The organism is Nocardiopsis sp. NRRL B-16309, from assembly GCF_001279585.1.
GTDB lineage: Bacteria > Actinomycetota > Actinomycetes > Streptosporangiales > Streptosporangiaceae > Nocardiopsis.
This window is the reverse complement of record NZ_LGEC01000065.1, coordinates 114,865-172,050: the sequence shown is the minus strand read 5'-3', so window position 1 is coordinate 172,050 and position 57,186 is coordinate 114,865. Positions and strand designations below refer to the sequence as shown.

Genomic DNA, 57,186 nt, shown 5'->3' with positions numbered 1-57,186 from the left:
CAGACCTGCGCATATGGCATAAATACAGACATAAGTTCGCGAAGCGCCTGTGTATGGCGATAAAGTACATGGCATGCCAGCCAGCAGTGCACGTTCCTTCCCCTTCTCTGCGCTCACGGAGAGCGACCTCCTCCTAGACGCCGTGTACCGAGGAGGAGTGGCCGGACACAGCGGCGATGACCCGATCGCCCGCATCGTTCCAAAGGTAGGCAACCAGGGTGGATTCCGAACTGTTGGCTCCCCCTGGAAGAAGACCGTCAAATTGGCTGTGCTGTACAGCTCGGGCCGGGAGCCGGATTGGCCAGACCGTCTCGACGTGCAGACAGGCCGATTCATGTACTACGGCGATAACCGCCATCCTGGGCACGACTTGCACGACACTCAGCGCGGTGGGAACTGCCTGCTGCGCGATACGTTCTCTACGGCGCTGGGTACAGCCGGAGACCGGGCTCGGATTCCGCCCTTTCTGCTGTTTCAGAAGGTCGGCAAGGGGCGGGATGTCCGATTTCGAGGTCTTCTCGCACCAGGCGCCGATGACCTGTCTTCTGAGGATGAACTTGTTGCGTTGTGGCGGAGCACACGCGGTCAGCGCTTCCAGAACTACCGGGCAGCCTTCACCGTTCTCGACACCGCAATCGTCACTCGGGCGTGGATCAAGGAGCTATCCGAAGGGCTGACGACCGGCCCCAACGCTCCTGCCGCGTGGCTGGCCTGGGTCAAGGCCCGCCAGTACATCGCGCTATCGGCGCCGCCCACGACGAATACGCGCAGCAAAGATGAGCAGACCCCTGCTCCAGATGGGCAAGCACTCATCGCGGAGATCACCGAGTATTTCAAGGACCGCTGGCACGGCTTCGAGGAGTGCGCCGTTGCACTGTGGAGGATGCAGGCTCCCGCAACCGGCCGCTGTGAGGTGACACAGCCCTACCGCGACGGAGGGCGCGATGCCATCGGTGAGTACGTCTTGGGGCCTGATGCCGACCCTGTGCCTGTCGAATTTGCGCTGGAGGCCAAGTGCTACGGCGAGAGAACGCCTGTGGGCGTGCGTGATGTAGCCCGGTTGGTCTCACGGCTCCGCAATCGCCAGTTCGGGGTGTTCGTCACGACGTCTTACTTCAATACCCAGGCCTACAGCGAAGTCCGTGACGATCGCCATCCCGTCGTCCTGATGTGCGGCAAAGACATCGCCGACCTGCTACAGGACCGCGGTTTCAGCTCGCCCGAGGACGTCCGGAAATGGCTCCAGACGTCCTTCCCCTGATCGTCGGCCACCAGCGCTGGCAGGGAGGCAGCCCATGCGTCATTGGCCCAGCTACATGGCTCGGTCCAGCGCGATGTTCGGTTTTGAGATCGCCAGGGCTGCGCTCGTGAGCCGGGACTCCTGCTGTGGGCCGCTCGAACTATGTCCCCACCAGCAACGTTTCGGAGTGTCTGACCACTGATCTATGCTGTCCGAATTGGAGGCTAGAACGTCAGGTCTGAGGGGATATGGGCGGAGAAGTCACTACAGATTCTGCGGAAGTCCTGAGAAAATTCACCCGGGCACCAGCGGGCCAACGAGAGTTCGACCGGTGGCGGAGACGAAAGCCGCACGTGACGGAGCGGGTCATGGAACACCGCACGTCAGCGGTCTACAAGCTCGTACCGTCAGAGATTCGCAATCTGACCTCGGAGCATGCTCTCGGCAATCTGAGGCCGGGGCAAGGATACAAGGTTGAGTCGATCCGGGACTGGCGGCCGGACTTCGCCTTCTCCCACATCTTCCACTTCCACCTTGAAGAGCGTGGTCGAATGTTCTCGTTCGAGGAATTCCGCGAGTGGAGCACCCTCGACCGGTTCCAGCCCATGTTCCACACCCCGGCCTGGGAGAAAATCAAGGAGGCTATCGCGGGCGGCTACAGCGAGCAGGAGGCGAAGAACTCGCTGCGTTGGCGGATCGGCATCGCCTACTACTCGTTCGTTCGTGAGATGTATGTGGTAGCCCGATTCCGCGAGCTGGGACTGGACGCTCGCTTCCACCCGCTGGCGGATGCCCTCTTCCGAACGGATACCTGGATCGGAGACACATCGGTAGCGCTCTATATTAGGAATGATGCATTTCGGAATGGCAAGGTAGGGCGCAAGCCGCCAGCTGAGAAGATTTTAGGAGGAGAGGAGTCTGGGCTCAAGTTCATCGGACTGGGGATTCCGACGCAGCCGATCTGGGGTGAGGTCCATTTCCCTGACGACCGTGCAGTAGAAGACTGCGCAGGGAAGCTTCGCATCCTGACCGCCCAACGCTAGGGACGTTCGGTGCCGATATAGATTGGTAGCGTGCATCTCTTCGATACCCCCTCCCAGCAGCCGAGTGCCGACGGCACGGCCCCAGACGCAGAGCTCGACCGGGTCGCGAAGTACTTGCTCAGCCTTGATCCGGAAGGGCGCCGGTTCGCGGACGCCCTGCGCAGCACCTTTGACATGCTCCTAGACGGACAGCACACCGGGCGCTACCGGTGGGACCAGCTGTACAAGACGGAGAAGACGCACTTCGGCACGCTGGTGGAGATCAACCTCCAGCGGAAGTTTGACTTCTCCGGAGGTGAGGAGCTGGACTACCGCATCTGCGGTATCGACGTCGACTGCAAGTATTCGCAGAAGCACGGCTCGTGGATGATCCCGCCCGAGGCCGTCGGCAAGCTCTGCCTGGTCCTGTGGGCCAGCGATACCGAATCTCGCTGGTCGGCGGGTCTGGTCCGAGCCAGTGAGGAGCTGCTGGGCGGAGGCCGCAACAGAGATGGCAAGCGCACCCTGAGCAGGCAGGGCCGACAGGCTGTTAAATGGCTTTTCGCCGACGCGCCGCTGCCGGTGAACGCGCTCCTCCACCTGCCGAAAGGGGAGGTCGAGGCGATCTTCGCACCCGGGTCCGGAACGAAGCGGGTCGACGAGCTGTTCCGTCGGGCGCAGGGAATCCTCATCAGGCGGGTGGTCGTGGCCACGGTCGCGCAGCAGGAGGACTACATGAAGCGGATCCGCGGCAACGGCGGGTCCCGGTCCAGTCTTCGCCCAGAGGGGATCATCATCCTCGGGCAGTACAAGGGGCACGCAGCCATTGCCGAGCAGCTGGGACTGCCCGTGCCCGGACGCGGAGAATCCGTCTCCGCCAGAGTGGTCCGCGCCGGCACACACACTGGAGAGGAGAGGCCGAAGGCCCTCATCTCAGGAGACTGGTGGGTGCTCGCTACTGATGCCGATCCAGCCGAACCAGCTCCCCGACTTCCGAAGGTATGACTGAGTAGGTGGACAGAGCAGACGAATCCGGTTTCTGGCAGGCTCCGGAAGGCTCTTGGGCGTCCTCCGCTGCCAACCGGCGCAGCATGCGCGGCAACCGGAGCCGGGACACCAAACCCGAGGTCGCCATCCGACACCTCGTACACGCGGCAGGGCTGCGCTACCGGGTCGCGGCCAAACCGCTGCCCGGCATGCGGCGCACAGCAGACCTGCTCTTCGGCCCCACCAGGGTGGCGGTCTTCGTGGACGGGTGCTTCTGGCACGGGTGCCCGGAGCACTTCGTCCCGCCCAAGACCAACCCCGACTACTGGGACGCGAAGATCGGCGGGAACACCAAGCGGGATCGCGACACAGACGCGCGCCTGGCTGAGGCAGGGTGGCTGGTCCTGAGGTTCTGGGAGCACCAAGATCCCGCCGAGTGCGCTGATGCTGTCACGCAGGCGGTCTCAGCGCGTAAGCGTGAGCTGTCGGGGGGCAAGGTCCTCGATTAGCCCTTCGAACTGTTCCTCCGGCTGTTCGGCATCGGCGTCGAACGCCCGGAGCGCACGGATGATGGCCTCGCCGACGGCTTGGGCGACCGGCGGCGGGAACGCGTTGCCGACCTGGCGGTAGGCGGCCGTCTTGCGGCCCTGGAACTCCCAGTCAGTGGGGAAGCCCTGGATGATCGCCGCTTGCTGCACCGTCAGCTTCGGACCCCGCTCCCCGTAGAGGTCCCGTTCCTTGTCCTTGGTCTGACCGTGTGGATCGGCAACCCCGTGGCCGTCTATCCCGAGCTCCAACCACGCGCGCTTGGCGCGGGTCGGACCCAGGTCCGCGCCTCCGTGCTTCTTCGACCCTCCGACGAGCGTGGGAGCGACGGTTCCCTTCTCCTGGGCCTTGCGCCGCCACTTCTCGTAGTGTTTGAGGCCCTTGGCGGACTTTCCGAACCGGATGCGCATGGTTTCGTCGAGGGCCTCTGCCACGGTGACGAGCCTCCCACTGCCCCGGGCCGGCAGGAAGTGGGCGGCCTCTGGTTCCTTCATGGCCACCAGAATGGCCCTGGGCCGCAGTTGCGGCACACCGTAGTCGCGTGCTTCGAGCACGTCCCAGCCCAGGATGCGGTATCCCAGGCCCTCCAGCCGCTCGCGGATCCTGAGCCGGTAGTCGCGGAACTTGTGCTCGGGCTCGAGCAGGCCGCGCACGTTCTCGATCATCACCGCGCGAGGATCCAGCTCTTCGACCATGTCGAGCATGACTGGGAAGAGGTCGCGCTCATCGTCCTCGCCCAGCTGCTTGCCGGCCAGGGAGAAGGGCGGACATGGCACGCCGCCGGCTAGCAGGGAGAGGGGCTCGTCCCGGAGGACTTTCTTGAGGTCGTCCATCTCGAAGTCGGTCAGGTCCCACGGGAGGATTTCGCAGTCCTCCCAGCCGTGTTTGCGGGTGTTGTGCTCAAGGGTCCGGACGGCGTGGGCGTCGACCTCGATCAGTGCGCGGTGGCGGAATCCGGCATTGTGCAGGCCGACCGCTTGGCCGCCTGCTCCCGCGCAGATCTCCACTGACGTGTACGCGCCTGCCCCGTCCGGCATCCTGACTCCTCCTGCTGGTTCGGCCACGGCAGAACGTGGCCGTGGCATGACACTCGTCGAACACCCGATCGATAAGTGCAGCCAGCCTAGATGGTGGCATGAGAGCACGGACGGTTTCCAGGAGCCTGGAGAGAAAGTCCACGTCGTAGGATCCGGGTTGTTTCTGAAGTGCGATTCTATGCGTGTAGTGAGACGGTCGGACCCTGCGACTCCGCTTTGTGGATAAGTAGTTACGTAGCGGAGTCCATGGGGCTGGTGTGGAAGAGGGGGAGCAGGACTTCGTCGACGATGTCCTCGACCATCTCTTCGCTGATGGGTTCGTGGTGGAAGAGGAAGTGGTTCCGCAGCAGTGCCTGGCCCACCTCCATGCGGCGGGGGGTCACGGCGTCCGGGCTGATCTCCCCTCGGGCAACGGCCCGGCGGGTGACCTCCTCCATCATCTGGCGGCCCATCCCCTGGGCGTGGGCGCGCACCTGCCCCACGCGCTCGGGGGACGGCAGGACCTCCGCCATGAGGCCGCGCAGGGCCTGTCCGGGCGGGCCGTCGAGCATCCGGGCCGTCCGGCTGAGGACCGCGATCAGGTCGCCGCGCAGCTCGCCGGTGTCCGGCAGCTCACCCGGGTCGGGCATCACGCTGTAGACGGCGTCCATCACCAGTTCCGCGCGCGTGGGCCAGCGGCGGTAGAGCGAGGCCTTGCTCGCCCTCGCCCGCTCGGCGACGCCTTCCATGGTCAGCGCCGCGTAGCCCCGCTCCTCCAACTCCTGGACGGTCGCGTGCAGGATGGCCGCGATGAGGGCGTCGCCGCGGCGGCGCGGGCGCTTGCGGTGGTCGGTGGTCTGCGGTTCGGCGGCCATGTCCGCATCCTACGAAGCCGGCGTGACCCGGCCGGTCCCGCCGTCGACGGTGATCCGGTCGCCGTCGCTGATCGTGGTGGTCCCCGTGCCGGTGCCCATGACCGCCGGGATGCCGTACTCGCGGGCCACGATCGCCGCGTGCGAGGCGACCGCCCCGGTGTCCACGACGACGGCCGCCGCCCGCTGGAACAGCGGCGTCCACGACGGGTTCGTGTAGGGGCACACCAGCACGTCGCCGCTGTCCAACCGGTGGAAGTCCGTGGAGTCCAGGATGATCCTGGCGGTCCCCGTCGCCGTGCCCGCGCTGGCCGGGGTGCCCGTGACCAGTGCGTTCCCGGTGTTCTTCGGGGGGAACACGCGGGCGGGGTCGACCATGCGCACGCCGGTGAGTTCGGCGCGCTTGGCCGACCGGGCGCGGACCAGCGAGCGCAGCCGTTCGGCCTGTTCGGCGGGCATCGCCTCGACGTCGGCGACCTCCAGGACCTCCTCCATGCGCAGGTGGAAGACGTCGAAGGGCTCCTCCACCACCCCCGCCTTCGCCAGCCTGGCGCCGATCTCCAGCAGCGACCGGCGCAGGGCGGGCAGGCTCGCCGTGAAGTAGAAGTGCGAGTCCTCGCGGAAGGCCATGCCCTGCTGGGCGGCGCGCACCCACCGGGTCATCCGCCTGCGAGCCCGTGCGCTCCGCAGGAGCGGATGCGTCAGCAGACGCGCCAGCGCCCGCTCCGACCGGGACCCCCGGTCCTCGCCCCGCGGCTGGTCGACCAGCACGCTCACCAGGCCGATCACGCTCTCCGGTGACTCCGCGAGCGTGGGCGGGCTGACCAGGAGCGGGGTGGCCGTCTCGCGTCGGCCGAACTCGCGGCGGAAGGCGTCGAGCTGGTCGCCGAACGCGGCCACGGGGCCGGCCCCCTCGCGGACGGCGGCCAGCACCCCGGCCGGGTCGGCGGTCGCGAACAGCTCGCGCAGCTCGGGCACGGACCGCACCCGGTCGGCGAGGTCCTGGAGGGCCTGGTTGGCGTCCTCCGTCCGGGTTCGGGCCCCGCCGAGCAGGTCGCCCAGGAGCGACCGCCGACCCAGCAGCGCGGTCGCCGCCACCAACCGCCCCAGCGCGATCGCCGTGCCGGGCAGGTAGGCCGCCCGCAGCTCACGGGACGGGCCCATCAGGTCGAGGGTCCGCTGAGGTACCCGCAGCAGTTCCGGCCAGGTCAGGGCGGGCAGGTCGAGGGCGTCCAGCTCGTCGGCGTCGCGCAGGAAGCGGGTGAGGACGGGGTCCTCACGCCAGGTGTTGACGTCGTAGCTGCGGGCCCGGTGGATCAGCTTGACCGGGGTCAGCAGGGCGCGCGGTGTGGGGTGGGGCGCGGGCGGGACCAGCTCCACGACCACGCCGTCCTCCTCGCGGAGGTAGTTCTCGAAGGCCGCGGCGACACCGAGGTCGGCCATGAGGTCCCGCATCATCTTCGCGGGGCCGAAGCCGAGCCAGGTGCTCACGTCCATCGGGTACGGACGCGTGGGGAGGTACTCGGTGAGGACCGCCCCCAGCAGGCGCTGGCGCCGGTTGAGCGGGACGGACGGAGGCGGCAGGGCCGTCATCGGGCGCGCCTGCACGATGTGGGTCCGACCGTCGCTGATGCTCCACTCGATGTCCTGGGGGCGGCCGAAGTGCTCCGCGATGGCGCGGGCGTGCCCGGCGAGCACGGCCAGCTGTTCGTCGGTGAGCAGGCGTTCCCGGGCCTCACCGCTCGGACCGGAGCCGTGGACGACGCCGCCGCCGGCCTCGGACCGGACGACCACCTCGCCCCGCCCGGGCGACCAGTCGAGCAGTGTGCCGCGCTCGTCCAGGACGTAGTGGTCGGGCGTGACCAGGCCGGAGACGACCGCCTCGCCGAGGCCGGCCCCCGCGTCGACGACGACCCGGTCGCGGTCGCCGGTGACCGGGTCGGCGGTGAACATGACCCCGGCGACGTCGGACTGCACCATGGCCTGCACGACGACGGCGATGCGCACCTCGGCGGGGTCGATGGCGCGTTCGCGGCGGTAGGCCACGGCCCGGTCGGTCCACAGGGAGGCCCAGCAGCGGCGGACGGCGTCCACCACCTGGTCGGCCCCGATCACGTTGAGGTAGGTGTCCTGCTGCCCGGCGAAGGCGGCGCCGGGCAGGTCCTCGGCGGTGGCGCTGGACCGGACGGCCACGGGGACGTCGGTGCCGAGCGCGGCGTAGGCGGCGGTGATCGCGTCGCGCAGGTCGTCGGGGACGGGAGCGCCCTCCAGGTCGGCGCGCAGTTCGGCTGCGTCGGGAAGGGGAGCCGCGTCCGAGGGGCCGGGTGCGTCGGAACCGGCCGGGTCGGCTGTCGTGGCATCGGGCGCGGCGGTGAGGGCGACGGCTTCCGAAACCGGGCCGCCGTCGTCCCCGGCTCCGTTGTCGCCGGTGCCCGGGGCGACGGACGTGGGAGACGTGACCGCGGGGGAGGGCACGGCGGAGGAGGGAGTGGCGGGAGCGGAGGCGCCACCGAACCCGGCGGCCAGTTTCGCGTCGAGCCCGACCGCGCGGGCCGCGGCGGCGTAGGCACCGGTGGTGACGACGAACCCGGGGGGCACGGGCAGCCCCGCGCGCAGCAGTTCGCCCAGGTTGGCGGCCTTGCCGCCGACCTCGGCGAGGTCGGCGGAGCCGAAGGACGCCAGGGGGGAGACGAGTCGTTCGTGTGTCATCGAGACTCCTTGTCGAGTGCCGTGTGGGCCGTGGTGCGCAGGGGGAGCGCGGGAAAGGCGAGGGCGAGCAGGAACGCCAGCCCCAGGAGGGGTGCCATCGCGAGCAGCGCGGACGGCACGGCGGATCCGAAGGCCGACTCCACGAGCCCTCGTGTGGGCTCGGGCAGGGCGGCGATGGCCTCGGGGGACAGCGCGCGCGGGTCGCCGACGCCCTCGGGAACGCGTGCGCCGAAGAAGCGGGTGATCAGGGCGCCGACGACCGCCACACCGACACTCGCGCCGACCTGGCGCAGGAACAGGACGGCGGAGGTGGCCGCGCCCAGGTCGGCGTGGTCGACCGCGTTCTGCGCGGCGAGCAGGACCACTTGCATCACCAGACCGATCCCCAGACCCACCAGCACCAGCAACGCGGTCAGTGTCCCCGCGTCCAGACGCTCGCCGACCAGGCCCAGCAGGGCGAGGCCGATCGCCGCGACGGCGGTTCCGGCGACCGGGTACCGGCGGTAGTGGCCGGTACGCGTGATCAGCCGACCGGACACGACCGCGCTGACGAGCGCGCCCGCCATCATCGCGGTGACCAGCAGGCCCGCGCGTGTGGCGGTGGTACCCAGGCTGACCTGCGCGTACGCGGGGAGGTAGGTGAGGGTGCCGAACAGGGCGAAGCCGACGAGGAAGCTCACCGCGACCGGGAGGGCGAACGCCCGCTCGCGCAGCAGGCGCGGAGGCAGCACGGGGTCGCGCGCGACGACGGCGGTCACCGCCCACAGCGCGAGCGCGATGACGGTGCCGACCAGCAGGGCGGGCAGGGCCCACGGCGGATAGGCGTCGGGGCGGGCGAGTCGGTCGGCGGCCAGGACCACGCCGACGACGGTCGCGGCCAGGGCGGCGGCCCCGGCGTAGTCGACCGGCGGGCGGCCCTCGGGGCGCGGCAGGCGGAGGGTGAGGCTCAGCAGGACCAGGGCGGCCAGGCCGAGCGGCGGGTGGACGGCGAAGATCCACCGCCACGACAGGTGGTCGACCACGATCCCGCCGAACAGGGGTCCGCCCACCGCCGCGATCATGTACACCGCGCCGAACAGCCCCAGGTAGCGGCCGCGTTCGCGGGGGCTGACGATCTCGCCGATGATCGCCTGCGCGCCGATCATCAGGCCCCCGCCGCCCAGACCCTGCACGACGCGGGCGGTGACGAACCCCGGGAGGGTGGTGGCGGTGGCGGCCATGATCGCGCCGACCACGAACAGCAGGACGGCCGCCTGGATGAGGGGTGTGCGGCCGTAGCGGTCGCCGAGCCGGCCGACGACGGGCATCACGGCCGTGGCGGCGACCAGGTAGGCGGTCACGACCGTGGGCATGTGCTCCATGCCGCCGAGGTCGCCCGCGATCTCGGGGAGCGCGGGAGCCAGGGCGGTCTGGTCGAGGGCGGCCAGCAGCATGGCGAGGAGCAGACCGGGGAGCGCGAGGGCCACGGAGGTCGTTCGCTGAGCCACGGGGGACCTCCTCAAGTAGAGAACGATGAGTTCTCTAACAGGCTAGCCCCTTACTTTAGTGAACGCAACGTTTCCAAGCGGGGTTCAGCGGACTCGTTCCGCCGGCTGCCGATCGGTTCGTCGCCCTTCGCCCCGCGCGGTCGCCCTTCGCCCCGCGCGGTCGCCCTCCGCCCCGCGCGGGCCGCGCTCAGCGTCGGCGGTTCGGCTGCCCCCGCCCTCCGCTGTCGCGACCACCCTCCGCCGTCGCGACCACCCTCCGCCGTCGCGACCGGCCTCCGGGATCCGCCGCCCCGTCATCGGCCGTTCGGCCCCCTTCCACCAGGCCGGGCCCGCAGCGCCGGGCAGAGGTCCGGCGGCGGCGCCCGCGCGGCCACCGGATACGCTCGGCGCGACAACGACCCTTCCAGGGAGGACAGCAGACATGACAGCGACCGCCGTCGTGACCGGTGCCAGCAGCGGGATCGGGGCCGCCACCGCGCGCGGGCTCGCGGCCGAGGGCTACGACGTGGTCCTCGTCGCCCGGCGCGCCGACCGGATCGAGGCCCTGGCCGAGGAGATCGTCAAGGACGGCCACAGCGCCCGGGCCCAGGTCCTCGACGTCACCGACCGGTCGGCCGTCGACGCCTTCGCCGACGCCCTGCCCTCCTGCTCGGTCCTGGTCAACAACGCGGGCGGCGCGATCGGCCGGGAGACCGTCGCCACGGGCGATCCCGCCGACTGGCGCGCGATGTACGAGGTCAACGTCCTGGGTGTGCTCCACATGACGCAGGCGCTGCTGCCGAAGCTCGTGGAGAGCGGCGACGGCACGGTGCTGGTCGTGTCCTCCGTCGCCGGGCACGTGGTCTACGAGGGCGGTGGCGGCTACGTCGCCGCCAAGCACGGCGCCCACACGCTGGCCGCCACCCTGCGGCTCGAACTGTGCGGTGAGCCCGTGCGCGTGCTGGAGGTGGCGCCCGGGATGGTCAAGACCGAGGAGTTCTCGCTCAACCGGCTGCGCGGTGACGCCGAGGCCGCCGAGGCGGTCTACGACGGAGTGCCCGACCCGCTCAGCGCCGAGGACGTCGCCGACACCATCGTGTGGGCGGTCACCCGGCCCCCGCACGTCAACATCGACCTTCTCGTGGTGCGCCCGCGCGCCCAGGCGGCCCAGCACAAGGTCCACCGGGTCAAGGAGTAGGGAACCGGGCGCTCCGGCCACGGGCGTCCGGGTCGGAAACGGCCCGATGCGGTGGAGCCCCGGGCGATCGACCGGCCCGGGGCTGGCGCGGGACGGCCGTGCCCCGGGCCGGGCCCGAGCGTGGGGGCGCTCCGGGGGCGGAGGAATCGGACCGGCGGGGCGGGGAAGAGGCGGGCTCGACGGGGGCGGTGGAGGAACCGGGGCGTACGAGCGGGGGAGAAGCGGTCGGTGATGGGCGCTACCGGGCGCGCCCACCGGCCGTGGTCGGCTCAGGGCTGTGCGGGCCCTTCAGTCCTGGTCAGGCGTTGTCCATGTCCGAGGACAGCAGCGCCACCAGCTCGTCGAGCGCCCGGTCGGCGGCGCCGTCCTCGGCGTCGTCGCAGGACAGCGTGACCGTCTCACCGTGGTTGGCGCCCAGCGCCATCACGGCCAGCATGCTGCGCGCGTCCACCGGGTCCTGGTCCGGTCGGGCGATGTAGACGGGCAGGCCGGTCTCGTTGACGGCCTTGACGAACAGGGTGGCCGGTCGGGCGTGCAGCCCGAGCCGGGAGCCGATGGTGACGGTGCGCTGGGTCGGCATGTCGGTCCTCTTCTGTCGGTGAACGGGGGGTGTGTCAGAGCCGGTCGATCCGCTGGTGCGGTTCGGGCTCGGCCACCACGGTGGTCTCGTGGGCGGCGACGTCCTCGGGGGTGGGAACGGTCGTCCCGGGCAGGGACACCGCCGCCGCTCCCCAGGACACGGCACGCGCCAGTCCCTTGTCGGGGGGACCGTCCTGGCTGAGGAAGCCGGCCAGCGAGCAGTCGCCCGCGCCCACGGTGCTGCGCGCTCGGACGAGGGGACCGCGCGCCCACCAGCTGCACGTGTCGTCGACGAGTATCGCGCCATGCCCGCCCAAAGTCACCAGGGCCTGTTCGTTGCCCCAGGACAGCACCTCCCTGGCGGCCGACACGACCGCGCCGACCGTGGGCAGGTCGCGGCCGGTCAGCTCCTCCAGCTCCTCGTGGTTGGGCTTGAGCAGGGCCACGGAGCCCGCGCGCGCGGCCTCGGCCAGCGGCTCGCCGGAGGAGTCCAGCGCGAGCGGGACGCCGTACCGGGCGGCCAGTTCCGCGACGCGGACGTAGAAGTCGGCGGTCGCGCCGCCAGGCAGGCTGCCGCAGGCCACGATCCAGTCGGGCCCCCTGGTCAGCTCGTCCTCGACCACGTCGAGCAGGGCGCGGATCTCGGCGGGGGAGAGGACGGGGCCCGGGGCGTTGAGCTTGGTGGTGGTGCCGTCGGGCTCCGCGACCGTGATGTTGGCCCGGGTCTCGCCCTCGATCGGGACGGTGGCGCGCGGCAGGTCGCCGAGCAGGGCGGACAGTTCCGCGCCGCCGCCTCCGCCGACGGGCAGGACCGCGCGGGTGGGGACGTCCGCGCCGCTGAGCGCGCGCGCCACGTTGACTCCCTTGCCCCCGGGGTGGGCGCGGGTCGCGCGCACCCGCAGGACCTCGCCGCGGACGAGGCCGTCCACCTCCAGGGTGTGGTCCACGCTCGGGTTCGGCGTGAGGGTCAGGATCATCGGTGGCTCTCTTCGACTGTCGGTGTCCGCGCGGCCCTGTGTGTCTGTGTGAGTGTCTTCGATTATGTTGGTTTGGTTGCGTATGTCAATACTCGCCCGCCTCGGGATCGAGCGTCCGGTGCGGGATCCCAGTGTGGTCCGGTGATGCGTGTTCCGCCTCGTCATCGCTGGTGGAGGTTCTGGCGCGGGCGAGTGAGGGTGGAAGGCCGCCCATGGGTCACCGGTGGGCATTGCCGGGACATTGGGCGGATTTGGCACTTGTGTGTCCTGCACAACACGACTAAACTCACTGAAAACCACACCGAAACACAGGTGATCCAACATGTACGCGGAAGAACGCCAGCAGGTGATCCTCGAACGCGCCCGCCGTGACGGCCGGGTCGACGTCACGGGGCTCGCCTCGGAGTTCGACGTCACCTACGAGACCATCCGGCGCGACCTCACGGCACTCGAACGCCACGGTGTCCTGCGCAGGGTGCACGGTGGCGCGATTCCCGTCGAGCGGCTGGGCTTCGAGCCCACGCTCAACGTGCGCGACTCCGTACTGACCGAGGAGAAGGAGCGCATCGCCAAGGCCGCGCTGGACGAGCTCCCCGAGGAGGGCGCCATCCTCCTCGACGCGGGCACCACCACCGGCCGCCTGGCCGAGCAGCTGCCGACCGACCGCGAACTCACCGTGGTCACCAACTCCCTGTCCATCGCCCTCACACTCACCACACGAACCAACATCAACCTCATGCTGCTCGGTGGCCGCCTGCGCAACCGCACACAGGCCACCGTCGACGCGTGGGCCCTGCGTTCACTGTCGGAGTCCTTCGTGGACGTGGCCTTCATGGCCACCAACGGAATCTCCGTCGAACGCGGTCTCACCACACCGGACACGACCGAGGCCGAGGTCAAGCGGGCGATGATCGCCTCCTCACGAAGGGCACTCCTGCTCGCCGACCACACCAAGGTCGGCAACGACCACTTCGCGCGCTTCGCGGGCGTGGAGCAGCTCGACAAGATCATCACCGACACCGGCCTCGCCGCGGGACTCGCGGACGAACTCGAATCCGCCGGCCCGTCCGTCCTCACGGTCTGACCACCACCCCTCACCACCATCCGGCTCGGCGCCTCGCCGGCCCACCTCCCAGGAGGTCTCCCCCATGTCCAACCAGCAGACCCACGAGCGCATGGCGTCAGTACGCTCCGGCATCCAGCGCTTCGGCAGCTTCCTGTCGAGCATGGTGATGCCCAACATCGGCGCGTTCATCGCCTGGGGCCTGGTCACCGCCCTGTTCATCGAGACCGGCTGGACGCCCAACGCGACCCTGGCCGAGCTCGTCGGACCGATGATCACCTACCTCCTCCCGCTGCTGATCGCCTACACCGGTGGTCACCTGGTCTACGACCGGCGCGGCGGAGTGGTCGGAGCGGTCGCCGCGGTCGGCGTCATCGTCGCCGCGGACATGCCGATGTTCCTCGGCGCGATGGTCATGGGCCCGCTCGGCGCCTACCTCATGAAGAAGATCGACCAGGTCCTCCAGCCCCGCACGCCCACGGGCTTCGAGATGCTGGTCAACAACTTCAGCGCCGGCATCCTGGGCGGACTCCTGGCGGCCCTGGGCGTCTACGTCGTGGCCCCGGCGGTCACCGCCATCGCCCGCGGCCTCGGCGCCGGTGTGCAGTTCCTCGTCGACATGAGCCTGCTGCCCCTGGTGTCGATCATCGTCGAGCCGGCCAAGGTCCTCTTCCTCAACAACGCCCTCAACCACGGCGTCCTGGGCCCGCTGGGCGTCGCCCGGGTGGCCGAGGAGGGCAAGGCCATCGAGTTCCTCATCGAGACCAACCCGGGTCCCGGTCTCGGCATCCTCCTGGCCTGCATGTTCTTCGGACCCAAGATCAGCCGCGCCACCGCGCCCGGCGCGATCATCATCCACTTCTTCGGCGGGATCCACGAGATCTACTTCCCGTACATCCTCGCCCAGCCGAAGCTCATCCTCGCCGCGATCGGCGGCGGCATGTCCGGCCTGGCCACCTTCATGGTCCTGGACGCCGGCCTGCTCGCCACGCCCTCGCCCGGCAGCATCATCGCCCTGATGGCGGTGACCCCGCGCGGTGACCACGTCGCCGTCCTGGCGGGCGTCGCCGTCGCCACCGTCGTCTCCTTCGTCCTGGCGTCGCTCCTGCTCGGCTTCGGCCGGTCCGAGCGGCGCGCGGAGAAGGCGGAGAAGGGGGCGGCCGCCGCACAGAACACCAAGGAGGCCACGTCATGACCACCATCCAAGGCTCCGACGTCAAGAAGGTCGTCGTCGCCTGCGACGCCGGAATGGGCAGCAGCGTCCTGCTGACCAGCCAGCTCCAGCGCACGCTCAAGCCCTACGGAGTGACCGTCGAGCACGCCCAGGTGGACCGGGTGCCCGCTGACGCCGACGTGGTCGTGTGCCACGCGGGGCTCCTGGACCGCGCCCGCGGCAACCTCCCGGACAAGGTCGTGGTCGGCTTCCAGATGTTCATGGGCGACCCGGCGTTCACCCGCCTGGAGCAGGCGATCAAGGAGGGCGAGACCCTTGGCGGCTGAGCTGGCGCTGACCGCCGACGCCGTCCGGCTCGGCCGCACCGCGGCGGACAAGGCCGACGCCATCGACCAGTGCGGCGCCCTGCTCGTCGAGCTGGGCGCGGTCGAGCCCGGCTACGTGCCCGCGATGCACGAGCGCGAGGCCTCGGTGAGCACGTTCCTCGGCGAGGGGGTGGCCATCCCGCACGGGACGGACGCCTCGCGGGCCCTGATCAAGGAGACCGCGCTGGTCGTCGTCCAGTTCCCCGGCGGGGTCGACTGGGACGGCAACACCGCCTACCTCGCGGTCGGCATCGCCGCGTCGGGCGACGAGCACATCGGGGTGCTGTCCGCCCTGGCGACCGTGCTCAGCGACCCCGAGCGCGCCGGACGGCTCCGCTCGGCGTCGGCGCCGTCCGACGTCCTCGCCCTGCTCGGCTCCGGCGCGGGCGCCTGAGGCGGGGCCGCCGCGCCCCGCCCGCGCGGGTCCCGTCCGGTCGGAGCCGGGCGGGAAGCACCCGCGTCGAACATCCGCCCGAGGGCGGGTGGTGCCGCCCGGCCCGCCTCCGTCCGGTCGAGGCCGGGTGGCCGCGCCCGCGTCGGTCGCGTCCGCCTGGGGACGGGTGGCCGCGCCCGCCCCGCGCCGTGCACGCGGGGGCGGGCCGTCCCACCCGATCCGCCTCGTCCCTGTCCGCCCGCGTCCGCGCCCTGCACCCGCGCGGCGCGTACGCCCCATCGAGCCGTCCACCCCGGCGCGGCGGTCCACTCCCCCGGCCGCGCCCCGGGCTCCCCGCGCCGCCGTTCCCGGCGCGGGGAGCCCTCCACCACCACGAAAGGCACCACCATGCTCGTCGCCCGCTTCTACGCTCCCGGTGACATCCGCCTCGAACAGGCACCCGAACCGACCGTGGGCCCCGGGCAGCTCAAGATCGCCGTCGCCAACTGCTCCACCTGCGGCACGGACGTGAAGATCTCCCGCCACGGCCACCACCACATCGACCCGCCGCGCGTGATCGGGCACGAGATCACCGGCCGGATCAGCGAGATCGGCGAGGGCGTCACGGGCTGGTCCGAGGGCGACCGCGTCCAGGTGATCGCGGCGATCCCGTGCGGCGCCTGCCACGAGTGCGAGGCCGGCCGGATGCCCGTGTGCTCCCGCCAGCAGTCCATGGGCTACCACTACGACGGCGGGTTCGCCGAGTCCATGATCATCCCCGAGGCCGTGCTCGCCGTCGACGGCGTGAACCGGGTCCCGGACAACATCGACATGGCCGAGGCGTCCCTGGCCGAACCGCTCGCCTGCGTGCTCAACGGCCAGGAGATCGCGGGCGTCGGCGAGGGCGACACCGTCGTCGTCATGGGCGCCGGACCCATCGGCTGCCTGCACGTGCGGCTCGCCCGGGCGCGCGGCGCGGCCCGCGTGTTCCTGGTCGACATCAACCGGGGGCGCCTGGACATGTCGGCCGACGTCGTCGACCCGGACGCGGCGATCGCGGGCGAGGAGACCGACCCCGTGGCCGAGGTCCTGCGCCTGACGGGTGACCGGGGCGCGGACGTGGTCATCACCGCGGCCGCGTCGGGGCGGGCGCAGGAGGACGCGCTGCGCATGGTGGCGCGCGGCGGCCGGGTCAGCTTCTTCGGCGGCCTGCCCAAGGACAACCCGATCATCCAGCTGGACTCCAACCTCGTGCACTACCGGGAGATCTCGATCTTCGGCGCGAACGGTTCCAGCCCGGAGCACAACCGCCGTGCCCTGGAGCTGATCTCCACGGGCGCCGTGCCCGTCGCGGACCTCATCACCGAGCGGATGAGCCTGTCCGACGTGCACAAGGCCATCGAGACCGTCGCGGCGGGGACCGCGATCAAGGTGACGATCCAGCCGTGAGCCCGCTCCGCCCCACTGGCGCCCCGGCGCCTTTCGCGGTTGGCTGTGGGCGAGGCATTCGCACACGCCCGCTGGTCCAGGCGCTGGGCCGGGGTGAGCCGAGACCGATCGACGACCCGAGCCAGGAGCGATGATGCCGCAGACCGGCCACCCAGACATCCCGACACCCAGGGACGCCGCCCGTGAGGGTTCGTCCGCGGAGGGACCCGCGCACGCGAATGCCCCCGGGACCGCCCGTGAGGGCGCGTCCGCTTCGACAGGGCACCGAGCGTCCGCTTCTGCGCCTGACGAGGCCTCCGCCGCCGGGTCCGAGCACGCGGACGCCCCCGGGACCGAGCTCCCGGGCACCGCGTCCGCGCGCACGGACTCCGCCCGCCTGGAGGGGATCCCGGCCGCGCCCGGCGCCGCGGTCGGCCCCGTCGCGCGGATGTCCGCGCCGCCGACCCTGCCCGACGCCCGCACCGCCTCGGCGGGTGCCGAGACCGAGGCCGACCGGGCCCGCGACGCCCTCGAACGGGTCGCCGCCCAGTTCGAGGCGCGGGCCGAGGGCCTGGGCGAGGAGGCCGCGGCGGTCCTGGGCGCGCTGGCGCTCATGGCCCGCGACCCCGAACTGGCCCGCCGGACGGCCGAGCGCACGGCGGAGGGCGACCCCGCGGCCTGGGCGGTCCACGCCGCCTGCGGCGCCTACCAGGAGCTTCTGCTCGCGGCCGGGGGCTACCTGGCCGAGCGGGCCGCCGACCTCGCCGACATCCGCGACCGCGCCGTCGCCCACCTGCTCGGCCTGCCGATGCCCGGCCTGCCCGACCCCGGGCGACCGCACGTGCTGGTCGCCGACGACCTCGCCCCGGCCGACACCGTCCAGCTGGACTCCGACCAGGTGCTGGCGATCGTCACGCGGCACGGCGGTCCCACCAGCCACACCGTGATCCTGGCGCGGTCGCTCGGCATCCCGGCGGTCGTGGGCTGCCAGGGCGCGGACGCCCTGACGGACGGGACCCCGGTCGCGGTCGACGGCGACACCGGTCGGATCGACGTCGAACCGGACGAGGAGCGGTCCGCCGCGGTCCTGGTGCGGGCCCGGCGCCGACGCGAGCTCCTGGCCGACTCCGCGGGTCCCGGTCGCACCGCCGACGGCGCCCCGGTGGCCCTGCTGCTCAACGTGGGCGAGGGCGACCCCGACGAGGCGGGCGCGCACGACAGCGAGGGCGTGGGGCTGCTGCGCACCGAGTTCCTGTTCCTGGACCGCGCCGAGCCGCCGACGGTGGCCGAGCAGACCGCCGCCTACGCGCGGCTGTTCCGCGCCTTCGACGGCCGTACCGTCACCGTGCGCACCCTGGACGCGGGCTCGGACAAGCCGCTGGCGTTCGCGGGGACCGGGCCGGAGGACAACCCGGCGCTGGGCCGACGGGGCTTCCGGACGGCCCGGGTGCACCCGGAGCTGTTGACCGACCAGCTGGCGGCGATCCGGGCGGCCACCGAGGGAACCGGCGCGCGCGTGCGGGTGATGGCGCCGATGGTGTCCACCCCGGCCGAGGCGTCGGAGTTCGTCGGGCTGGCCCGCGAGGCCGGGATCACCGAGGCGGGCGTCATGATCGAGGTGCCCGGCGCGGCCCTGCTGGCCGACCGGCTGCTGCCCCGGGTGGACTTCGTGTCCCTCGGGACCAACGACCTCGCGCAGTACACCATGGCAGCGGACCGGACCCTGGGCACCCTGCCGGACCTGCTCGACCCGTGGCAGCCCGCGCTGCTGGAGCTGGTCGGCACGGTCGGCGGCGCGGGGGAGCGGTCCGGGCGCGCGGTGGGCGTGTGCGGTGAGGCCGCGGCGGACCCCCTGCTCGCGGTGGTCCTGGTGGGACTCGGAGCGACGAGCCTGTCGATGGCCGCGCCGGCGCTGCCGGCCGTGCGCCACGCGCTGGCCCACCACACGAAGCAGGAGTGCCGCCGCCTGGCGGGGCTCGCCCTGGCCGCCGCCACGGCGACGGAGGCCAGGGAGGCGGTCCGCGCCGCGGCGAGCCCGGACGTCGCCGACCTCTGACGTGCGACCCCTGGGGCCGCGCGGCCGTCGAGGCGGCGCGGCCCCGGCGTGGATCTTCGAGGCCGAGCGGCCGGTGTGCCCGGTGGGTCCCGCGGGTCCGGCCGCGGCCGGTGGGGGTGCGCCCCCGGTGGTCGGTCCCCGACGCCGTGGGTCCGGTCACTGCGGAGGCGGCTGAGACCCCTGAGGACGAGAAGGAGCATGCCCCGCGAGCCGTGCGGCCCGCGGGGCATCGTTCTGCCTGGTGCCTGGTGCCTGGTGCCTGGTGCCTCGCCCGAGCCGCGGGGGAACCGAGCCCCCAGGGGTCCGAGCCCTGGACGCACGCCCCGAGTCGGGAGCCTGAGCCTGAGCCGAAACTGAGTCGCTGGTCCGAGCCCGGTGCCTGAGGAGTCCGAGTCCGGGACGTGGACTGATTCCCCGGGCCCTGGGGACGCGCGCGTGAGACCCGGGGCCGAGCCTGAGACGGAAGCCCTGAGACCGGAACGGCCGTGCCGGGGACTCAGCCCTGAGCGCACCAGTCGTCGCCGAGCACCTCGGGGAGCAGGTCCAGCTGTTCCAGGCACACCCGCGGCAGGTCGTCGAAGTCGGCGTCGGCGGCGACCCACGCGCTCACGCCCGTGTTCACCGCCGCGAAGAACACCGCGGCCGCCAGGTCCGGCCGCGGGTCGGTGGCCGGGTCGACGCCGACGCGTTCTGCGACGACGGCGGCGAGCTTCTTCTGCCGCACATGGCAGTAGCGCATGTGCGTCGCCATCAGTTCCGGGTTCTGCTTCATGAGCTTGGCGGCGCCGCCCCGCAGGATCATGGACGCGCGCTCGACCCGGTCCCACTGGTCGCTCAGCGCGTTGCGCAGGGCCAGGAGCGGGGGCTCGTCGGCGGGGCGCTCGCGCAGGGCGTCGAAGAGGTACTGGTCCACGCCCTCCAGCGCCTCCAGAAGGATGTCCTCCTTGGCGGGGAAGTAGCGGAAGAACGTCCGCTGGGAGACCCCCACCCGGGCGGCGATCTCCTCGGTGGTGGTCGCCTGGTAGCCGTGCTCGTGGAACAGGCGCAGGGCGGTGTCGAGCAGGGCGTCGTGCAGCTGGGCCTTCTTGCGTTCCCGCAGTCCGCCGACCGGTGCCTCGGTGCTCGTCGCGCTCATGGCCGTGCCTCCACCAGGGTCGTTCTGCCTGGAGCATACCAGCGGGCGCAATGTAATGTCAGTCACAGACAAAAAGCGCTTGCTGCAATATGTCAGCGGTTGCCATAATCGTGCGGTCGACGTCGCAAGGGGGACACATGACCGCACGGACCACCGCTCCACCACCGAAGCGGGCGGGGGGACTGAGGAACAGCCCGTGGGGGACCCTGGTCGCCATCGCCTTCGGCGTCATGATGGTCGCCCTGGACGGGACGATCGTCGCGGTCGCCAACCCGGCCATCGGCGTGGCCCTGGGCGCCTCGCTCGCCGAACTCCAGTGGGTCACGCACGGCTACCTGCTCGGGCTCGCCGTCTTCCTCATCACCGCGGGCAAGCTCGGTGACCGCTTCGGCCACCGGCGCACCTACCTCGTGGGAGTGGTGGGGTTCGTGCTCTCCTCGGTGGCGATCGCGCTGTCCTTCGGCGTGATCATGCTCGTCGTGTTCCGGGTCCTGCAAGGCGTTTTCGGCGCCCTGCTGCTGCCCGCCGCGATGGGGCTGCTGCGGTCCAGCTTCCCGCCGGAGAAGCTCGGCCGGGCCTTCGGCGTCTTCGGCAGCCTCATCGGCGCGGCCACGGCCGGCGGGCCGATCCTCGGCGGCGTCCTGGTGGGCACGCTCGGCTGGGAGGCCGTGTTCTTCATCAACGCCCCGGTCGGCGCGATCGCGCTGGGGCTCAGCCTGTGGCTGCTGCGGCCCAACCAGGCGACCGACCCCGACTCGCGGATGGACGTCCCCGGGATCATCCTGCTCAGCGTCGCCATCTTCGCGCTGGTGTGGGCCCTGGTCGAAGCGCCGACCGCTGGCTGGGGGGCTCCGATCACGCTCGGGTCGCTCGCCGCGGCCCTGGTCGTGGGCGTGCTGTTCGTGCTCTGGGAACGCCGTCCCCGGCACCCGCTGATCCCGCTGGCGCTGTTCGCCAACCCGTCGATCTCCATCGGCACCGTGATCATGGTGTTCATGGCCGTGAGCCTGATGGGGTCGCTGTTCTTCATCACCTTCTACCTGCAGGGCGCGCGCGGGATGAGCCCGGCGCAGACCGGCCTGCAACTGCTGCCGATGACCGGCATGATGGCGATCACCTCGCCCATCGCGGGCCGGATCCTGGACCGCGTCGGTCCGCGCATCCCCACGACCGCGGGACTGGTGGTGGGCGCGGTGGGCATGTTCATGCTCTCCCGGCTGACCATGGAGACCCCCGTGGTCTACCTGTCGGTGGCCTTCATCCTGCTCGGCATGGGGCTCAGCCTGGTGATGACCGGCGCCACGGCTGCGATCATCGGCGCCGCGCCGATGCGGTTCGCCGGGGTGGCCTCCGCGGTCCAGCAGGCCGCGATGCAGCTCGGCGGCTCTTTGGGGACCGCGGTCCTGGGCGCCGTGATGTCGGCGACGATCATCGCCACCCTGCCCGGTCGGTTCGCCGACGCGGGCCTGCCCGCCCCGGGCGCGGACCGACTGCGCACCGACCAGAGCACGGTCGCGCAGGGCGGGGCCGTGGTGCCGGAGGGCGCCGGCCCCGATGTCGCCGCCGCCGTCACCGAGGCCAGCAACCTGGCCTTCCTGAGCGGACTGCAGTGGGCGTTCGGGATCGCCGCGGCGCTGCTGGCCGTGTCCGCGGTGATGTCGCTGTTCATGCGCGGCGGGATGACCGGCGCGGGATCCGAGGACGAGGCGTCCGAGGGAGCGCCCGCACCCGCCGTCCACGTGTGAGCCACGGGTGACCGAGGGGGAGGGGTCGCGGTCGGTCCCTCCCCCTCGGTCGTTCCGGCGGGCTTCCGCGGTCCCTTCGCTCGTCTGGGCGGGCCCGGGACAGGTCGCGCCGTCTCACCGGGCGCTGACGGGTCGTCCCCGCCTGGAGGTGTTCCGGTGGGCCTTCGACGGCCCCGCCGCTCGACCGGCTCCAGGGGCCCTGCGGCCCCGGCGCCCTACGGGCTCCGTCCGGGTCGGCTCCGGACCGGCCGCTTTCCACGGCCGATTCCGCGGCTCAGGTCGTGTAGTCGGCGTTGATCCGGATGTAGCCGTCGGTCAGGTCGCAGCCGTAGACGGTGAACGCGCCCTCGGCGATGCCCAGGTCCACGCTGATGACGACCTCGTCGCCCTTCATGTGCTCGGCGGCGCGCGCCAGGGTCTCGCCCGTGGCAGGAGCCGGGTAGGTCTCCACGTCACCGAACAGGATCCGCACGTTCTCCGGCACGATGTCGGTCTCCGCGTCGTTCTTGCCGACCGCCATCGCCACCCGGCCCCAGTTGGGGTCGGCGCCGTGCACCGCCGTCTTGACCAGCGGGGAGTTCACCACGGCCTTGCCGACCCGCTTGGCCTGGGCGTCGTCGCGCGCCCCGGTGACGCGCACCTCCAGCAGCTTGCCCGCGCCCTCGCCGTCGGAGGCGATCCTGCGCACCAGCGCCAGTGCCACGTCGTGGAGCGCCGACTCGAACGCCTCGGCGTCCACCCCGCCCGCCAGCCCGTTGGCGAAGATCGCCGCGGAGTCGCTGGTGGAGGTGTCGGTGTCGATGCTCAGCGCGTTGAACGTGCGGTCCACGACCCGGCGGAACATCGCGTCCAGGACCGGCTGCTCCAGCTCGGCGTCGGTGAAGAACCAGGCCAGCATGGTCGCCATGTTCGGCTCGATCATGCCGACACCCTTGGCGATGCCGGTGATCGTCGCCTCCCCGACCCTGGCCGAGGCGGTCTTGGGCTCGGTGTCGGTCGTCATCATCGCCGCCGCCGAGCGGTCCAGGTCGGCCGGGGGGAACTCCTCGGGCAGGTCGTCGAGGAAGGCACGCACCCGGTCCATGGGGTAGGGGACGCCGATCACCCCGGTGGAGGCGATGAGGAGGTCCTCCGGCTCCACGCCCGCGGCGCGGGCCACGCGCTCCTGCACCTCGCGGGCGTTGGCCTCCCCGGTCATCGTGGCGACGTTGGCGTTGCGGGCGATGACGGTGACCCCGCGGGCGCGGCCGTCGGCGGCCGCGCGGCGGCTCAGGACCACGCTGGAGCCGGCGAACCGGGACCGCGTGAAGACGGCGGACACGTGGGCGGGCACCTCCGAGACGACCGCGAAGAAGTCGTCCTCGGGGTCCTTGATCCCGATGTTGCCTGCCACGCCGCGGAAACCGGCGGGCACGGGGGTCTGGCTGCTCATCATCCTCCTCGGGGCTTCGTGGCGTCAGCCTACTCACCCGCGTGCCCCGCCCCTGATTACGGCTACGACCTGCGAGGGTTTCGTCCTGTACGGACGTGGCGCCGGAGTGACAAGACTCTGGTAACGGGGTATCCGCCGAATGCGAGTGGACACCCGGGGGGAGGCGTGTTGTGCGTGATGGTGACTGGCTCACGGAGACGGGAGCGCAGATCCGAGGCGTCCTGAAGGTGATGGTGGACGCCCAGTGGCTGCCCGGCGGCGCCGCCGTCATCGGCACGGGCGGCATGTGGGAGTTCGTCGCGGTCGGCCGCGCGGGCGAGGAGGACGACACCGCCCCGGACGTCGCCTACGACGCGGCGAGCCTGACGAAGGTGATGGCGACGTGGCCGCTCGTCGGCCAGGCGGTCGCCGAGGGGATGTTGGACCTGGACGCCCCGATGTCCGAATACCTGCCGGTGGCGGACCTGCCCGGAGGGGCGGTCACCACCCGGCAGATCCTGACCCACACGAGCCGGCTCAACCCGGTCACGTGGCTGGAGCGGTACGTGGGCACGGACGAGGACCTGGCCCGGGCCCTGTTGGCCGACCCGCTGGAGGATCCCGGGTACGCCTACGTCGACCGGGGGTTCATCGTGCTCGGCCTGCTCCTGGAGCACCTGTACGGGACCGGGCTGGACCGGCTGGCGGGCGACCTGTGGGACGAGCTGGGCATGCGTTCCACGACCTACGGGCCGCTCGCCCGCTCACCGGCGGTGGCGCCCACCGAGCGCCGCCTGGCCGGGGCCGCGCCCACCTGGGGCGTGGTCCACGACGAGGCGGCAGCGCTGATGGGCGGGGTCGCCGGGCACGCGGGCATGTTCACCACCGCCATCGACCTGGGCGCCTTCGCGCGCGAGGTCCTGCGGATACACGAGGGGGGCGGCGGGGTCATGCCGTCGTCGTACGTCCGGGCGAGCTGGCAGCCGCACGTGGACGCCGGGCAGGGCCTGTGGCGCGGGCTCGGCTGGCTGATCACCCAGGAGGGCGTGGTCTACCACAACGGGTTCACCGGGACCAGCCTGTTCGTGCACCCGGCCAGCGGACGCTACGTGGGGGTGCTGACCAACGCCGTGCACTACGGCCGGGACCGGACCGGGCTGGTGGACCTGCGGGCGGCGGCGCGGACGGCGCTCACGCACCAGGAGCACGGATCGAATCCGTGAGCCCGGTGAGGAAGGCGGCGAGCCCGGCCGGGCCGTCGACGACGAGGTCGGCCGCCTCGGCCACGGCGGTGACCTCGCTGGAGGACGCGCACAGGGTCAGACCGGGCGTGCCCGCCGCGCGCAGCTCGCGTACCGCGTCGAACGCGGGCAGGTCACCGAGGTCGTCGCCGCCGTAGAGGACGGTGCCGGCGCCCGCCGCGGTGGCGAGTTGGGTCAGGGCGGCGCCCTTGTCCACACCCTGTGGACGGAGTTCGATCACCATCCGCCCGGGCTCCACCCGCAGCTCCGCGCGGGCCGCGAGTTCCTCCAGGTGCGGGGCGAGCCGGGAGAGGGCGGCGTCGGGCTCGGCGGTGCGGCGGGTGTGCACCGCCAGGGAACGCCCCTTGTCCTCGATGAAGGTGCCCTCGGGCGCGCCGACCCGGGCGACCAGGCCGGGCAGTTCGTCGCGGACCAGCGCCACCCCGGGCGGGGGCTCGGCGGCGACGAGTTCGCCGTCGGACCAGCGCTCGGCGCCGTAGTGGCCGAGCACGGTCAGGTCGGGGACGCGGTCCAGTCCGCCCAGCTCCACCACGGTGGCGGCGGGGCGGCCGGTGATCACCGCGATCGTGCCGACGAGCGGGGACAGTGCGGCCAGGGTCGCCACGATCCCGGGGTAGGGGGCGGAGTCGCGCGGATCGTCGACGATCGGTGCGAGCGTGCCGTCGAAGTCGAAGGCGACCAGGGCGGTCGCGGGCTTGGCCAGGAGCGCGGCGAGCGCGGCGCGTCCGGCGTCCGTGCTCGGCTGGGGCAGGGACATCGCAGACCTCTCCGGAGGGGGCGGGTCACGGCGGCGGGCCGGGGACGCCAGACTATCGGCGCGCCCCCGGCCCGAGCCGGTCGTGCCCCCTCGTGTCGGGGGGCGGGCGGCGGTGGGGGAGGGGTCGGCCGGACGCCGCGGGGGAGCGGGTGGCGGTGCGGCACGACGGGGAATGCGCGGTGGTGTCCGGACAGGCCGTGCGGCATGGTCCGGCGGCGCGTGGCGGAGCAGCGCGTGGCGGCGCCGGGCAGCCCCAGGGACACGACCGGGCCGTGCGCGGGGGGAGCGGACGACGGGGGATACGCGGTGGTGCGGGAGTGCCCGCACGCCACGGTCGGGGCAGTGCGTGGTCGAGCGGGAACAGTCCGTGCGACACGCCCGGGGCGGCGTCGGATTTCCTCGTGCGGATCGTCGGCGCGGGCGGCTGCCCGGCCACTGAACGGCCGCGGTGTGTCGGGACGGAACGGCGTCAGAGCTGGATGCCCAGTCGGCGGGCGTTGCGCTGACGGCGGCGGTCGGCGCGCAGGCGGCGCAGGCGCTTGACCGTGAGCGGGTCGAACGCGAGTGCTTCGGGGCGTTCCACCAGCCCGTTGAGCAGTTGGTAGTAGCGGGTCGCGGAGAACCCGAACTCGTCGCGGATCGCCTGTTCCTTGGAGCCCTCGAACTTCCACCACTGGCGTTCGAAGGCGAGGATGCGTTGTTCACGGTCGGCGAGAGCCGACTGACCGTCCTCGATCGGACCGATATTCGGCATGGGACACCCCCTGGACGGGAAATTGGTTTGTCCGGATCGGCGCGACTCATGCTAGCGACTCGACATGCCGGATGCGGAGGGGAAAACCCAGGACTGGCACCGGGGATACAGTTGCGTTCCCTGCCCGCGAGGCCCTTGTCCGCACCGAGAACCTGTGCTCATGGCAGGATGTGGAGGGTCCGGGGAGGGCCGGGGAGAACGCCGACCGCATCGTTTGAGGGAGCCTGACGTGCTCGGGGGCAACAGCCGCAACAGGACGCACAAACGTCACCTACGAACAGTGGTGGCCGGCACGGCCGCGGCCGTCTTCGGGTTCGCACCGGCCTCCGCCGCGGCGGACGTGGTCCCCGATCTCCGGCCCGAACAGTGGGGCCTGACCGCCATCGAGGCCTACGAACTGTGGGAGGAAACACAGGGCGAGGGCACCACGGTCGCCCTGCCCGGGTACGCCGTGGTCGAGGACCACCCCGACCTGCGCGACAACCTCAGCGTCGACAACGCCTTCGGTGGCGGGGGCGACGAGGCGGTCGGGACGGCCGCCGCCGCCCTCGTCGCCGCGCACGGCCACGGGATGGACGCCGACGGCGGAGTGCTCGGCGTGGCTCCGGGTGCGGGGCTGCTCGCCCTGCCGACCGAGGACGACCTCCCGGGGGCCGTCCGGCACGCCGCGACCCAGGGCGCGCCCGTCATCCTGCTGCCGGAGAACGACGGCGGCGAGGACCTGTCCGCGGCCACCGAGGAAGCCGTGGGGGACGGCATCCTCGTCGTGGGGCCCGCGGGCGGCGAGACCGACCCCAGTGTGCTGGCCGTCGCGGGGACGGACGAGGACGGGGAGCTGATCCCGGACTCCCCCGAGGCCGAGCGAATCGAACTGACCGCGCCCGGTGCCGACCTGGAGACCGCCGACCCCGAGTTGGGCGCGGCCCAGGTCACCGGCACGCAGTACGCGGCGGCCATGGTCGCCGGTGCGGCCGCGCTGCTGCGCACGCACTACCCCCAGCTGGGTCCCGACGAGATCCGCGACGCGCTGGTCACGGGCTCCCACCCGGGGCCCGGCGGCCTTCCGGCCCTGCACGCGCTCTCGGCCGACGACCATGCCGCCGCGACGGCCGCGGACGTGCCGCTGCTCGATGAGAGCCTCACCGACGGGGCGGACGACGGCGGCGGCGTCCCGGTGTGGGCGTGGTTCGCCAGCATCGGCGCGGTCCTCGTGCTGGGGGTCCTGCTCCTGGTCGTGTGGGTGCGCCGCTCCAGCGCCGACCCCTACGGCGTCAAGGCCGAACGGGCGGCCGAGGACGAGCGGATCGCGGCCGAGCGCGCGGCGGAGGCCGGTCCGGAGAGCCGTCGCAAGCAGAGGGGCGGCCGCCGACGCAAGCCGCGCCGGGGCGCCTAGCACCCGGGCGCCTGAGCCCCGTCTCACGTGTGCGCCCGGCGGCTCCGGCGGGCGGGCCGTCAGCGTGACGCGAGTCGATCTGTGTGTGCGCACGGTGTCGGAACGTGCGGAGGGCGCGCCGCGCGTCGCTCATGGTCACAGCCGCGTCGACACACCGTGAGCAATGGGTACATGTGCATATGTAAGCACCGTCGGATGCCTTGACGTGGGCGGACGAGGGGAGAAGGCTTTGTGGAATGTCACCCCTTGAAGCGTCTCCGTTGCCCTCACGAGGCCAGCCCGTGCCCGAGGTCCCCGAGTCACGCAACCTCGTCAACGGGCGTGTGCACATCATCCCCTACGACCCCAAGTGGCCCTACCTGTTCAAGCGGGAGGCCGAGCGCGTGCGCGGCGCGCTGGGCGACCGCGTCAGGCGGCTCGAACACGTCGGCTCCACCGCCGTGCCGGGCCTGGCCGCCAAACCCTGCGTCGACATCCTCCTCGTCGTCGCCGACTCCTCCGACGAAGCCGCCTACGCCGCCGACCTCGAAGCCGCCGGATACACCCTTGTCCTGCGGGAGCCGGAGTGGTTCGAGCACCGGGTCCTCAAGGGGCCCGACGTCAACCTCAACCTGCACGTGTTCGGGGAGGGGTGCGAGGAGGTGGACCGGATGCTCCGCTTCCGCGACCGCCTCATCGCCGACCCCGCCGCGCGCGAGCGCTACACCGCCCGGAAGAAGGAACTGGCCGAGCGCACCTGGCAGTGCGTCCAGGACTACACCGACGCCAAGTCCGACGTCATCGAGGAGATCCTCGCCGGGGCGGCCACCGCCGAGTAGGACCCACCGGGGCCCGGGAGAGCGCGTCCAGCGACGGCGGACGCGCCCCGACCCATGACCTGACCAGGGCGTTCCGCGCCCGTCGCCTTCGTGGGTCTTGTGCGGCTCGTGGGAAGCGGGCGACGGATGGGCGATGCGTGGGTCTATGCGCCGCTCCGTGAGGCCCGTGAGGCCCGTGCCGTCCAGGCGGTCAGGAGGAGCGCCGCCCCGCACAGGGCGACGACCGACCATCCGGGACGGCTCGCCGCCGCGAACTCGGCGGGACCCGCCCCCGCGACCAGGCTTCCGGCGAGCGCGACACCGACCGCCGTCCCGACCTGCCGGGCGGTGGAGGCGGTACCGCCCGCGACACCGGCGCGTTCCGGAGGCAGCCCGCTCACCGCGGTGTCGGTGATGGGCGCGTTGGCGAAGCCCACCCCGACTCCGACGAGCAGGTAGGCGCCCAGCAGCGGAAGCAGCCCGCCCGAACCGTCCGCGAGGCCGAACAGCACAGCCCCGCCGGCGAGGAGGGAAGCGCCCGCGGCCACCAGCGGCGGGCGCGCGCCCACCCGTCCGACCAGGAACCCCGACAGGGGAGCGCAGACCGTGGCTCCGACGGCCAGCGGCAGCGTGGCCACACCCGCCGCGAGGGGCGTCCACCCGCGCACGCCCTGCCAGTAGAAGGTGGTCATCAGCAGCGTCATGCTCAGGGCCACGAACACGGCGACGGCTCCGAGCACGGCCCCCGTGAAGCTCGGCACCCGGAACAGGCCGGGATCGATCAGGGGTTCGCGCCGACGCGACTCGTACCAGGTGAACAGGGCCGCGGAGGCCACCACGACCCCGTAGCCGGCCAGCGCCGCGGGCGAGGCCCAACCGTGCACCGGCCCCTCGATCAGCACCGCGATCCCGGTGCCCAGCAGCACCACCAGGACCAGTTGTCCCGGAAGGTCGAGCCGGCGCACGCGCGCTCCCCTCGACTCCGGTACGAGGAGCGCGACCAGCACGAGGGCGACGAGCACCACCGGCACGTTGATCCAGAACACCGCCCGCCAGTCGAGGGCCGCGATCAGCGCTCCGCCCGCCGCCGGTCCCGCCGCCATGCTCAGCCCGAACACGGACGCCCAGACACCGATCGCCTGCGCCCGTTCGCGCGGGCCGGGCATCGCGTTGACCACGATCGCCAGGGCCACCGGACCGAGCATCGACGCTCCGACGCCCTGCGCGGCACGGGCGGCGACGAGGACGTCGAGCGACGGAGCGCCCGCGCACACGAGCGAGGCGAGACCGAAGACCGCCAGTCCCGTCATGAAGACGCGTCGGCGGCCGAAACGGTCGGCGAGGGCTCCGGACGTGATGAGCAGGCTCGCGAAGACCACCGTGTAGGCGTCCACCACCCACGCCAGGTCGTGGACCGCGACGTCGAGCCCGTCGCCGATCGCGGGCAGCCCGATGGTGACGATCGTCGTGTCGAGCCCGACGAGGAACATCGCCGACGCACAGATCGCGAGCACCGTCCAGCGGCGCCGGGTACTCAGCACCGGCGGGGGCGCGGGGGTCGTCCCGGTCATGCGGACACCAGCCTTTCGAGCGGGGAGCGAACGCTGACGATGCTCGCGGCGGGACCACGCCGCGGCCCAGCGTTTTTGCGGAATCTGCAACACTGGGGGCGTGGACCCGGACGTGGCAGAGATCCTCGACTCCATCGGCCCGCGGCTGCGCGCGCTGCGCGTCGAGCGCGGACGCACGCTGCGAGCGCTCGCCGACGAGACCGGGCTGTCGGTCAGCGTCCTGTCACGGGTGGAGACGGGTCGCCGTCAACCCACGCTCGACCTGCTCATCCCCCTCGCCAGGGCACTGCGGGTCGCGCTGGACGAGCTGGTGGCCGCGCCCGCGACCGGCGATCCCCGCGTGCACCTGGAGCCCTACCGGCACGGCAGCGGCGGTGTCGTGGTGCCGCTGACGCGCTATCCCGGCCGCGTCCAGGTCTTCAAGCACGTGCTCGGCCCCCGCGAGCCCAGACTCGTCTCCCACGAGGGCCACGCCTGGCTCTACGTGCTGGCGGGACGGCTGCGCCTGCTCATCGGCGACCAGGAGCACCTGCTCCGGCCCGGCGAGGTGGCGGAGTTCGATCCGTCCGAGCCGCACTGGTTCGGCCCGGACGACGACACCGCGGTGGAGATCCTGCACCTCTTCGGCCCGCGCGGCGACCGGGCGGTGGTCCGCGTCAGCGGATCAGGAGACTGACGGCGGCCGGAACTCGAATCCCCGGCGTTTCCGCCGTGCCGGGTACCCCGGTGGCCCTGACGACCCCGGACGACCTGGTGTCTCAGGTGTTCCCGGCGTCCCGGTGGTCACGGACCGTTCTCGGATCCCCGGCGTACCAGTGGCCCGATGGCCGCTGGCGGCCCGGCAGGCCCCAGATGTCCCCATGGCCCCGGGGCCCCGCAGACCCGGAGCCCCGCGAACCCGGCAGCCCCAGGTTCCCGGGCGCCTCGGCGGCCCTGTCGCCCGGCAGTCCTGGAGCCTCGGCGGCCCCAACTGGCCCCATGGCCCCGGCGGCCCCGAAGTCCGCGGAGCTCCCGGCACTCCCGAAGTCCGCGGAGTCCCCGGCGGGCCCGGGCGCCCCGGCGACGCCGGGGCGCACGCCGGCTCAGCCGAGGGACCGCAGCTGGTCCTGGAACCACTTGCGCGGCGGCAGCGCCACCGCGGCCTCCCGCAGGCCCTCGCGGCGCGCTCGGCGCTCGACCGGGTCCATCGACAGGGCCCGGTGCAGGGCCTCCGCCGTCTCCACGGTGTCGTAGGGGTTGACCAGCAGCGCGTGCTCGCCCAGCTCGTCGGCCGCGCCCGCCTCCCGCGAGAGCACCAGAACCGAGTCCCGCTTGGAGAGCACGGGCCCCTCCTTGGCCACCAGGTTCATCCCGTCCCGGACGGGGTTCACCAGCAGCACGTCGGCCAGCTGGAACGACGCCAGCGAACGCGGGTAGTCGTCGTTGACCTCCAGCACCAGCGGGGTCCACTCGGCGGTCGCGAACTCCTCGTTGATCTCCTTGGCCACGCGCAGGACCGCGTCGGTGTACTCGCGGTACTCCGGCACGTCGCCCCGGCTCGGGTAGGCGAACGCCAGGTGCGTCACCCGGCCCCGCCACTCCGGGTGCGCCGTGAGCAGCTCCCGGTAGGCCTCCAGGCCGCGCACGATGTTCTTGGACAGCTCCGTGCGGTCCACGCGCACGATCAGCCGCGTGTCGCCGACGACCTCCTCCAGGGTCTCGCGGCGGGCGGCCACGGCGGGCTCGGCGGCGCTCTCGTTCAGCCCGGCCTCGTCCGCGCCCAGGGCGTGCACGCCCACGCTGATCACCCGGCCGCCGTACTCGACCGTCCGGCGGTTCAGGTCCACCTCGGCGCGCAGGATCTCGGCGCAGCAGCGCAGGAACGCGTCCGCCCAGCGCGGGCTGAGGAAGCCCAGCCGGTCCGCGCCGAGCATGCCCTCCAGCAGCTCGCGCGCGACGTGGGCGGGCAGCATCCGGAAGTACTCCGGCGGAGCCCACGGGGTGTGCGAGAAGTGCGCTATGCGCAGGTCCGGGCGGCGGGCCCGCAGGATCCGCGGCACCAGGGCCAGGTGGTAGTCCTGCACCGCCACCCGCGCGCCGTCGGCGGCCCCGCTCACCAGGGCTTCGGCGAACGCGTTGTTGTAGGCGGTGTAGTCCTCCCACAGGCGCCGGAAGTGCGAGCCGAACACCGGCTTGCCCGGGATGTCGTACAGCATGTGCTGCACGAACCACAGCGTGGAGTTGGCGACGCCCGTGTAGGCGCCGTCGAAGGTGCGGCGGGGGATGTCGAGCATGTGCACGCGCATGCCGTCGAGGTCGTGGACGCGGTCCAGTCGCGCCTCGGGAGCCTCCTCCGCGGCGCGCCGGTCGGCGTCCGACAGGGCGGCGCACACCCACAGGCCGTCGATCTCGGTGGCGACGGAGATCATGCCCGACACCAGTCCGCCACCGCCGCGACGGGACTCCAGGGTTCCGTCGTCGGAGACCGAGAAGGACACCGGTCCCCGGTTGGAGGCGATGAGGATCTGTGCCTTGTCCACGTGCTCGTCCTCTCAAAGGCGCGAATGGTGACTGGGGTGTGGCTGCCGAGGGTACGTCGGCGTCAGCGCGCGCCGGGCGCTCCTTCATGTTTCGCCTGTGGAAAGCCTCCCCAAACCCACTCCAGGTCAGCGACCGACCGGGTCACACCGGTGAAACAACGCACGTGCACCCGCCGTCCGCTGACCGGTGCCGTCTCACGATGTGAGCCGCATCGTGTAATGCGGATCACCCGACGTGGAAATCGGGGGAACACGTCCGTTACAGTGACGGTGCGGATCCGACAGGATCAGCTCCAAACTTCATATTGCTCATCCAGAGGGGTGGAGGGACCGGCCCTGCGAAGCCCCGGCAACCATCTCGGTACGCGAGACTCACGTTCCCTGTGAGACGTCCGAGACAGGTGCCAACTCCGGCCTGGGGTCAAGGTGGCCACCAGGGAAGATGAGGGGAGACGCCTCGCCATGGCGATTGCCGCCACTGAACCCACCTCCGTCCGCTCCTTCGGTCCCGGGACCGCACTGTCCTGCCGCGAGTGCGGGCAGCGCTACGAGCTCACGCCCAAGTTCGCGTGCGAGTTCTGTTTCGGCCCCCTGGAAGTCGCCTACGACTTCGGGACCGTCACCCGCGAGGACATCGAGAGCGGTCCCAACAACATCTGGCGCTACCGCTCCCTGCTGCCGGTCCCGACCAACGTCGCCGAGCTGCCGAACATGAACCCCGGCCTGACGCCGCTGGTCAGGGCGGACCGCCTCGCCGCCGAGCTGGGCTTCGACTCGCTCCACGTCAAGGACGACTCCGGCAACCCCACGCACTCCTTCAAGGACCGCGTGGTCGCGATCGCCGTCGAGGCCGCCCGCACCTTCGGCTTCACCACCCTGTCCTGCTCCTCCACCGGCAACCTCGCCGGCGCGGTCGGCGCCGCCGCCGCGCGGGCCGGGTTCGAGTCCTGCGTGTTCATCCCCGCCGGGCTGGAGGAGGCCAAGGTCGTCATGGCCGCGGTCTACGGCGGCAAGGTGGTGGCCATCGACGGCAACTACGACGACGTCAACCGCTTCTGCTCCGAGCTCATCGGCGACCCGATCGGCGAGGGCTGGGGCTTCGTCAACGTCAACCTGCGCCCGTACTACGGCGAGGGCTCCAAGACGCTGGCCTACGAGATCGCCGAGCAGCTCGGCTGGCGCCTGCCCGAGCAGATCATCATCCCGATCGCGTCCGGGTCCCAGCTCACCAAGATCGACAAGGGCTTCCAGGAGCTCATCAAGCTCGGCCTGGTCGAGGACCGGCCCTACAGGATCTTCGGCGCGCAGGCCACCGGGTGCTCCCCGGTCGCCCGAGCCTGGGAGCAGGGCCACGACGTGATCCAGCCCGTCAAGCCCGACACCATCGCCAAGTCGCTGGCCATCGGCAACCCGGCGGACGGGCCGTACGTGCTCGACATCGCCAAGCGCACGGGCGGGTCCGTCGAGCACGTGGGCGACGACGAGGTCGTGGACGCGATCCGGCTGCTGGCCCGCACCGAGGGCGTCTTCGCCGAGACCGCGGGCGGCGTCACCACCGGTGTGCTGCGCAAGCTGGTGCGCGAGGGTCGGATCGACACCAAGGCCGAGACCGTGGTGCTCAACACCGGCGACGGGCTCAAGACCCTGAACGCCGTCGACGCCGGGGTCACAGCGACGGTCAAGCCGTCCCTGGCCGCGTTCACCGCCGCCGGTCTCGCCTGACGCCCGTCGCCACCATCGACCACGGGGCGCTGCGCGGGGCGGGTGGACCACCGCCCCCGACGGCCGAGTCCGGCGCAGTCCCCACCCACACCCACTGAACGGAAGTACGAACACCATGAGCGCCAGCGTTCGCGTGCCCACCATCCTGCGCACCTACACCAACGACGCCGCCGAGGTGAGCGCGGACGGCGCCACCGTGGCCGAGGTCCTGGACGACCTGGAGGCCAACTACCCCGGCATCCGCGCCCGCATCCTCGACGACGCGGGCAAGGTCCGCCGGTTCGTCAACGTCTACGTGGGCGACGAGGACGTGCGCTTCGAGAAGGGCCTGCAGACCGAGGTCGCCGACGGTGCCAAGGTCTCGATCATCCCGGCGGTCGCCGGAGGCTGCTGAGCCTCGGTCCACGGTTCGCGCAGGGCCCGGTACCCGGTTCGGGGTGCCGGGCCCTGTCCGTGTCCGTGGGAGAGCGGGCGCGGGAGAACGGGTGGCGGGGGACGGCGGTCGGGCCGGGCGTTCGTGCCGCCGGCGGGGGGCGGCGACGCCCCTGGTCGGCGCACGAATGGCCCGGCGGGTGAGCGTCTGAACCGCCGCCCGGTGGGAAGGACGGTGGGTGTGCCGGAAGCATCACGGCCCGGAACCCTCCTGTCCGCTGAGCGCGCAAAACACCTCGTGTGGGCACATATGCCCAGGTGGAAAGCGGTCGTCGGGGCTGGTAAATCGTGACCACATCGTTTGCACTCTCCAGGGGCGAGTGCTAAAAATAGACACGGTTAGCACTCCAGCAAGGTGAGTGCTAAACCGGATCGAGGCTGCGAGATCACGGTCCCCGACAGCAGGGTTGTCGGCGGTGTCGTGGTCGTCCGTCGCGGGCGCACGCCTCGTCCCATCGCGTATCAGCCCGGTCACGGGAGGACAAGAACTCAATGGCAGCCAAACTGATCGCGTTCGACGAGGAGGCCCGTCGCGGCCTCGAGCGCGGCATGAACCAGCTCGCTGACGCCGTCAAGGTCACGCTCGGCCCGAAGGGTCGCAACGTCGTCCTGGAGAAGAAGTGGGGCGCCCCCACGATCACCAACGACGGTGTCTCCATCGCCAAGGAGATCGAGCTCGAGGACCCGTGGGAGAAGATCGGGGCCGAGCTGGTCAAGGAGGTCGCGAAGAAGACCGACGACGTCGCGGGTGACGGCACCACCACCGCCACCGTGCTCGCCCAGGCTCTCGTACGCGAGGGTCTGCGCAACGTCGCCGCCGGCGCCAACCCGGTCGGTCTGAAGCGCGGCATCGAGGCCGCCGTCGCCCGCATCAACGAGGAGCTCGGCAACCTCTCCAAGGAGGTCGAGACCAAGGAGCAGATCGCCTCCACCGCCTCGATCTCCGCCGGTGACGCCCAGATCGGCGAGACCATCGCGCAGGCGATGGACAAGGTCGGCAAGGAAGGCGTCATCACCGTCGAGGAGGGCCAGACCTTCGGGCTCGAGCTGGAGCTCGCCGAGGGCATGCGCTTCGACAAGGGCTACATCTCGCCCTACTTCGCCACCGACCTTGAGCGCATGGAGACGGTCCTTGAGGACCCCTACATCCTCATCGTCAACTCCAAGATCTCCAACAACAACGAGTTCCTGCCCGTTGTCGAGAAGGTCCTGCAGTCCGGCCGTCCGCTGATGGTCATCGCCGAGGACGTCGAGCAGGGTGCCCTGCAGACCCTCGTCGTGAACAAGATCCGCGGCACCTTCAAGTCCGTCGCCGTCAAGGCCCCGGGCTTCGGCGACCGCCGCAAGGCCCAGCTCGGCGACATCGCCGTGCTGACCGGCGGCCAGGTCATCACCGAGGAGGTCGGCCTCAAGCTCGAGAACACCGAGCTGGACCTGCTCGGCCGCGCCCGCAAGGTCGTCGTCACCAAGGACGAGACCACCATCGTGGACGGCGCCGGTGACGCCACCGCGATCGCCGGTCGCGTGAACGAGATCCGCAACGAGATCGAGCGCACCGACTCGGACTACGACCGCGAGAAGCTGCAGGAGCGCCTGGCGCGCCTGGCCGGCGGCGTGGCCGTCATCAAGGCCGGTGCCGCGACCGAGGTGGAGCTCAAGGAGCGCAAGCACCGCATCGAGGACGCCGTCCGCAACGCCAAGGCCGCGGTCGAGGAGGGCATCCTGCCCGGTGGCGGCGTCGCGCTGCTCCAGGCCAGCGTCCCCGCGTTCGAGAAGCTGGACCTGCAGGGCGACGAGGCCATCGGTGCCGACATCGTTCGCCGCTCCATCGCCGAGCCGCTGAAGCAGATCGCCATCAACGCCGGCCTCGAGGGCGGCGTCGTGGCGGAGAAGGTCCGCAACCTGGAGCCCGGTTTCGGCTTCAACGCCGCCACCGGTGAGTACACCGACCTGTTCAAGGACGGCGTCATCGACCCGACCAAGGTCACCCGCTCCGCGCTGCAGAACGCTGCCTCCATCGCCGGTCTGTTCCTGACGACCGAGGCCGTCATCGCCGACAAGCCGGAGAAGGGCGGGGCTCCCGCCGCCGACCCGACCGGTGGCATGGGCGGCATGGACTTCTAGGAGTCCGCGCTCCCGGGGGTCAGGTACGCGACCCCGCCCGCGACGACCGGGCGGCCCTTCGGGGCCGTCCGGTTTCGCTGTTTCCGGGCACGGGTCCGCGCGGAGCCGGGTGCGCGGTGTACCAGGTGCACGCGCTGGGGCGCGGGCCGGTCAGTCGCCGTGCCAGGCGTGCCAGAGCCCCGCGTACGATCCGCCGCGTGCGAGCAGTTCCCCATGACTGCCCAGCTCACTGATCCGGCCGTCCTCCACCACCGCGATCCGGTCCGCGTCGTGCGCGGTGTGCAGCCGGTGCGCGATCGCGACCACCGTCCGGCCCTCCAGCACTCGGGCCAGCGACCGCTCCAGGTCCCGGGCCGAACGCGGATCCATCAGGGACGTGGCCTCGTCCAGGACCAGCACCCCCGGGTCGGCCAGCACCACGCGGGCCAGCGCGAGCTGCTGCACGTGCGCCGGGTCCAGGTCCTGGTGGCCCGAGCCCACCCGGGTGGCCAGCCCCTCCGGCAGCGCTCGGGCCCACGTCCCCGCGCCCACGGCGTCCAGCGCCCGCCACAGGCGCTCCTCGTCCACGGACCCGGCGTCGGCGTCCAGTGCCAGCGCCAGGTTCTCGGCGAGCGTCCCGCGGAACACGTGGCTCTCCTGGCTCAGCAGGATCACCCGCTCCCGGCGCCGCTCGGGTGACAGGTCCGCCAGGTCCGTGCCGCCCACGCGTACACGGCCGGAGTCCGGCGGATGGATCCCGGCCACCAGCTTGCCCAGGGTCGACTTGCCCGCCCCGCTCGGGCCCACCACGGCGAGCCGTTCGCCGGGCCGGAGGGCGAGGTCCACCCCGTGCAGCACCTCGGTGCCGGTGTAGCCGAAGCGCAGGTCCTCGACCTCCACGGCGCGCGGTACGCCGTCGGTGCCCCCGCCCCCGGCCGGGGCTTTCTGCTCGGCCAGTTCCACGCCCAGCAGGCGGCGCAGCGACGTGTACCCCATCATCAGGCTGTCCACCTCGTCGAGGAGGCGGTCGAGCGGTCCGACCAGCTGCAGGCACACGAACACCGCCGTGGCGACCTGGCCGACCGTGAGCACTCCCGTCACGGCCAGGTGCCCCGCGAGCAGGAACGTGAGCGCGACCGGGAGCAGGTAGGCGAACTCCAGCGACGGGTACCACACACAGCGCAGCGACAGCGTGTACCGCTCGGCGAGGTAGGCCCGGTGGATCCGCCGGTCGTTGAGCGCGCTCTGCCGGGCCTGGCGTCCCAGCGCCTCGATGGTGTGGGCCCCCTCCACGGTGTCGGTCACGCCCTGGGTGAGGTCGGAGTAGGACGAGAGCTCGCGGACGTATCCCGCGGGGGCGCGATGGGCGTACCACCGCGTCGACAGCCAGATGACGGCCGCCGAGGGGACCCAGGCGGCCAGCAACAGGGGGTGGACCAGGGCGAGCGCGGTGACGAAGACGACCACCGACACCAGGCTCACCACCATGACCGGGACCGAGTTGCGCACCGTGTGACTCAGGTGGCCGATGTCGCGCCCGGTCCTGGCCACGAGGTCGCCCGTGCCCGCGCGCTCCACCGTGCCCAGCGGCAGGCGCAGGACGGCGTGCACGAACTCCTCGCGCAGCTCGGCCAGCAGCCTTTCGCCGAACCGGATCGACAGCGCCACCGACCACAGCACGAACACGGCGTTGACGGCCAGCGCGACGACGATCAGCACCGCCAGCAGGTCCACCCGGGCCACGTCGGCGTCGGCGCGCACGGTGTCCACGATCATCCCGAGGATCCACGGCGACGCCAGCGCCGACAGCGAGGCCACGGCGTACAGGGCGACGACGGCCGCCAGCGTCCGCCCGTGGTCGCGTCCGGCCCGGCGCAGGCGCCGCCACACGGCTCGCCCGGGGGCGATCGGGAGGCCGTCGCCGGGCGGCCGGTCCGGGGCGTCGGCCCGGGACGGCCCCGCGGGCCGCTCGGCGGGGCGTTCGGCGGTCCGGGTCATCGGTTCCCCCCAGTGGTGACGGTGCGCAGGACGGTCTCGGCGTAGCGGGGGACGGAGGCGAGCAGCTCCCGGTGCGTGCCCTGGGCGACCACCCGGCCCCGCTCGACGAACTGCACGTGGTCGGTGCGGTCGAGAAGCAGGGGACTGGTGGTGACGAGCGCGGTGGTGCGCCCGGCGCGTTCGACGGGCAGCGCCTCGGCGATGGCGGCCTCGGAGTGGGCGTCCACGGCGGAGGCCGGTTCGACCAGGACGAGGATCTCCGGGTCCAGGGCCAGGGCACGGGCGAGCCGCAGCCGCTGCTGCTGGCCGCCGGAGTACTCGCGTCCGCGCTCGGTGAGTACGGCGTCGAACCCCGCGGGCGACTGCCGGACGATGTCGTCGGCGTTGGCCGTGCGGACCACGCGGGCCAGGGTGTCGTCGGAGAGCCCGGAGTCCGGGGAGAGCTCGTCGCGCAGGCGGCCGGAGAACAGGTGCGCGCTGTTCGTGGCGAGCAGGATCCGCTCGCGCACCCGGTTCCGGGGCAGGTCGCGCAGGCGCACGGCGCGGCCGGTGGCGCGTTCGACCAGCACCGCGTCCGTGTCGTGGCCGGGTGCTGTGCTCGTTCCCGGAGCTGAACCGGTTCCCGGTTCGGCGCTGCCCCCGGGACCGGTACGGCTTCCTGACGCCGGACCGTTTCCTGGGGCCGGGCCGCTTCCGCGACCCGTCGCGGCTCCGGGCCGGGTGCCGTCGCGGTAGCGGCCGAGACGCTCGGCGACGGCCGTGGCGTCGGTCGGGTCGGAGCACACCACACCGGTGGTGCGCTGCGCGGTGATCGTGACCCCGCTGGCGGGGTCGCGCAGGTCGCACGGGGCGACGGGTTCGGCGGCGGGGAGATCGGGGTCGGGGTGGTCGTGGGCGAGCCGCAGCACGCGGACCACGCGGGCGGCGGCCACGCGCGCGCTGACGTAGGCCGAGGCGGCGCGCATGAGGCCGCGCACGGCGATCGCCAGGCTGCCGGTGTAGCCGTAGAAGGCGACCAGCGCGCCGACGGAGATGTCGTCGGCCAGGGCCAGCCGGGCGCCGTACCAGACGATTCCGACCAGCAGGAGACCCGGCAGCAGTTCGCGCACGGACTGCAGAGCGGCGTCGGCCCAGCCCACGCGCACACCGGCGGCACGCACCCGCTGGGACTCGGCGGTGTAGCGGTCGCCGACGGCGCGCTCGCCGCCCACGCCCCGCAGGACGCGCAGGCCCGCCACCAGGTCGGTCGAACGCGTGGTCAGCTCGGCCTGGCGGTCGCGGTGGTGCTCCTGGCGGCGGGAGAACACGCGCAGCAACGGCACCATCCCCACCAGCATCAACGGCACCGACACCAGGACGACGAGCCCGAGCGTCACGTGCGAGGCCAGCATGAGGGTGCTGATCACGGTGATCGAGATCAGCGAGCCGGGTAGCGAGGAGGAGTTCTCGTAGAGGTCGCCGACGCGGTCGATGTCGTCGGTGCCCACGGCCACGACCTCACCGGAGGGGATCCGACGGGTGAGCGTGGGACCCAGGAGGACCGAGCGCTCGGTCACCACCTGGACCGTGCGGTAGGCGGACGCGTACCAGTTGAAGCAGTTGGCCCTGTGCCCCAGGACCACCAGGGCGGCGGCGGTGACGGCCAGCGCGGCCAGGACGCCGAACCACCTGAACAAGGCGGAGGTGTCGCCGGTGAACCCGGCGTCGACGGCGGCTCCGAGCGCGGCCGAGACCAGGGTGACGCAGGTCCAGTAGCCGCCGTTGGTCAGACCGGCCCAGGTCAGCGACGGCCACGACCTCCGGGCGAGCCAGAGCAGGAAGCGGTCCGGCGACCGGTGGTCGGGTGTGCCTGGCGGCTGCGGGAGTGAACGCACAGTCACCGAACCTAGCCAGGGGGTCGGCGGACGGCCACCGGTTTTTCGGCCGCCACGCGCCCCTGAGCTGTTACCAGGGTGGCCTCAGGGGCGACCCGGGGCCACACCGGATGCGAGGGCCGAAGCGGTGGGAGGACACTGGATCCCATGGACGACCCCACCCCCGTGCCCCCTGACACCGACGTCCGCGTGCACGAGCGCAGGCCGCCCCTGGCCGTGCGCGTCCTGGCGGTGACGGCGGCGGCGTTCCTGATCTGGCGGCTGGTCGGCTGGGTGGACTCGTTCTTCCCGGGGGAGGAGGTGACCCCGCTCAACCACACGGTCAACGCGCTCACGGCGTTCGCCCTGGCGCTGCCCATGGTGTGGCTGGCCCGCCGTCACCTGGACCGTCGGCCGTGGCGCGGGCTGCGCCTGACGGGAGTGGGCGAGGGTTGGCGCCCCTTCCTGGTGGGCGCGGCGTCCTGGGCGCTGCCGGGCGTCGCGGGCATCGCGCTGTGCGTGGCGATGGGATGGAGCGGGCTCGGTCCGCCCGCGTCGGGGCCGGAGGCGATGGCGGGTCTCCTGCTGCTGCCGGTCCTGGTGCTGCTGTTCGAGGCCCTGCCCGAGGAGCTGATCTTCCGCGGCTACCTGTTCCGGAACCTGAACGCCGCCATGGGGGCGTGGCTCGCGGTGGGGGTCCAGGCGGTGCTGTTCGCGCTGTGGGGGAGCGCGCTCTGGGTGATCGGCAGTGGTTGGGAGGTGCTCGCCGAACGGCTGCCGCTGTTCCTGGGGATGGGCGTGGTGCTGGGCTGCCTGCGGGTGCTGACGGGCAACGTGTGGGCGTGCGTGGGCTTCCACCTGGTGTTCCAGACGGTCGCCCAGGCCCTCTTGAACGGCCGGTATCTGGAGATGCAGGGCGCGGCCACCCTCACGGCGGTGGCGTTCCTGTTGCCGTTCGTCCTCGGGGTGCCGACCGCGATGCTCCTCGCCCGCACGACCGGCCGCTGGACCGGGAGGGTCCCCGATCCGGCCTGACACGGGCACCCGGACGTTCGGGCCCCCGCGGGAACGGGGAGTTAGTCTGCGAAGTGTCGGGTGACAAGGTGCACGGAGCGTTGGTGTCCTTGTCCGGAGGTGCAACTCGAAATGAGTCTTGCCGTGGCTGAACGCCCTGCCCAGGTGGAGTTGTCGAGATGGGACTACTTCCTGCGCACCTGGCAGCAGCTGGACGTGCCCGACGGTTGGCGGGCCGAGATCGTCGATGGCAACGGAGTCGTGCTCGTGGCCCCCCCATCTGATCCCCACAACTACATCGCGGTCCGGGTAGCCCGGATGCTGGGCCGTGTCATGCCCGACGACTGGGATGCCTATCAGACCCTGGGCATCCAGGTGCCGAGCGTCGAGCGGCTGTACATGCCCGACCTGGTCGTCATGCCCGAGTCCGTCGTCCTCGACCCCTCGCGGACTCCCTGCCCGGCGGACGAGGCGGAGCTGGTGGTCGAGATCGTGTCCAGGAGCAGCAAGGACACCGATCGCAAGGCCAAACTGTGGGGCTACGCGCACGGACCCGTTCCGCTCTACCTGCTGGTCGACGCCTGGGACGAGAACGGGCCTTCGGTCACCCTGTACGAACTCCCGGGCAACGGGCGCTACAACCACGCGACCACGGTGGACTTCGGGGAGAAGATCACTCTGCCGGAGCCCTTCGGCCTCGACATCGACACCTCGAAGTTCCCGGGGCCGGACTCCTGGCCCGCCTGAGTCCTGTGTCCCGAGGCCGTGAGGGGGCGTGCGGTCAGCGGACGGTGCCCTCGGCGTGCAGGATCTCCACGAGGCGGCGCACGGCGGGGGCACAGCGGTCGCGGTCGGCGAAGCCGATCCACTCGACCGCGGTGATCTCGTTGTCGGCGGCGATCTCACCGTCGTGCTCGGCGGCGTAGCACGCCATTCGGACCCGGGTGCCGGGCGCCTGGGCGTGGGCGACCTCGTCGATCACCGCGACCTGCCGGAAGGTGCTCGGGCGCAGGACCACGCTGACCTCCTCCAGGGCCTCGCGAGCGACCGCCGCCTCGTCGCTCTCGCCGGGGTCGCGCTTGCCGCCCGGGACGTAGAGCAGGTCCTTGCCCTCGGAGCGCACGCACAACAGGCGGCCCTCGTGGACGTGCACCCAGGCGAGTGCGTCGATGACGGGCGGGCTTCCCACGGGCGCGGAGTTCTGCGGCATGTGGCCACTCTAGGACGCCTCGGCCGAATCACCGGACGGACGTGAGCGAAGCCACTAGCATCCGGGGTGTCAACGGCGGTGACCAATCGAGACTCCGGCTCCTGCGGACCGGGAAGGCGGCCAGCATGGCGACCCCTCACGAGACGGCCGACGCACCCCTGACCGGGATACGTCCGCTGCTGTCGGACAGCTCCAGCCGGGGCATCCCACCCCAGACCCGCGAGCTCCGGGAGGCCCGGGAGAGGGTCTACAACCTCTACAGCGCCGCCATCGGAGCCTGCCTGTCCCGCAGCGGCACCGACCCGGCACTGGCCGAGCGGGCCCGGGTGCTGCTGGAGGAGGAGGCGATGCTGCCCCACCTCACGCCCGGCCGGTTGAGCCGGCTCGGCGACGAGCTGCCCGCGACCATCGCCGAGCTGCGCGCGTGGCCCGTCCGGCCGCCGGAGGGCGCCACGCCCGCCGACCCGGGGCGCACCGTGCGGGGGGCCGAGCTGACCGCCCTGTTCGACCTCGCGCTGCGCGACCGCCTGTCCGGACCCGAGCGCGAGCATCCGCGTCTGCTGCTCTTCGGCGGGCAGCCGGGATCGGGGAAGTCGACCCTCCAGCGCCTGGTCCTGCCGGTGCTGCCGGAGGGGACGGTGAGCTATGACGGTGACGACCTGCTGCGGTTGGCCCCGGACTACGAGTGGGCGATGGGCGAGGACGACCTCGCGGCCTCGCACTCGCTGGCGGTGCAGGTCGGGGGCCTGCACCGGCTGGCGATGGAGCACGTGCGGGCCGGACGGGTGGACGTCGTGTGCAGCCACCCGCTCGGCCGCGCGGACTGGGCGGCGCAGTGGGTCGAGGGCTTCCGTGAGGCCGGTTACCGGGTGGAGGCGGCCTTCGTGGCCACGCACGCGTCCAACAGCCGGTTCGCGATCGCCGACCGCCGGTTGCGGTCGTGCCGTGACCAGGGATTCGGTCGTTGGATCACGGAGGACCAGCACGACCGTTTCTATCTGGGCGTGCCCAACACCATCGAGTTCCTGGAGACCCACCGCCTGGTGGACTCGCTCTACGTGCTGTCGCGGGAGGGCGAGGTCCTGTACGCCAACCACGTGGGGGACGGCGGCCGGTGGCGGACCGAGCCGTTCGGCCGGGTCGCCCTGGAGGCCGAGCGCGGCCGCCGTGAGCTGTGGCGCCAGGACGACGACTGACTGGGACCCGCGGTCGCGGGACGTAGGAGGACCCCGGGGCACACCACGAGGTCCACCACCGATTCCAGCTGATCCCGCGTTGATTCCAGACTCCCGTAGCGCCGATGGAGAAGGGCTTCGTCCACGACGAGCCACAGTTTCGGATGAGTGCGGCCGATGAGCTTCTCGGCCCGCCTGGCGCCTGGGGCCGGTGGGAGGTCGGTGGCCGCAAGTGGCCGTGGCCTGCGGCGCGGGACATTCCGGACAGGTCCTAGAGTTCTCGTCATGGACTTCTTCGCCGCCAACCCCCTCCTCGTGAAGCAGCCCAAGCGCTTCCTGGTCGACGAATCGGAGTACCACTGCTTCGACCAGCACGGGCGGCAGATCGCCCACGTCCACGAGGCGAACCTGGACACGGGCATGCGCGTCCTGCGCCACCTCGTCGACAACACGGCGGGGTTCCAGCGCAAGGTCGTCGTCAACGACATGCACCGGCGACCGCGCCTCATGATCGACAAGCAGTGGTCCTGGATGACCGCGACCACCTCGGTGGCCTGGCCCGACGGCCGGCCGGTCGGCACGATCGAGCAGGACCTCAAGTTCTTCAAGGCCGGATTCACGCTCATGGACCCCTGGAAGCGCCGGCTCGGCACAGTCGAGGGCAACTTCGTCGGCCGCGAGTTCACGATCAACGACCACAACGGGCACGAGGTCGCGCGGGTCGACCGGTCGGTGCCCGACCTCGGGGAGATCTTCACGGCCGCCGACACCTACGTCCTGCGGCACCGGTACCCGACCCTGCCCGAGCCGCTGCGGACCCTGGTCGTCGCCTCGGGGATCGCGATCGACCTCGTCCTGCGCGAGGGCAGCAGGTAGCGGACCGGGCCGAGCTCTCCGGTCGACGGCGGCCCGGCCCCATGGTGGGGGCGGCGACCCCGGACCCCAGTGGGGGCCGAACCGGAGCCCGGGCGTGCGCCGAGCCGTCCCGCCCGCGGGGTCACTTCGTCGGAGCCACCCGGGCCATGGCCTCGCGGTCCTCCTCGCCGAACCGCTCCTCCAGGTCCTCCGGTGAGGCGTCCAGGTCGATGCGGGCCAGCGGCACGCCCCGCGCCGACTCGATGGCGCCCAGGCGGCGGGTGGCGCGGTCGCCCGCGTACCTCAGCAGCTCACCGGGCGGCAGCTCGTAGCGCTGGGTGGCGGGGTCGTCCGAGGGCTGGTCGCCCTCCTCGACGGTGTTCAGCACGTGCGGCAGCAGTTCGTCCAGCCGTTCGCGCACGACCTCCCAGTTGGCCTCGTCGGCCGCGACGTGCCGACGGCAGGTGAAGGTGCCCCAGGCCATGTGTCGGCGCTCGTCGTCACCGATCCTGCGCACGATCTCGCGCATCCCGGGGAAGATGTCGCGCACGGTGCAGATGTGGTTCCAGGCGTAGTAGCCGGTGAGGGCGAGCGAGCCCTCGATGATGTGGTTGTAGGTCACCGAGGCGCGGACCTGGTTGCGCGGACCGGGATCGTGCAGGAGGGCCTCCAACGAGCGGGGCAGCTCGTCGTAGAAGAGCGCGCGGTACCCCGTGTTGGCGTCGACGAACCCGTGCAGGTCGTCGTGCACGCCCAGGGCGTCCAGCCACAGGCGGAAGGCCTGGACGTGCTTGGCCTCCTCGAACGCGAACTGGGTCAGGTACATCTCGTCTCCCAGGCGCCCCTCGGCGGCCATCGCGCGCAGGAACGGCTGGATGTCCTCGGTGACCGCCTCCTCGCCCGCCACGAAGAACGCGCACAGGCGCAGGATCCGGTTCCGTGCCTCGTCGTTGAGCTTCTTCCAGTCCTCGGCGTCCTGGCTCAGGTCGATGTCCGCGGGGTTCCAGAAGCGGGCGTTGCCCTTGGTGAACAGGCGCAGCGGGAGCGAGTCCCAGTTGAGGCCTCCTCCCCGCAGCGAGTGGAAGCCGGTGCGCGCGGCTCCGGGGGCGGCCTGGCCGGCGGCCTGGTCGGCTGACTGGTCGACGGACTGGTCGGGCATGGGGGCCTCCTGGGGGCTGTGGCTGTCCTCATGATTGGACACGAAGCGGCTTCGTGTAAAGGGCGATCGTGGTGCGCGTCACGAAAATCCGAATCGGGTTCGGTTCAGGGGTCGCCCGAGTGCCCGGGGCCGTCACCGCACCGGGACCGACCCGTCGACGATACGGTCGGCCGCACCGGCGATCCGGCCGCTCCGAAACGGTACGGTCGGGGAGTACCGCCCGCACCGAACGATCCGATCGGGAGACGACGTGTTCTGTGGTGATCCCGGCACCTCCGGCTACGCCGACTGCGCCGCCCAGACCCAGCTGTTCGCCCTGGCCTCCGTCATCCCGGCGCTCCTCGGACTCGCCCTGCTCGTCGCCGCCCTCGCCGCGCCGTCCGTGCGCGGCGACCGGATCCTGCGCACCCGCACTCTGAGCTACTCACTGGTGGCCTGGGGCATCGCCGCGTTCACCTACGTCATGGGCGGTCTGCCCTCACTCTGAGCGGGACCCGCGCCCCGGAACCGCGCCCCGGAACCGCGACTCGCGCCCCGGACCCGCGACCCTCCGCGGGAGCACACCGCCGTCGCGGACACGGCCGTCCGCGCCCGCCTCCCGCCACGACCCGGAGCGGGGCCCGCGGTCAGATCTCCTCGCCCGCCAACAGGTCGCCCGCGTCCGTGATCCGGTACGCGTACCCCTGCTCGGCCAGGAACCGCTGCCGGTGCGCCGCGTACTCCTGGTCCAACGTGTCCCGCGCGACCACCGCGTAGAAGCGCGCCGCCCGGCCGTCGGTCTTGGGCCGCAGCACCCGGCCCAGGCGCTGGGCCTCCTCCTGGCGCGAGCCGAACGAGCCCGACACCTGGATCGCCACGCCGGCCTCGGGCAGGTCGATCGAGAAGTTCGCCACCTTGGACACCACCAGCGTGCGCAGCTCCCCGGACCGGAACGCGTCGAAGAGGCGCTCGCGCTCCTTGTTGCGCGTCTCGCCCTTGATGACCGGCGCCCCCAGGGAGACCCCCAGGTCGTCCAGCTGGTCGATGTAGGACCCGATGACCAGGACCTGCTCGCCGGGGTGGCGCTCCACCAGCTCACGCACCACGGTCGTCTTGGTCTCCGACGAGGCGCAGAACCGGTAGCGGTCCTCCGGCTCGGCGGTGGCGTAGGCCAGCCGCTCGGACTCCGACAGGTCCACCCGGACCTCGACGCAGTCCGCGGGGGCGATCCACCCCTGGTTCTCCATGTCCTTCCAGGGGGCGTCGTAGCGCTTGGGGCCGATCAGCGAGAACACGTCGCCCTCCCGCCCGTCCTCGCGCACGAGCGTGGCGGTCAGCCCGAGGCGGCGGCGCGCCTGCAGGTCCGCGGTCATCCGGAAGATCGGCGCGGGCAGCAGGTGGACCTCGTCGTAGACCACGAGCCCCCAGTCGCGGGCGTCGAACAGCTCCAGGTGCGTGTACACGCCCTTCCGGCGCGCCGCCATCACCTGGTACGTCGCGATGGTGACCGGGCGGATCTCCTTGCGGGTACCGGAGTACTCGCCGATCTCGTCCTCGGTCAGCGACGTGCGCTTGAGCAGCTCGGACTTCCACTGGTGCACGGAGACCGTGTTGGTCACCAGGATGAGCGTGGTCGTGCCGGTCATCGCCATCGCCGCGGCGCCCACGATGGTCTTGCCCGCGCCGCAGGGGAGCACCACGACGCCGGAACCGCCGGCGTGGAAGCTCTCCGCGGCCTCCCGCTGGTAGCCGCGCAGCTCCCAGCCGTCCTGTTCGAGCTCGATCGCGTGCGCCTCGCCGTCGACGTACCCGGCCAGGTCCTCGGCCGGCCAGCCGATCTTCAGCAGCGCCTGCTTGAGGTTGCCGCGCTGGCTCGGGTGCACGGCGACCGAGTCCTGGTCCAGGCGCTCGCCCAGCATGCCCTTGAGCTTCCGGGCGCGGACGATCTCCTCCAGCACCGCGCGGTCGGTGGACTCCAGGACCAGGCCGCGCACCGGGTCGCCCACCAGCGTGAGCCGACCGTAGCGGTCCATCGTCTCGGCGATGTCCACCAGCAGCGAGTGCGGCACGGGGAAGCGCGAGTAGCTGATCAGCGCGTCGACCACCTGCTCGGCGTCGTGCCCCGCCGCGCGCGCGTTCCACAGCGCCAACGGGGTGATCCGGTAGGTGTGCACGTGCTCGGGGGCGCGCTCCAGCTCGGCGAAGGGGGCGATGGCGCGGCGGCACTCCCCGGCGAGCTCGTGGTCGATCTCCAGGAGGAGCGTCTTGTCGGACTGGACGATCAGGCAGGACACGCGGACCTTCAATCTGGTGGGCGGGCGGCCACAGGTGCAACGCGCCGGAGGCCCGGATCATGCCCGGACCCTTCTCCGGACCCCCGCCCCCTGCCCCCTGCCCCGGTCAGGACGACGCGATGGCGAAGACGACGATCAGGACGTAGGCCACGATCGCGAAGAGGACGATGCCCAGGTTGATCCAGTTGGAGATCCACGCGTAGCGGGTGTACTTGGCGGCGCGCTCGGCGTCGTACTTCTCGCCCAGGGCCAGGGCGGAGAAGACGACGCCGACGACGGACACCAGGCCGCAGCAGGTCACCATGAGGAGGATCGCCATGACGAGGGCACCGATCATGCTGCCCTGGGAGGGCAGCTCGCCGGTCGGCTGGTAGGGGTCGTGGGGCGGCGGGTACCCGCCTCCGTACCCGCCGCCGTAGGCGCCGCCGTAGGCGCCGTAGGAGCCGGGGGCGGCGTAGCCACCGGTGGAGTCGCCGTAGCCGCCGTGGCCCCCGTGCGGGCCGGGGGGAGGCTGCTGCTGGTACCAGTCGTCACTCATCGTCGTGGGCCTCCGAAGTTCTCGGGTGTGGGGGTGGCGGGAGCGGGGTGGGAGCGCGGGGAGGGGGTGCGGATGGTCAGAAGCCGACCATCGCCATCATGAGTACCAGGACCATCACGGGGACCAGGAACACCACCGACAGCACCAGGTAGGCGAAGTTGCACGCCCAGGTGTAGCGGAGGAAGCGTTCCACGGCGGCCTCGTCGGGGATCTTGGTCAGGGCCGCGATGCCGAAGCCGATGCCGGGGACGTTGGTGACCAGCAGGAAGAACCAGAAGCCGAGCGAGACGCCCAGGATCGGGACGGCCAGGGTGAGCACGGACACCACCAGGGCGGCGACCGCGCCGCCCACACGCGGGGGCGGACCGGTCGGCCGGGGCTCGGCCGGTACGGCGAGTTCGGTCGGCCGCGCGGGCCGTGGCGTGCCGGAGGGCATGCTGCCCAGGGGCCGGGGGGCACCTGCCCCGCCGCCGCGCCCCTTCTCCCAGAAGTCCCGAGGGCTGCGTCGTGTTCCGTCCACTGCCACCTCCCGCCACGCCTCCTCGCTGTCTACCCCACCCCGAACCATGGGACGCGCTGACACGCGCCATGGTTCGGTCCCGCGTGGCCCCGCCGGAATCACCAGTTGGTGACCGGCGCGATGCCGCTGATCCAGGAACCCGCCTGTGTCCACGTGACGAAGGTCAGCACCAGCATCACGAAGAACATCACGCCAGCCGCCCCCAGGCAGTACCAGGAGTACCTGGTGAGGGTCTCCGCCTGGTCGGGGCGCCCGCGGTCGCGCGCGTGGGCGGCCCGCACGGCGAAGACGATCCCGGCGATCCCGAACAGCCAGTTCGCGCAGCACAGGAAGGTGAGCGCGTGCAGGATCAGGGCCATCGTGGAGCTGCTGGACCCACCGCCCGTGACGGCGGCGGGCTCGTCCCGGGTCCCGTCGCGCTCCGCCGACCGCTCCGCCCCGCGGTCGGAACGGTCACGGGGGGAGGATGCTCCGGGGGGCAGAGAGGCGTTGCTCATGGAGGGTTCTCTCGCTGTCGGTGGTCGACCAACCTCGCGGCCACTCTAGCCCTCCCGTCACCCGCCACCACTCCGGAGGGACACTTCGTGTCGGAGTCCGGAGCCTTCCCTCATGGGACGCCTGCGGCGGCTTCTCTTTCTGCCCGTCACCCGCCACCACTCCGGAGGGACACTTCGTGTCGGAGTCCGGAGCCTTCCCTCATGGGACGCCTGCGGCGGCTTCTCTTTCTGCCCGTCGCCCGCCACCGCTCCGGAGGGGCACGTCGTGTCGGAGTCGGGAGCCTCCATGGGTCGCCTGTGGCGGCTTCTCTTTCTGCCCGTCGCCCGCCACCGCTCCGGAGGGGCACGTCGTGTCGGAGTCCGGAGCCTCCATGGGTCGCCTTCGGCGGCCCCGGCGCGGCTCGGGCGTCAGTCGGGGGTGTTCTCCAGCTCGGCGATGGCGCTGATGCGGTGGGCGGCGAACCGGTGCACTGCGTCGCGGGTGGCGTCGTAGCCGGTCAGGAACCCGCCGTCGACGCCAGACGGCTCCACGATCCGGCTCACCTGGCGTCCGTCGGTGTCCGTGTACCCGATCCAGACCCGGCGCCCCTCCTTGGCCGCGCGGGTGAGCGCCTCCAGGACCGCCGCCGTGCGGGAGCCGGGCGGCCCGTCCTCCGGCAGCGGCACCGGGCGGCGGGCGATGGTGGACGCCTCGTCCCCCGCGCGCATCGCCTTCACCGCCGCGCGGGACAGCTCCCCGGACGCCCCCGGACCGCTTGGCGCGGGCACGTCCGTCGGTTCGGCGCGGCGCACCTCCGGTCGGCTCAGCCGCATGGACCCGTCGCCGCTCTCGGGCACCGGGTGGTACCCCAGCTGGCGCAGCCGCTCCACCAGCGCCGCACGGCTCACCCCGGCGGCGACGACGGTCGGGGCCAGGCGGACCAGCCCCAGGTCGCCCGTGCGGCGGTCGCTCACCAGTTCCTCCAGCACCGACGGCTCGTCGCACCGCAGGTAGCTGGAGGCCGTGCCGGCGCGCAGGCGCCCGTGTCGGCGCCCCACGTCGGAGACCAGGTAGCGCAACGCCTGTGGCAGGGGGGTGCGGGAGTGGCGTTCGAGCAGATCGGTGATGTCGGCGATGCCTCGGCCCGCGTCCAGGGCGCGGCGCACGGACTCCTCCGTGAACCGGTACACGGTGGCGCCGCCGGTGGACTCCACGTCCGCGATCAGGGCGAGTTCGCGGGCGAGCCCGGTCACCAGGGGGCCCGGGGCCACCGCGGTCATGTCGCCCTGCACCAGCACGTAGTCCAGCGGCGTGGGCATCTCGGCCGACAGCACCCGCGCGGCCGCCTCCTCGTCGTCCTCCAGAAGGGGGCGCGTGTGCTCGGCGAGCGCGCCGCCGCCGGTCAGGCCCAGGGCCGCCGCCTCGGCCAGCGCGTACCCCACGAGTTCGGTGTACAGCGCCGACTGGCGGCGCGGGCGGCGCCAGGCCAGCCGTGCCGCCAGCGACTCCTCGGTGGGGGCGAAGCCCGGCGGAGCGGTGCCCAGCTCGGCCAGCGCGTCGTGGCGGGCCTGCGGCGCGGCGGGGCGGACCAGGCCGGGGCCCAGCACGTTGCGGACCCGGCCGCCGGAGTCGCGTGACCCGTTGAGCGCCGCCACCCGGTCCGACTCCAGCCACGCCCTGGCCAGGCGCAGCCAGCGCCACTCGGGCGGGCGCTCCCGCCACAGGTCGTACTCGCGGGTGGGCAGCCATTCGCCCTCGACGCGGTCGTCGGTGGCGATCAGCCCCGCGGAGCGCGCGGTCTCCAGGTACAGGGCCGCGGTCTGCTCGTCGGTGTCCATCGCCTGGGCGGCCCGGCGCAGGTCGCGCACGCCCAGTCCGCCGTTGCGCAGGACCGCGGCGGGCTCCTCCGACCAGCGCTCCAACAGCTCCTCCAGAGCGCGCAGCAGCGTGAAGGCCTGCCCGGCGGCGGCCCGGGTCACGGTCGTGCCGGGGTTCTCCCGCCCCCCGAACGGCGGAGGAGCGGTCGTGACCTCCCGGAACAGCAGCCCCGAACGCAGGTACAGCGCCACCTCGCGCGGCAGCGTGAGGGTGTCGTCGCCGGTGGGCACGAGCAGCCCGCGCGCCAGGAGCGTCTCGACCGGGGAGGAGGCCGTGGCCAGCGAGATCTCGCGGCGGGCGTCGGTCACCGTGCCGTGGGGCGGCCCCCAGGCGAGGCTGTCCAGGAGCCGCCTGGCCGGGGCGCCGACCTGGTCGACGAGGGTGCCGACGCGGGCGGGATCGGACAGCAGCGTGGCGACCGACTCCACGGGCGTGGCCGCCGTGCTGTCGGGCACGAGGTCGTCGGCGAGCCGCCTGACCGTGCTGTGCGGCAGGGCGGCCAGGAGCGGGCGCAGGGGCGGACCGAGCTGCGCGGGCCGCGGCAGCAGTTCGCGCAGCACCTGGACGGGCCGCAGCCGGCCCCGGTCGGGCCACACCAGGGCGAGGCGGAGCAGGTCGTCCAGGGCGCGGGAGAGGAGGTCCTCGGCCGGGTCGGCCGCGGGCGTGAGCCCCAGGGCGGCGGCCAGCTCGGCGGTGGTGACGCCCACCGGTTCGGACAGGCGGTCGTCGCCGAGGGCGACCACGGCCTCCAGCACCTGGAGGCCGAACCGGTCCAGGCGCTCCAGCACGCGCAGGACGGGGTTGCGCGTGGTGGCCCGGGTGGCCAGCGCGCCGATGTCGACCGGGACCGGCTGGACGAGGTCGGGCCGCGCGGACACCAGCGCCGCGAGCTCGTCGTCCGACCGCCCGCGCAGCCAGGAGGTGAACGTCGGGGGGCGGCCCGAGCCGGGGGCGCCACGGCTCCCCGCGCCGGGTTCGTGCTCGTCGGGCTGTGCGTTGTCGGTCATCGAGTCCACGCTAAGCGATGCCCGCACCGTGGGACGCGCCAGTCCCCGTACTGGCCGGGCGGCTTCCGCTGCCACGCGTGTGCGGACCGTATCGACCGGCGAATGACCGACCGGAATTGGGGAGAAGGGGTTAAAAGCCAGGTCATTGTGGGCCAATATGGGGTCATGACCCAGCGCTCGGAACAATTGGTACTCGACTATCTGTCCGAGGTCGCCCTGGTGTTGCACGGTCGTGTGTCCGCGAGGGAGCGGACGGCCTACGTCACGACGGTGCGCTCCCGCATCGAGGCGCGGCGTGCCGCGGCCGGTCGCGACGAGGAGACCGTCCGCAGGATCCTGCTCGGCCTCGGCACCCCGCAGGACCTGGTGGAGCGGGACTTCGGCGGTCGTGACCTGGACCTCGAGGACAACGAGATGATCCCGCCCAAGCCCCGGCACGCCGACCGGCCGCCGCCGCCCTGGCGGGGCGGCCCCAGCCACGGACTGCTGTCGCTGCTGGAGGGCCCGGGGCAGACGGAGATGTCCGTCGGCGGGCGGGCGAGGACGGCCGGCGGACTGCGCGGCCTGGGCATGGTGGTGCGCCACCACGGGCCGGAGGCGGCGGCCCTGGGTCTGCTGCTGCTCACCGTGCCCTGGGGATGGAACCTGGCGTTCGTGTGGGTGCTGGCCGCGGCGCTCATCGTGCTCAGCCGGGTGTGGACGCCGCTGGACAAGTGGATCGGGGTCGGACTGCCGCTGCTGGGGTGCGCGGTCGCGATGGCGCTGTGGCCGGGGGAGGCCAAGTTCATCGACCGCTACATCCAGGAGTCGCTGCCCGCGACCGGTGTCATCGGTCTCGGACTGGCCTCGCTGGTGAGCGTGTTCCTGCTGTACCCGCGCCTGCTCCGCTCGGCACGGGCGCAGGAGCGGTCGGCCCGCACGTCCGGCTGACCCGTGTCGCGGGCGATGACACGTGCCTCGGGCGTCCCTTTCTCGAGGCGGGTCATCATTTGTTAAATGCTCGGAATAGCCTTTTCTGGTCCGCCCGTTAACGGGCGTTTCCGAGCGCCGAACCGGGTAGTCCTGGTCCTACACCGCCACCGAGAAGGTGGCCACGTCAGAACGGGTGTCCGGCAGCCAGTCCGGGTGCCACACGCGTCGTCGGCGGTCCCGTCTCTCCGCCGAGTCCCGTCCCACACTCCGCACCCAGCGGTGACAGGGATCGCCGACGGCGTCACGAGGTCCGGGTGAGCCGCATCCGGGCCTCGTTCTGGCGTTTCGCCCCGTGGGCCCGGCTCCGGACCCGGGGCGGGCTCCGGGCCCCTGCCGTACGCCTTCCGTTCGTTCCCGTGCTGACCGGCGATATTGCCGTGGACGGCTTTCGGTCCGCCCACTAGCCTGGTTGACCACCCATGGAAACCAAGGGCCGCCGCGGGAATGACGGAACGCGAGAAAGAGCGTTCACGGAACTCGTGGTTCCCTACTGTGAAAGCATGAGGTCACTACGTGCCCACCGGCAAGGTCAAGTGGTACGACGGCGACAAGGGTTTCGGATTCCTCACGCAGGACGACGGCGGCGAGGTCTTCGTGCACTCCTCCTCCCTTCCTCCCGGCACCACCTCGCTCCCCCCGGGACAGCGGGTGGAGTTCGGCGTGGCCGAGGGCCGCAAGGGCGCGCAGGCGCTCCAGGTGAAACTGCTCGACACCCAGCACTCCGTCGTCAAGGCACGGCGCAAGAAGCCCGACGAGATGGTCGTCATCACCGAGGACCTCATCAAGCTGTTGGAGGGCCTGTCCACCGGCTACCGCCGGGGCCGGCATCCCGAACGCCGTGAGGCCGCCCAGATCGCGGCCGTGCTGCGCGCGGTCGCCGACGATCTGGAGGCCTGACCGCTGGGGGAGGCGGGGCCGGGAGTGCTTCGGGCCCCGCCTCTCCCATGGGCGAGGACGGTTTCGGCCACGGCCACCCGTGGACCGGGGCGGGTTTCGGTCCGGGCCTGCCCCGTGGGTCGGGCAGGAGGCCGCCCTGCCTTCCGGGTGAGGAGTTCCGGCCCCGCCCCTCCCCCCGGGTCGAGCACGCTTCCGGCCCCGCCCGCGCTCAGTCCGCCGCCGGCGGCCGCAGGTGCGAAATCCGCCCCGGGTCGGCGAGGATCGCGATCCCCGTCACCCGGTCGTCGGTCACCGAGAAGGCCATGACGGAGTACGGGATCCCGTCCTTGGTGACCAGGAGCCCGGACGCGCCGTCGACCAGCACCGGGTGGACCTCGGCGGCGGGCCCGCCGACACGGAACCGGGCGGCCTGCTCGGCCACGGCCGTCGCGCCGCGCGAGACGCGCACCGGCGCCGCCCCGGTGTCCACCCGCAGGACGACCTCGGGGTCCAGCACCGTCAGCAGGGCGTCGAAGTCGCCGTGGCGCGCGGCGGCCGTGAACGCGTCGACCACCCGGCGGCGCCGGACGCGGTCGGCCCCGGGGGACGCGTCCGCTCCCCGCACCCGGCGGCGCGCGCGGCTGGCGAGCTGGCGGGCCGAGGCCGTGGAGCGGCCGACGATCGGGCCGACCTCGTCGAAGGGCACCGCGAACATGTCGTGCAGGACGAACGCCAGGCGCTCGGCCGGTGTCAGGGTCTCCAGCACCACCTGCAGGGCCAGGCCCACCGAGTCCGCCATGAGCGCCTCGTGCTCGGGGTCGACGGCGTCGTCGTGGGTGAGGACCGGGTCGGCGGCCGGCTCCCGCGGGTCGATGGCCTCCTCCCGCCGCGTCCCCCGGGAGCGCAGCATGTTGAGGCACACCCGGGAGACGACGGTCGTCAGCCAGCCGCCGATGTTGTCCACCCCCTCGGTGCCGGCCGCACTGGCGCGCAGCCACGCCTCCTGGAGCGCGTCGTCGGCCTCCGCGGCCGACCCGAGGATCCGGTGGGCCACCGCACGCAGGTGGGAGCGGTGTTCGTCGAACCGAGCGGCCAGCCAGTCCTGATCCCTCATCGGTCAGCCTTCCTTGTGGTGTCCCGCCGTGCGCGGGGCGGTCGGACAGCGGTGTGCGGGGGCGCGGACGCCCTCCGGGTACGGGCTCCGGAACCGGAAGCGCTCGCGCCTCGGGGGCGGCTCCGGGGCCGGAAGCCCCGGGGGTAGGAGTCCGGAGCCGGAAGCCCTCGGGCCCGGAAGCCCTCCGGCCCTGGGCTCCTGGCCGGAAGCCCCCCGGGTCCGGGGCCGGAGTCGGGGGCCCGGGGATCAGACGCCGTCGAGCACGGGGAAGTTGGAGCGGATCACGCCCCGCGGGTCGCGGTCGCGTTTGATCCCGCGCAGCCGGGCCAGCGCCTCCTCCGGGAACACCGACCGCACGCTCTCGCCCGGCGCGAGGAAGGTGAAGGGCTTGCGTCCGCTCACCGCCGCTCCGAGCCGCCGTACGAGCTCGGCCTGGTGCGCGGCGACCGCGGCGGCCGCCTCCGGCGACGGGGTGAGGCCGACCGTGTAGAGGAGATAGGGCTCCGTCAGCGGCCCGTGCGGGCCCGTGGCCGTGGCGGGGTCGGCCATCGCGCCGCCCAGATGCCGCAGCTGGACGCTGAGGACCGGGGCGAGGGGTTCGGTCGTGAGCACCCGCTCCACTCCCGCGTCCAGGCCCGTGAGCAGCTCGGTGCGGGACAGTGAGGGCCCCGGCGTGGTGGGGTCGCCGGTGATGTCGCCGAGGTCGGCCGGGGACATCGCGCCGCGCTGGTCGGAGATGAGATCGGCGATGCGGTCGAGGCGGCCGAGCAGGGCCGCGCCCTCGGCCGCCGAACCCGCGTAGGCCGCGTCCAGGGCCACCATCGGCGGGGACTGGGGGAACTCGGCCCGGGTCAGCCACAGGCTCAGCTCGGGCGGGGCCGTCGCGGTCAGCTCGCGGAAGGCCGCGAACACCTCGCCCGCGCGGTGGCCCGCCCACAGCATCCGGCCGCCGTAGAGGGACGCCACGGGCAGGAGGTCGAACTCCACGGCGGTGACGACCGCGAAGTCGCCGCCGCCACCGCGCAGCGCCCAGAAGAGGTCCGGGCAGGAGTCGGCGCTCACGCGTGCCGGTCGGCCGTCCGCGGTCACGACGTCGAAGGCCCGGACCCCGTCCGCCGCCAGTCCGTGCCGCCGAGAGAACCAGCCCTGGCCGCCGCCGAGCGTGTACCCGACCACACTGACCAGCGGTGAACTGCCCGCGGGCCCGGTCAGGCCGTGCGGGGCCGCCGCCGCCAGGACCGGCCCCCACGCGGCGCCGGCGCCCACGCGCGCCCACCGCTCCGCCGCGTGGATCTCGACGCCGTCCAGGCGCCCGGTGCGCAGCAGGATCGTGCCGTCGGTGTCCCCGGAGGGGCCGTGCCCGTTCGGCTGGACGGCCACGGACAGCCCCTCGCGGCGCGCGTGGCGCACCACGGCGGCCACGTCGTCGGCGTCGGCGGCCTCGACCACGGCCGCCACCGGCTGGTCGACCGCGCGGTTCCACGGCCGCCGGGCCTCCTCGAACCCCGCGTCGCCGGGCAGGAGCACCCGGCCCCGGACCCCGCTCGCCAGACCGGCGACCGCCGTCGTGTCCGCCATGCTCCGCGTCATCGTTC

49 protein-coding genes, 1 pseudogene and 1 riboswitch are annotated in these 57,186 nt (G+C 72.3%); of the genes and pseudogenes, 26 read left to right on the top strand and 24 right to left on the bottom strand.

The genetic code is table 11. From position 1 onward, the window contains the following. Positions 1-73: 73 nt before the first annotated feature. The 4 genes from ADL05_RS10505 (at position 74) to ADL05_RS10490 (ending at position 3,758) form a co-directional block, all read left to right on the top strand. A complete protein-coding gene (locus tag ADL05_RS10505; protein ID WP_053616697.1) occupies positions 74-1,261 on the top strand; it encodes a restriction endonuclease in 1,188 nt (395 codons plus the stop codon). Between the two features lie 347 nt (positions 1,262-1,608). Continuing rightward, positions 1,609-2,283, top strand: coding sequence for a hypothetical protein (locus tag ADL05_RS10500; RefSeq protein ID WP_156365797.1), 675 nt, complete (start codon positions 1,609-1,611; stop codon positions 2,281-2,283). A 30-nt stretch (positions 2,284-2,313) separates the two neighbouring features. Continuing rightward, on the top strand, positions 2,314-3,267 hold the full coding sequence (locus tag ADL05_RS10495) for a NaeI family type II restriction endonuclease (RefSeq protein ID WP_053616695.1): 954 nt from the start codon (positions 2,314-2,316) through the stop codon (positions 3,265-3,267). Between the two features lie 8 nt (positions 3,268-3,275). Continuing rightward, complete coding sequence (locus tag ADL05_RS10490; RefSeq protein WP_082376258.1) at positions 3,276-3,758, top strand: very short patch repair endonuclease; 483 nt, start codon at positions 3,276-3,278, stop codon at positions 3,756-3,758. Here the strand turns inward: ADL05_RS10490 and ADL05_RS10485 are convergent. The 4 genes from ADL05_RS10485 to ADL05_RS10470 form a co-directional block, all read right to left on the bottom strand. After that, complete coding sequence (locus tag ADL05_RS10485) at positions 3,714-4,832, bottom strand: DNA cytosine methyltransferase (protein ID WP_053616694.1); 1,119 nt, start codon at positions 4,830-4,832, stop codon at positions 3,714-3,716. The genes ADL05_RS10490 and ADL05_RS10485 overlap by 45 nt on opposite strands. A 230-nt stretch (positions 4,833-5,062) precedes the next feature. Further along, on the bottom strand, positions 5,063-5,686 hold the full coding sequence (locus ADL05_RS10480; RefSeq protein WP_053616693.1) for a TetR/AcrR family transcriptional regulator: 624 nt from the start codon (positions 5,684-5,686) through the stop codon (positions 5,063-5,065). Positions 5,687-5,695: 9 nt separating this feature from the next. Further along, a complete protein-coding gene (locus ADL05_RS10475) occupies positions 5,696-8,392 on the bottom strand; it encodes a PEP/pyruvate-binding domain-containing protein (RefSeq protein ID WP_053616692.1) in 2,697 nt (898 codons plus the stop codon). Next, positions 8,389-9,879, bottom strand: coding sequence for an MFS transporter (locus tag ADL05_RS10470; RefSeq protein WP_231640690.1), 1,491 nt, complete (start codon positions 9,877-9,879; stop codon positions 8,389-8,391). The genes ADL05_RS10475 and ADL05_RS10470 overlap by 4 nt, the downstream gene beginning before the upstream one ends. Positions 9,880-10,300: 421 nt before the next feature. Here ADL05_RS10470 and ADL05_RS10465 point away from each other — a divergent pair, with 421 nt between their 5' ends. Next, on the top strand, positions 10,301-11,056 hold the full coding sequence (locus tag ADL05_RS10465; protein ID WP_053616690.1) for an SDR family oxidoreductase: 756 nt from the start codon (positions 10,301-10,303) through the stop codon (positions 11,054-11,056). A gap of 298 nt (positions 11,057-11,354) precedes the next feature. Here ADL05_RS10465 and ADL05_RS10460 read toward each other — a convergent pair whose 3' ends face one another. After that, positions 11,355-11,636, bottom strand: coding sequence for an HPr family phosphocarrier protein (locus ADL05_RS10460; RefSeq protein WP_053616689.1), 282 nt, complete (start codon positions 11,634-11,636; stop codon positions 11,355-11,357). Positions 11,637-11,670: 34 nt separating this feature from the next. Further along, positions 11,671-12,612 (bottom strand): 1-phosphofructokinase, encoded by a 942-nt coding sequence (gene pfkB / locus ADL05_RS10455; protein WP_053616688.1) that lies wholly within the window; start codon positions 12,610-12,612, stop codon positions 11,671-11,673. A gap of 322 nt (positions 12,613-12,934) precedes the next feature. On the opposite strand from pfkB, the gene ADL05_RS10450 reads away from it, so the two are divergent. The 6 genes from ADL05_RS10450 to ptsP all read left to right on the top strand — a co-directional run bounded on the left by ADL05_RS10450 (position 12,935) and on the right by ptsP (position 19,071). After that, positions 12,935-13,696, top strand: coding sequence for a DeoR/GlpR family DNA-binding transcription regulator (locus tag ADL05_RS10450; RefSeq protein ID WP_053616687.1), 762 nt, complete (start codon positions 12,935-12,937; stop codon positions 13,694-13,696). A 64-nt stretch (positions 13,697-13,760) separates the two neighbouring features. Further along, the gene (mtlA, locus tag ADL05_RS10445; protein WP_053616686.1) at positions 13,761-14,870 is read left to right on the top strand and encodes a PTS mannitol transporter subunit IICB; all 1,110 of its coding nucleotides are present in this window, start codon (positions 13,761-13,763) and stop codon (positions 14,868-14,870) included. After that, a complete protein-coding gene (locus ADL05_RS10440; RefSeq protein WP_053616685.1) occupies positions 14,867-15,175 on the top strand; it encodes a PTS lactose transporter subunit IIB in 309 nt (102 codons plus the stop codon). The genes mtlA and ADL05_RS10440 overlap by 4 nt, the downstream gene beginning before the upstream one ends. After that, a complete protein-coding gene (locus tag ADL05_RS10435) occupies positions 15,165-15,608 on the top strand; it encodes a PTS sugar transporter subunit IIA (RefSeq protein ID WP_053616684.1) in 444 nt (147 codons plus the stop codon). Before ADL05_RS10440 ends, ADL05_RS10435 begins: the two co-directional genes overlap by 11 nt. 387 nt (positions 15,609-15,995) lie before the next feature. After that, on the top strand, positions 15,996-17,036 hold the full coding sequence (locus ADL05_RS10430) for a zinc-dependent dehydrogenase (protein WP_053616683.1): 1,041 nt from the start codon (positions 15,996-15,998) through the stop codon (positions 17,034-17,036). A 133-nt stretch (positions 17,037-17,169) separates the two neighbouring features. Further along, entirely contained in the window at positions 17,170-19,071 is a 1,902-nt protein-coding gene (gene ptsP / locus ADL05_RS10425) for a phosphoenolpyruvate--protein phosphotransferase (protein ID WP_082376257.1), read from the top strand. 496 nt (positions 19,072-19,567) lie between these two features. Here ptsP and ADL05_RS10420 read toward each other — a convergent pair whose 3' ends face one another. Then, a complete protein-coding gene (locus tag ADL05_RS10420; RefSeq protein ID WP_053616682.1) occupies positions 19,568-20,206 on the bottom strand; it encodes a TetR/AcrR family transcriptional regulator in 639 nt (212 codons plus the stop codon). 137 nt (positions 20,207-20,343) lie between these two features. On the opposite strand from ADL05_RS10420, the gene ADL05_RS10415 reads away from it, so the two are divergent. Further along, complete coding sequence (locus tag ADL05_RS10415) at positions 20,344-21,951, top strand: DHA2 family efflux MFS transporter permease subunit (RefSeq protein WP_053616681.1); 1,608 nt, start codon at positions 20,344-20,346, stop codon at positions 21,949-21,951. A 274-nt stretch (positions 21,952-22,225) separates the two neighbouring features. Here ADL05_RS10415 and argJ read toward each other — a convergent pair whose 3' ends face one another. Then, positions 22,226-23,383 (bottom strand): bifunctional glutamate N-acetyltransferase/amino-acid acetyltransferase ArgJ, encoded by a 1,158-nt coding sequence (argJ, locus tag ADL05_RS10410; RefSeq protein WP_053616680.1) that lies wholly within the window; start codon positions 23,381-23,383, stop codon positions 22,226-22,228. Between the two features lie 170 nt (positions 23,384-23,553). Between argJ and ADL05_RS10405 the strand changes: the two genes are divergently transcribed. Then, complete coding sequence (locus ADL05_RS10405; RefSeq protein WP_053616679.1) at positions 23,554-24,585, top strand: serine hydrolase; 1,032 nt, start codon at positions 23,554-23,556, stop codon at positions 24,583-24,585. Here ADL05_RS10405 and otsB read toward each other — a convergent pair. Together otsB and ADL05_RS10395 are read right to left on the bottom strand one after the other, a co-directional pair. Next, positions 24,554-25,381: a trehalose-phosphatase gene (gene otsB, locus ADL05_RS10400; protein WP_053616678.1), complete on the bottom strand. Its 828-nt coding sequence runs from the start codon at positions 25,379-25,381 to the stop codon at positions 24,554-24,556. The genes ADL05_RS10405 and otsB overlap by 32 nt on opposite strands. 469 nt (positions 25,382-25,850) lie before the next feature. Further along, on the bottom strand, positions 25,851-26,135 hold the full coding sequence (locus ADL05_RS10395) for a DUF3263 domain-containing protein (RefSeq protein WP_053616677.1): 285 nt from the start codon (positions 26,133-26,135) through the stop codon (positions 25,851-25,853). 283 nt (positions 26,136-26,418) lie between these two features. On the opposite strand from ADL05_RS10395, the gene ADL05_RS10390 reads away from it, so the two are divergent. Next, on the top strand, positions 26,419-27,528 hold the full coding sequence (locus ADL05_RS10390; RefSeq protein ID WP_231640689.1) for a S8 family serine peptidase: 1,110 nt from the start codon (positions 26,419-26,421) through the stop codon (positions 27,526-27,528). 236 nt (positions 27,529-27,764) lie between these two features. Next, positions 27,765-28,346 (top strand): GrpB family protein, encoded by a 582-nt coding sequence (locus tag ADL05_RS10385; protein WP_053616675.1) that lies wholly within the window; start codon positions 27,765-27,767, stop codon positions 28,344-28,346. A 143-nt stretch (positions 28,347-28,489) separates the two neighbouring features. On the opposite strand, the gene ADL05_RS10380 is transcribed toward ADL05_RS10385, so the two are convergent. Then, positions 28,490-29,896, bottom strand: a complete 1,407-nt coding sequence (locus tag ADL05_RS10380; protein WP_053616674.1) for an MFS transporter — start codon at positions 29,894-29,896, stop codon at positions 28,490-28,492. Positions 29,897-29,996: 100 nt separating this feature from the next. Between ADL05_RS10380 and ADL05_RS10375 the strand changes: the two genes are divergently transcribed. Then, positions 29,997-30,572 (top strand): helix-turn-helix domain-containing protein, encoded by a 576-nt coding sequence (locus tag ADL05_RS10375; protein ID WP_053616673.1) that lies wholly within the window; start codon positions 29,997-29,999, stop codon positions 30,570-30,572. A 406-nt stretch (positions 30,573-30,978) separates the two neighbouring features. Here ADL05_RS10375 and ADL05_RS10370 read toward each other — a convergent pair whose 3' ends face one another. Further along, positions 30,979-32,415: a trehalose-6-phosphate synthase gene (locus tag ADL05_RS10370; protein WP_053616672.1), complete on the bottom strand. Its 1,437-nt coding sequence runs from the start codon at positions 32,413-32,415 to the stop codon at positions 30,979-30,981. A gap of 306 nt (positions 32,416-32,721) precedes the next feature. Continuing rightward, a riboswitch (SAM riboswitch) is annotated at positions 32,722-32,864 on the top strand. A 13-nt stretch (positions 32,865-32,877) separates the two neighbouring features. On the opposite strand from ADL05_RS10370, the gene thrC reads away from it, so the two are divergent. The 3 genes from thrC to groL all read left to right on the top strand — a co-directional run bounded on the left by thrC (position 32,878) and on the right by groL (position 36,693). Next, complete coding sequence (gene thrC, locus ADL05_RS10365; RefSeq protein WP_053616671.1) at positions 32,878-34,137, top strand: threonine synthase; 1,260 nt, start codon at positions 32,878-32,880, stop codon at positions 34,135-34,137. 115 nt (positions 34,138-34,252) lie between these two features. Next, entirely contained in the window at positions 34,253-34,531 is a 279-nt protein-coding gene (locus ADL05_RS10360) for a ubiquitin-like small modifier protein 1 (protein WP_053616670.1), read from the top strand. A 530-nt stretch (positions 34,532-35,061) separates the two neighbouring features. Continuing rightward, positions 35,062-36,693 carry a chaperonin GroEL gene (groL, locus tag ADL05_RS10355; RefSeq protein ID WP_053616669.1) on the top strand — a complete coding sequence of 544 codons (1,632 nt, stop codon included), beginning with the start codon at positions 35,062-35,064 and terminating at the stop codon, positions 36,691-36,693. A gap of 150 nt (positions 36,694-36,843) precedes the next feature. On the opposite strand, the gene ADL05_RS10350 is transcribed toward groL, so the two are convergent. After that, positions 36,844-38,670, bottom strand: a complete 1,827-nt coding sequence (locus ADL05_RS10350; RefSeq protein ID WP_053616668.1) for an ABC transporter ATP-binding protein — start codon at positions 38,668-38,670, stop codon at positions 36,844-36,846. Further along, positions 38,667-40,544, bottom strand: a complete 1,878-nt coding sequence (locus tag ADL05_RS31725; protein ID WP_053616667.1) for an ABC transporter ATP-binding protein — start codon at positions 40,542-40,544, stop codon at positions 38,667-38,669. Before ADL05_RS31725 ends, ADL05_RS10350 begins: the two co-directional genes overlap by 4 nt. A gap of 147 nt (positions 40,545-40,691) precedes the next feature. Between ADL05_RS31725 and ADL05_RS10340 the strand changes: the two genes are divergently transcribed. Next, on the top strand, positions 40,692-41,558 hold the full coding sequence (locus ADL05_RS10340; protein WP_053616666.1) for a CPBP family intramembrane glutamic endopeptidase: 867 nt from the start codon (positions 40,692-40,694) through the stop codon (positions 41,556-41,558). A gap of 123 nt (positions 41,559-41,681) precedes the next feature. Next, positions 41,682-42,284: a Uma2 family endonuclease gene (locus ADL05_RS10335; RefSeq protein ID WP_369800921.1), complete on the top strand. Its 603-nt coding sequence runs from the start codon at positions 41,682-41,684 to the stop codon at positions 42,282-42,284. 34 nt (positions 42,285-42,318) lie between these two features. Here ADL05_RS10335 and ADL05_RS10330 read toward each other — a convergent pair whose 3' ends face one another. Beyond that, positions 42,319-42,747, bottom strand: a complete 429-nt coding sequence (locus tag ADL05_RS10330) for an NUDIX domain-containing protein (RefSeq protein WP_053616664.1) — start codon at positions 42,745-42,747, stop codon at positions 42,319-42,321. Between the two features lie 125 nt (positions 42,748-42,872). On the opposite strand from ADL05_RS10330, the gene ADL05_RS10325 reads away from it, so the two are divergent. Then, positions 42,873-43,943, top strand: a complete 1,071-nt coding sequence (locus tag ADL05_RS10325; RefSeq protein WP_053616663.1) for a zeta toxin family protein — start codon at positions 42,873-42,875, stop codon at positions 43,941-43,943. A gap of 32 nt (positions 43,944-43,975) precedes the next feature. Here ADL05_RS10325 and ADL05_RS32420 read toward each other — a convergent pair. Beyond that, a pseudogene (locus ADL05_RS32420) lies at positions 43,976-44,209 on the bottom strand (Scr1 family TA system antitoxin-like transcriptional regulator); the annotation flags it as partial. On the opposite strand from ADL05_RS32420, the gene ADL05_RS10320 reads away from it, so the two are divergent. Beyond that, on the top strand, positions 44,208-44,798 hold the full coding sequence (locus ADL05_RS10320) for an LURP-one-related/scramblase family protein (protein ID WP_053616662.1): 591 nt from the start codon (positions 44,208-44,210) through the stop codon (positions 44,796-44,798). The pseudogene ADL05_RS32420 and the gene ADL05_RS10320 sit on opposite strands and share 2 nt — an antisense overlap. 121 nt (positions 44,799-44,919) lie before the next feature. Here ADL05_RS10320 and ADL05_RS10315 read toward each other — a convergent pair whose 3' ends face one another. After that, entirely contained in the window at positions 44,920-45,936 is a 1,017-nt protein-coding gene (locus ADL05_RS10315; protein ID WP_082376256.1) for a R2-like ligand-binding oxidase, read from the bottom strand. Positions 45,937-46,186: 250 nt separating this feature from the next. On the opposite strand from ADL05_RS10315, the gene ADL05_RS10310 reads away from it, so the two are divergent. Then, the gene (locus ADL05_RS10310; RefSeq protein ID WP_053616661.1) at positions 46,187-46,423 is read left to right on the top strand and encodes a hypothetical protein; all 237 of its coding nucleotides are present in this window, start codon (positions 46,187-46,189) and stop codon (positions 46,421-46,423) included. A 139-nt stretch (positions 46,424-46,562) separates the two neighbouring features. On the opposite strand, the gene ADL05_RS10305 is transcribed toward ADL05_RS10310, so the two are convergent. The 5 genes from ADL05_RS10305 to ADL05_RS10285 form a co-directional block, all read right to left on the bottom strand. Beyond that, positions 46,563-48,209 (bottom strand): DNA repair helicase XPB, encoded by a 1,647-nt coding sequence (locus tag ADL05_RS10305; RefSeq protein ID WP_053616660.1) that lies wholly within the window; start codon positions 48,207-48,209, stop codon positions 46,563-46,565. Between the two features lie 106 nt (positions 48,210-48,315). After that, entirely contained in the window at positions 48,316-48,747 is a 432-nt protein-coding gene (locus ADL05_RS31720) for a hypothetical protein (protein WP_053616659.1), read from the bottom strand. A gap of 76 nt (positions 48,748-48,823) precedes the next feature. After that, positions 48,824-49,267, bottom strand: coding sequence for a hypothetical protein (locus ADL05_RS32415; RefSeq protein WP_369800920.1), 444 nt, complete (start codon positions 49,265-49,267; stop codon positions 48,824-48,826). A gap of 98 nt (positions 49,268-49,365) precedes the next feature. Further along, positions 49,366-49,764 carry a hypothetical protein gene (locus ADL05_RS10290; protein WP_053616658.1) on the bottom strand — a complete coding sequence of 133 codons (399 nt, stop codon included), beginning with the start codon at positions 49,762-49,764 and terminating at the stop codon, positions 49,366-49,368. Positions 49,765-50,172: 408 nt separating this feature from the next. Further along, complete coding sequence (locus ADL05_RS10285) at positions 50,173-52,629, bottom strand: helicase-associated domain-containing protein (protein WP_053616657.1); 2,457 nt, start codon at positions 52,627-52,629, stop codon at positions 50,173-50,175. Positions 52,630-52,794: 165 nt separating this feature from the next. On the opposite strand from ADL05_RS10285, the gene ADL05_RS10280 reads away from it, so the two are divergent. Beyond that, the gene (locus ADL05_RS10280; protein WP_053616656.1) at positions 52,795-53,559 is read left to right on the top strand and encodes a hypothetical protein; all 765 of its coding nucleotides are present in this window, start codon (positions 52,795-52,797) and stop codon (positions 53,557-53,559) included. A 555-nt stretch (positions 53,560-54,114) separates the two neighbouring features. Beyond that, positions 54,115-54,498, top strand: coding sequence for a cold-shock protein (locus tag ADL05_RS10275; protein WP_053616655.1), 384 nt, complete (start codon positions 54,115-54,117; stop codon positions 54,496-54,498). Between the two features lie 208 nt (positions 54,499-54,706). Here the strand turns inward: ADL05_RS10275 and ADL05_RS10270 are convergent, their stop codons facing one another. Continuing rightward, positions 54,707-55,591, bottom strand: coding sequence for a sigma-70 family RNA polymerase sigma factor (locus ADL05_RS10270; protein ID WP_053616654.1), 885 nt, complete (start codon positions 55,589-55,591; stop codon positions 54,707-54,709). Between the two features lie 246 nt (positions 55,592-55,837). Next, entirely contained in the window at positions 55,838-57,181 is a 1,344-nt protein-coding gene (locus ADL05_RS10265; protein ID WP_231640688.1) for an FAD-binding oxidoreductase, read from the bottom strand. Positions 57,182-57,186 lie beyond the last annotated feature (5 nt).

Coding starts and splice junctions, on each gene's coding strand:
- ADL05_RS10505 (WP_053616697.1), top strand. CDS start 74: ATGCCAGCCAGCAGTGCACGTTCCTTCCCCTTCTCTGCGCTCACGGAG.
- ADL05_RS10500 (WP_156365797.1), top strand. CDS start 1,609: ATGGAACACCGCACGTCAGCGGTCTACAAGCTCGTACCGTCAGAGATT.
- ADL05_RS10485 (WP_053616694.1), bottom strand. CDS start 4,832: ATGCCGGACGGGGCAGGCGCGTACACGTCAGTGGAGATCTGCGCGGGA.
- ADL05_RS10480 (WP_053616693.1), bottom strand. CDS start 5,686: ATGGCCGCCGAACCGCAGACCACCGACCACCGCAAGCGCCCGCGCCGC.
- ADL05_RS10475 (WP_053616692.1), bottom strand. CDS start 8,392: ATGACACACGAACGACTCGTCTCCCCCCTGGCGTCCTTCGGCTCCGCC.
- ADL05_RS10465 (WP_053616690.1), top strand. CDS start 10,301: ATGACAGCGACCGCCGTCGTGACCGGTGCCAGCAGCGGGATCGGGGCC.
- ADL05_RS10460 (WP_053616689.1), bottom strand. CDS start 11,636: ATGCCGACCCAGCGCACCGTCACCATCGGCTCCCGGCTCGGGCTGCAC.
- pfkB (WP_053616688.1), bottom strand. CDS start 12,612: ATGATCCTGACCCTCACGCCGAACCCGAGCGTGGACCACACCCTGGAG.
- ADL05_RS10450 (WP_053616687.1), top strand. CDS start 12,935: ATGTACGCGGAAGAACGCCAGCAGGTGATCCTCGAACGCGCCCGCCGT.
- mtlA (WP_053616686.1), top strand. CDS start 13,761: ATGTCCAACCAGCAGACCCACGAGCGCATGGCGTCAGTACGCTCCGGC.
- ADL05_RS10440 (WP_053616685.1), top strand. CDS start 14,867: ATGACCACCATCCAAGGCTCCGACGTCAAGAAGGTCGTCGTCGCCTGC.
- ADL05_RS10430 (WP_053616683.1), top strand. CDS start 15,996: ATGCTCGTCGCCCGCTTCTACGCTCCCGGTGACATCCGCCTCGAACAG.
- ptsP (WP_082376257.1), top strand. CDS start 17,170: ATGCCGCAGACCGGCCACCCAGACATCCCGACACCCAGGGACGCCGCC.
- ADL05_RS10420 (WP_053616682.1), bottom strand. CDS start 20,206: ATGAGCGCGACGAGCACCGAGGCACCGGTCGGCGGACTGCGGGAACGC.
- ADL05_RS10415 (WP_053616681.1), top strand. CDS start 20,344: ATGACCGCACGGACCACCGCTCCACCACCGAAGCGGGCGGGGGGACTG.
- argJ (WP_053616680.1), bottom strand. CDS start 23,383: ATGAGCAGCCAGACCCCCGTGCCCGCCGGTTTCCGCGGCGTGGCAGGC.
- otsB (WP_053616678.1), bottom strand. CDS start 25,381: ATGTCCCTGCCCCAGCCGAGCACGGACGCCGGACGCGCCGCGCTCGCC.
- ADL05_RS10395 (WP_053616677.1), bottom strand. CDS start 26,135: ATGCCGAATATCGGTCCGATCGAGGACGGTCAGTCGGCTCTCGCCGAC.
- ADL05_RS10385 (WP_053616675.1), top strand. CDS start 27,765: ATGTCACCCCTTGAAGCGTCTCCGTTGCCCTCACGAGGCCAGCCCGTG.
- ADL05_RS10380 (WP_053616674.1), bottom strand. CDS start 29,896: ATGACCGGGACGACCCCCGCGCCCCCGCCGGTGCTGAGTACCCGGCGC.
- thrC (WP_053616671.1), top strand. CDS start 32,878: ATGGCGATTGCCGCCACTGAACCCACCTCCGTCCGCTCCTTCGGTCCC.
- ADL05_RS10360 (WP_053616670.1), top strand. CDS start 34,253: ATGAGCGCCAGCGTTCGCGTGCCCACCATCCTGCGCACCTACACCAAC.
- groL (WP_053616669.1), top strand. CDS start 35,062: ATGGCAGCCAAACTGATCGCGTTCGACGAGGAGGCCCGTCGCGGCCTC.
- ADL05_RS10350 (WP_053616668.1), bottom strand. CDS start 38,670: ATGACCCGGACCGCCGAACGCCCCGCCGAGCGGCCCGCGGGGCCGTCC.
- ADL05_RS10340 (WP_053616666.1), top strand. CDS start 40,692: ATGGACGACCCCACCCCCGTGCCCCCTGACACCGACGTCCGCGTGCAC.
- ADL05_RS10330 (WP_053616664.1), bottom strand. CDS start 42,747: ATGCCGCAGAACTCCGCGCCCGTGGGAAGCCCGCCCGTCATCGACGCA.
- ADL05_RS10325 (WP_053616663.1), top strand. CDS start 42,873: ATGGCGACCCCTCACGAGACGGCCGACGCACCCCTGACCGGGATACGT.
- ADL05_RS10320 (WP_053616662.1), top strand. CDS start 44,208: ATGGACTTCTTCGCCGCCAACCCCCTCCTCGTGAAGCAGCCCAAGCGC.
- ADL05_RS10315 (WP_082376256.1), bottom strand. CDS start 45,936: ATGCCCGACCAGTCCGTCGACCAGTCAGCCGACCAGGCCGCCGGCCAG.
- ADL05_RS31720 (WP_053616659.1), bottom strand. CDS start 48,747: ATGAGTGACGACTGGTACCAGCAGCAGCCTCCCCCCGGCCCGCACGGG.
- ADL05_RS10290 (WP_053616658.1), bottom strand. CDS start 49,764: ATGAGCAACGCCTCTCTGCCCCCCGGAGCATCCTCCCCCCGTGACCGT.
- ADL05_RS10285 (WP_053616657.1), bottom strand. CDS start 52,629: ATGACCGACAACGCACAGCCCGACGAGCACGAACCCGGCGCGGGGAGC.
- ADL05_RS10280 (WP_053616656.1), top strand. CDS start 52,795: ATGACCCAGCGCTCGGAACAATTGGTACTCGACTATCTGTCCGAGGTC.
- ADL05_RS10270 (WP_053616654.1), bottom strand. CDS start 55,591: ATGAGGGATCAGGACTGGCTGGCCGCTCGGTTCGACGAACACCGCTCC.
- ADL05_RS10265 (WP_231640688.1), bottom strand. CDS start 57,181: ATGACGCGGAGCATGGCGGACACGACGGCGGTCGCCGGTCTGGCGAGC.